Genomic DNA, 55,903 nt, shown 5'->3' with positions numbered 1-55,903 from the left:
TGGGTATAGGGGTGCGCCGGGCGGGCGAACACCGTTTCCGTATGGCCCTGTTCAATGATACGCCCCTCCTTCATCACGAGCACCCGGTCGGTGATCGCGCGCACGACATGAAGATCGTGGCTGATGAACAGGTAGCTCAGGCCGAAGCGTTGCCGGAGCGCGGCGAGCAGGTCAAGTATTTGTGCCCGCACGCGCACATCCAGCGCGGAGACTGCCTCATCCAGCACGATCAGGTCGGGCCGGGCAATCAGCGCCCGCGCGATGGCGATGCGTTGCCTCTGCCCGCCGGAAAACTGGTGGATGAACCGGGTGGCATCGTCGGCGGAGAGGCCGACAGCCTCCAGCGCCTCTGCGACGCGCGCCTGCGCGTCGCGCGGGTGGCCGGTCAGGTGGAATGGCTCCGCCACCAAGCGTGCAACCCGGTGACGGGGGTTGAAACTGCCGTAAGGGTCCTGGAACACGACCTGCATCCGGCGCCGCAGGTCCGGCCCTGCGCGGGGAGTGACGGGCTGTCCATCCAGCCGGATTTCACCGCCTTGCAAAGGCTCCAGCCCGAGGATTGCGCGGGCGAGCGTGGATTTTCCGCAGCCCGATTCCCCCACCAGCCCGACGCTTTGCCCCCGCCTGATGTCGAAGCTGACTTTGTCCACCGCGCGCAAGGGCGGGGTCCGGCGCAGGCCGCGGCGCGGGCGGGGATAACTGCGAACGGCATCGCGGACCTGCAAAAGTGCGGCACCGGCCGTCCGGGGCACGGCTTCGGGCCGGTGGGCGGAGGCCGCCAGCAAGGCACGCGTGTAGGGGTGGGCAGGCGCGCCCAGCAGATCCGCGGTGACGCCTTGTTCCACGATTTCGCCCCGGCGCATGACGGACAGCGTCGTGGCCATGCCGCTGATCACCGCAAGGTCATGGGTGATCAGCAGCAACCCCATGTTTTCCTCTTCGACCAGTCCGCGTAGCAGGTCGAGGATGCGCGCCTGCGTGGTGACGTCCAGCGCGGTGGTGGGTTCGTCCGCGATCAGGATCTGAGGGCGCAGGGCGATGGACATGGCAATACAGACCCGCTGGCGCTGTCCACCCGAAAGCTGATGGGGATACCGCGTCAGCGGGAAGCGGCCGGCGGGAAGACCGACCCGGTCCAGCCGCGCCTGCGCTGCCCGCAGGGCTTCGCCCCGACCGGCGACTCTGTGCACGACGAGTGTTTCGGCCACCTGGTCGCCGATGGTCTGCATCGGGTTGAGTGCGGTCATCGGCTCCTGGAAGATCATTGCGATGTCGCGCCCGCGCCGGTGGCACAGTTCCCGTTCGGGCAAGGCCAGAAGGTTTTCGCCATCCAGCACGATCTGTCCGTGCGCCCGCGCCCCGTGCGGCAACAGCCCCATCATCGCCAGCGCGGTCAGGGATTTGCCGGAACCGCTTTCCCCCGCCAGGCCAGCGATCTCGCCGCGTTCCAGCGCCATGGAGACCCCGCGCAGGACCGGTGTACCGCGCATCGACAGGTGCAGGTCGCTCACCTCTATCATTGGGTTGCCCGCCGCAGGCGCGGGTCCAGTGCGTCGCGCAGCCCGTCCCCGAGAAGATTCAGCCCCAGCACAAGCGCCATGATCGCCAGGCCGGGTAGCAGCGCAAGGCGCGGGGCGGTGTAGATCATCGTCTGGGCCTCGGCCAGCATCCGCCCCCAACTGGGCGTGGGGGGCTGTGCGCCAAGGCCGATATAGGACAGGCCCGCCTCGGCCAGAATGCCGAGCGAGAACTGGATCGTCGCCTGCACGATCAGCAGGTTCGTGATGTTGGGCAGGATGTGCTCCAGGCTGATCCGGACAGTGCCCTTGCCCGCCACCCGCGCCGCAAGGATGTAATCCAGTGTCCACAGGCTCAGCGCCCCGCCACGGGCGACGCGGGCGAAGACGGGGATGTTGAAGATGCCGATGGCGAGAATCGCGTTCACCGCCGAGGGGCCGAAGACGGCTGTGATGAGGATGGCGATCACCAGCGCCGGGAAGGCGAAGGTAAGGTCGTTGCCCCGCATCAGGACCTCATCCAGCAGCCTGCCGCGGCTGGCGGCTGCCAGAAGCCCCAATGGCACGCCCAGCCCGACCCCGATCCCCACCGCCACCAGCGCCACCGCGATGGAAACCCGCGCCCCCACCATCAGCATGGACAGCAGGTCGCGGCCAAACTGGTCGGTTCCCAGCCAGAACTCCGCCCCCGGCGGTTGCAGGCGTTGGGCGATGTTCAGCACGCTTACGTCATGGGGCACCCAGAACAACGAGACCAGTGCCGCCAGTACGAAGACACCGGCCAGCGCGATGCCCGTCAAAAGCTGTATGCGACCGCTCATGTGTGGCGCCTCAGGCGGGGGTCGATGGCGGCGTAGGCGATATCCACGAGGAAAGTCACGAGAATCACCGCGAAGACCAGCAGCATCACGACGCTTTCGACCACCACCAGATCGCGCTGGGTGATGGCCTGGAAGATCAGCCGCCCCAGACCGGGCAGGTAAAAGACATTCTCGATGATGATTGCGCCGGCCAGCAGAAAGGAAAACTGCAACCCGAGGATCGTCAGAACCGGGATCAGGGCATTGCGCAAGGCATGGCGGCGGATCGCCTGCGCGCGGCTCAGGCCTTTGGCGCGGGCGCTTCGGATGTAGTCCTGCTCCAGCGTTTCGATCAGGGCCGACCGCAGGACACGGGCCAGAATCGCGGCCTGTGGCAGCGCCAGTGCCAGCGCCGGAAGGCTTAGCGCGCGCAGGGCTTGTGCGGGGTCGTTCCAGCCCGGAAACCCGCCCGCCGGGAACCAGCGCAGCTTTACCGCGAAGACCAGGACCAGCAGCATGGCAAACCAGAAATTGGGGATCGCGATCCCAAGTTGCGCCGTCCCCATCAGACCGTAATCCACCGGCCCGCCTCGCTTCGCGGCAGCCACGATCCCGACCGGCAGGGCGATCAGGGTGGACAGTGTCAGCGCATAGGCGGCCAGCGGCAGCGACACGCCCAGACGCTGTACGATCAGGTCCGCCACCGGCACGCGGTAGGTGTAGGAAATGCCGAAATCCCCTTGCGCCATGTCCCCCAGCCAGGCGAGATAACGCGCGGGCGCGCTGCCGTTCAGGCCAAGGTCGTCGCGCAGGGCCTCAACTGCCTGCGGATCTGCATTGAGCCCCAGCATGAAGGCGGCCGGGTCGCCGGGGATGATCTCGATCACGGCGAAGACCACCAGGCTGGCGGCCAGAAGGCTTACCCCCATCGAGATCAGCCGCAAAACGGCAAATCGAAGCATTCCGGCCCCCCCGTGGTCAGGAGGCGAACCTAAGGCCCGTCCGGGCCCCTGTGCAAGGGGCTTGTCAGGGGGTGGACATTTGGCAAACCTGCGCCGAAGAAGACCCCATGAGATCAGACCGCCCTGCATTTTACCGCTTCCACAACGGCCTCAAGGCCGCTCTACCCTTTGCGCCGGGGGAATATGCCCACCGGCTGATGGCGTTGCGTTCGGCCATGGATCATTGCGGGGCAGAGGCCGTGCTGCTGAGCTCGGTGCAGAACGTGGCGTATTACTGCGGGTTTTTGTATTGCGCCTTCGGTCGCCCCTACGGGCTGGTGGTGACGGCGCGGGATGCGGTGCTGGTGGCGGCGGGGATCGATGGCGGCCAGCCGTGGCGCCGCAGCTTCGGCGATGTGCTGACCTATACCGACTGGGCGCGCGGCAATTTCTGGCGCGCAGTGGCGCATCTGGCCGGAACGGGCCGGACGCTGGGCGTGGAAGCCGATCACCTGACCTGTGCCGCCGCCGCCGAGATGCGTGCCGTCCTCTCCCCCGCCTGCGAGATCGATATCGCTCCGGCAACAATGCAGCACAGGATGCGCAAAAGCCCGGCGGAGATGGAACTGATCCGCGCCGGGGCCGCGGTGGCGGATCTGGGCGGCCACGCAATGCGCGAGGCCGTGCGCGCGGGCGTGCGGGAACTTGACGTTGCCATGGCCGGGCGCGAGGCGATGGAGGCAGAGATCGCCCGCCGGTTCCCCGATGCCGAGTATCGCGACACATGGGTCTGGTTCCAGTCCGGTTCCAACACCGACGGTGCGCACAACCCGGTGACCTCGCGGCGGTTGCGGGCGGGGGACCTGTTGTCGCTCAATGCTTTCCCGATGATCTCGGGCTATTACACGGCGTTGGAACGCACCATGTTTCTGGGGATGCCCGACGCGGAAACCCGGCGCATCTGGCAGGCGAATGTCGAGGGGCATGAATACGGACTTTCGTTGCTGAAGCCCGGTGCGAGGTGCCGTGACATTGTCGACGCGCTCAACGCATTCTACGCGGAGCGCGGCCTGCTGGAGTTCCGCAGCTTTGGGTATGGCCACAGTTTCGGGCTGCTGTCCCATTATTATGGGCGAGAGGCGGCGCTGGAATTGCGTGAGGATGTGGAAACCGTTCTGGAGCCCGGAATGGTGATTTCGATGGAGCCGATGCTGACGGTGCCGCTGGGCCGGCCCGGCGCGGGCGGCTACCGGGAGCACGACATCGTTCTCCTGACGGAGAGCGGGGCCGAAAACGTCACCGGCTATCCTTGTGGGCCCGGGTTTAACGTGATCCCCGCCTGAGAGGGCAACCTGTGGTTGGAGTGCTTGACGCCTGATGACGCTATGCCGATAACCTAGACACAGTTTAAGTTAATTCGGAAGGCCGTCTTTGATGCAACTCCCGTTCAAACCGACCTCTCAATCCCCTGTGCGGCTGTCTCGCCGGGCCATGATCGGAGGGGCGCTTGCCCTTGGAGCCTGCCAAAGGATGCCCGTTGAGGAAATTCTTCTTGGCCCCCCGGCCCATGTCATGGCCCGCTATGGCCAGATCGAAGATGGCGGTTTCCAGATTCGCGCGGTGCCGCCGCGCTACCTGACCGAGCGCACTTACCGGGTGATCGTGGCCTATACCGGCAGCGAAGCGCCGGGAACCATCGTCGTGGATCCCTGGGCGCGGTTTCTTTATCTCGTGACCGGGCCGCAGCGTGCTTATCGCTACGGCATCGCCGTGGGGCGGGCCGGACGCGGGTTCTCCGGTGATGCGGTGATCCGGCGCAAGGAGCACTGGCCAAGCTGGACCCCGACCCGCAACATGATTCGGACCGAGCCGGAGCTGTACGCCGAATACGCGGGGGGGCTGCCCGGAGGCCCGATCAACCCGCTGGGGGCGCGGGCGTTGTATCTGTATCGTGGCGGGCGCGATACCTATTATCGCATCCACGGCACAAACGAAGTCAGTTCGATCGGGCACGCGACTTCGGCGGGCTGCATCCGGCTGTTCAACCAGGATATCCTGGATCTGCATGAGCGCGTGCCGCTGGGGACCCGGGTGCATGTGCGCACCAAGGCGCAGTCCCGCGCGCTGGAGGGCGAACTCATCGAGGATGAGAACGGGTTCATCGTCCAGACCGCCCCGCCGACCATCTGGCCAGAGGGGGAGCCCGCCTGAGGCTCACTCCTCCCAGTAAACTGCGGTAAGGTCGTTGGCCTGGGTGGGGGCGTTTTCCCACAATCCGCGAATCTTGCTGTTGGCGACGCCTGTCTTGGCAAGCTGGAACAGATATCCGTTCACGTGATCCCCGGCGATCATGCGCTGGGCGGCTTGCAGCAGTGTGCTGCGCTCCTGCGGGGCGGTGGTTGCATCCAGCCGGGCCATCAGGTCTGCGAATTCGGGCTTTGCGTACTGGAAGTAATAGTCGGGCCGGGCGTAGATTCCGATATCCGCCGGCTCGGTGTGGCTGACGATGGTCAGGTCGAAATCCTTGCCCTTGAAGACCTGCTCCAGCCACTGTGCCCATTCGAGATTGATGATCTCCGTCCCGATCCCGACGGCGCGCAGCTGCGCGGCCAGAATTTCCCCGCCCCGACGGGCATAGGATGGCGGCGGCAGCATCAGGCGCAGGGTCAGGTCAGTTTGCCCGGCCTCTTCCAGCAGGGCGCGGGCGGTGTCCGGGGCGTGGGGGGAAAGGCCGGTGAGGTCGAGGTAATCGGGGTTGTGCGGTGCGAAGTGGGTCCCGATCGGGGTGCCGTAGCCGAACATCGCCCCGTCGACGATGTCTTGCCGGTCGATCGCATGGGCGATGGCCTTGCGCACGCGGATGTCGTCCAGCGGGGGACGGGCGTTGTTCATGGCCAGGATCGTTTCCCCCTCGGTCGTGCCGACGATTACCGAAAAGCGCGGATCGGCGCGAAACTGTTCCAGTGTTTCAGGGGCGGGAAAATTGGGAAAAGCGTCCACATCGCCCGCCATCAGCGCGGCGAAGGCGGCGCTGGGATCGGGGATGAACTTGAAGATCGCGCGCTTCAGCGCCGGGGTTTCGCCCCAGTAATTCTCGTTCCGGATCAGTTCCACCCGGTCGCCCTGCACCCAGCGTGCAAAGGCGAACGGGCCGGTCCCCACCGGTGCGGTGGCGGCCTGTGCGGCGGATTCGGGGGCAAGGATCACCGCATCTCCCCAGGCCATGTTGAAAGGGAAATTGCCATTTGGCGTTGAAAGCCGCACGCGCACCGTCAGCGGGCCGATCACCTCGACCGCTCCGATCCCGGCGAACAGGCCTTTTTGTGCGTTGGTGCTGTCCTCCGCGCGCGCACGGTCAAGCGTGAATTTCACGTCTCCCGCATCCAGCGCGGTGCCGTCGTGGAAGGTGACCCCCGCGCGCAGGTGAAAGACGTATTCGGTCGCGGTTTCGTTCACGTCCCATGTTTCGGCCAGCGCCGGCAGCACCGCGCCATCGGGGCCGATGCGGGTCAGCCCCTCGAACAGGTTGGCGTAGACGACCTCGTCGATCGCGGCGGCGGCCCCCGCGGTGGGGTCGAGATTGGGCGGCTCCAGTACCATGCCAAGGGTCAGGCTGTCTTGCGCGGCAGCGGGGCCAAGGCCAAGGACAAGGCAAAATGCGGTGGTGAAAAGATGGCGCATGGGCGTCTCCTGTCATCATTTGGGCCATCAGAAAGGTCCGCGCAACTTTACGCAAGCCATTTTGCATGTGCAGCAATCTTCTTCTGGCCATTCCCTGCCGCCCTTGTGTATAACGCCCGGCAGCCAACCGGGAGGATTCATGAGCACTGCCGCACAAAACCGCCAGTTGACGCCCGCAGACATCCGCGCCCGCAAGGGGGGACCCCCGATCGTCTGCCTGACCGCCTATACCACGCCTGTCGCGAAGCTGGCCGACCCCGCCTGCGACCTGGTCCTGGTGGGCGACAGCGTGGGGATGGTGCTGCACGGGCTGCCCTCGACCCTGGGCGTGACGATGGAGATGATGATCCTGCATGGCCAGGCGGTGGCGCGGGGGCTCCGGCGGGCACTGATGGTCGTCGACATGCCTTTCGGCAGCTATGAGGAAAGCCCGGAGCAGGCCCTGCGCAACGCCGCCCGACTGATGCGCGAAACCGGAGCCGCGGCAGTCAAGCTGGAGGGGGGGGGCGCGATGGCGGAGACCATCCGTTTTCTTACCCGGCGGTCGATTCCGGTGCTGGCCCATGTGGGGCTGACGCCGCAGGCGATTCATACGCTGGGCGGGTACAAGGTGCAGGGCCGGGGCGCGGACCGGGCCCGCGTCCTGGCCGATGCCCGTGCCGTGGCAGAAGCCGGGGCCTTCGGTGCGGTGCTGGAAAAAGTGCCTGCCGCGCTTGCCGATGAAATCACCGGGGAGATCGACATTCCCACCATCGGGATCGGGGCGTCCGCCGGGTGTGACGGGCAGATCCTGGTGGTCGATGACATGCTGGGCCTGTTTGCCGAATTCAGGCCGAAATTCGTGAAACGCTATGCCCATCTGGCCGAGGATGCGGAACGGGCCATCGCCACCTACGCTGCGGAGGTCCGCGCCCGTACCTTTCCCGCACAGGAGCATATCTTCGCCGATGAGGCCGGGGTATGAACCCTCCGATCCTGCGTGAGGTGGCAGAGCTTCGGGCTGTTGTCGCCGGTTGGCGCGCATCGGGCGCATGTGTGGGCGTGGTGCCGACGATGGGCGCACTGCATGAGGGTCATCTTGGTCTCGTTCGTGCGGCGAAGGCGCGGGCAGATCGGGTTATTGTGACAATCTTTGTCAACCCGCGCCAGTTCGATAATCCTGACGACCTGGCGAAATACCCCCGTAGCGAGGTCCGCGATGCGCAGACGCTCGCCCCGCTTGCGGTGGATGCGATTTATGCCCCGGATACGGCACAGATGTACCCGGAGGGATTTGCCACCACGATCAGCGTATCCGGGATCGGCGAGGGGTTGTGTGGCGCGCACCGGCCCGGCCATTTTGACGGCGTGGCAACCGTGGTGGCCAAGCTGCTGCTGCAAACCGGGGCGGATATGGCGTTTTTCGGAGAAAAGGACTTCCAGCAGCTGATGCTGGTGCGCCGTCTTGTGCGCGATCTGGATATTCCGGCCGAGATTGTCGGTTGCCCGATCGCGCGGGCGGAAGACGGGCTGGCGTTGTCTTCGCGCAATGCGCGGCTGTCACGGGCGGGGCGCGCGACGGCGCCGGCCCTTTACAGGGCGCTATCGAAGGCGGTGGCGGCGCTGTGTGCCGGCGCGCCGGTGGCCGGGACGCTGGAGATTGCCCGGGCGGAGGTTCTTTCTGCCGGGTTCAGCGCGGTGGAGTACCTCGAGTTGCGTTCTGCGCAGACACTTGCCCCGCTGGACAGGGCTGACCGGCCGGCGCGGGTTCTCGCTGCCGCGCATCTGGACGGCGTGCGCCTGATCGACAACGCCCCAGTTCCGGTTTGATGCGGCGTTAGCGCGCGCATCGACGGGGCCTGTCAGCGGGACCCAAGGAGAGTATACTGATCCCGACCCGCAAAAGGAGGCACAGATGATTGCTTTCGCCCGGTTTTTTATTATCGCCTTCATCGTTTTGACAGTGACCTACATCATCCTCTCGATCCGGGGCCGCGCCGCCGCGCGCGACAGATTGGAGCAGGAGTGGGATGAGGAGGTTCAGGCCGGAGATCGCGATGCCTATATCGAGGAGGGATTGCGCGCGTATGACGGCTCCCTCCGTCGCAAGCTGATTCTGGGGGTCTACGTTGTGCCGGCGGTCGTGATCGGCACGATCCTCTATGTCGTGAATCATATGTGAGGTGACATGACTTATGTAAAATGGACCTTTCTGGCGATCATCGCCGTACTGGTCTTTTCTTTTCTGCACTACACTTTGCCGCAGCATGATGTAGTCCGCATCACCAATACCGATATCCGCCGGGTCGATTTCGGGGATAACGCAATGTTCTGGTCCGGCAGTGCGCCGGGGAACAAGGAGGGCGTCAGCAGCCGCGATGTGCTTTTCATCGAGGCGTTCTATGAGGACGGCAAGCCGATCGTCTATCGCAACCAGGATACCGGCTGGCTGTGGCCGCCTTATTTCAAGGTCAACAGTTCCAACCTTCAGGCCGAGGCGCAGGACATTGCCTCGACCAAGGATAACCCGCAATGGGTGGTGGTAACCCACTACGGCTGGCGCAGCGAATACCTGTCGATCTACCCCAACGCGATCGATCTGCGTCAGGTGGACAGCCCCGATGTGCGGATCGTCCCGTGGTTCAACATCGTCTTCCTGACGGTTCTGGCGCTTGTCGTGCTGACGATTCGCAACCGCTGGGTCCGGTTCCGGGAAACCCGGATCGAACCGATGATCGATGAGGCGGGGGATATTATCGAGGCGGTGGATGACAAGGCCGAGGGGCTGTGGCGCCGCTTGTCCGGGTCCAGAAAACGGTGACCTTCTTCCCGCCGGAGGAAAACCTTCATGCCTCCGGCGGGGATATTTCACCCAAAGCAAGACCGGCCGGGGCTAGCGGCGGATTCGGGGGATTGGGGTGTGCCGGTACGCGACCACCGGGTGAGGGGGGTGGCCGCGGGTACGGGACCAGAAAGCCGATCCCCCGCGTTTCAGCCACAAGGGCAGCGTCAGGATTACACCTGCGATGAAGCCGCCGGCATGGGCCCAGTAGGCGACGCCTCCTTCTTCGGTTGCGGCCATGCTGCCGGAAACGAGTTGCAGCGTGAACCAGATTGCCAGCATCAGCCACGCGGGGACGGGCAGAATTCGGAAGATTACGATCAGGATGATCAGGATATCCACCTGTGCCTTCGGAAACATCAGCAGGTAGCCCCCCATAACCGCGGCGATCGCGCCTGAGGCGCCGACCATCGGCACGGTGGAAGAGGGGTCTGTCACGTATTGCGCCAGCCCTGCCAGGAGTCCTCCGGCGAGGTAGAAGATCGCAAAGCCCAAATGCCCCATCTCGTCCTCGAGGTTGTCGCCGAAAATCCAGAGAAACAGCATGTTGCCGCCCAGATGCATCACCCCTCCATGCAGGAACATCGAGGTAAAGAGGCCATGCATCAGATCCCCTTGTGAAAGCGCCGCGGGAATCAGCGCCCAGTTGTAAAAAAACCTGTTGAGCGCTGCCGGGTCGGCGAAAAGATTCCAGTAGCTGAGGAACACGACCACGTTTGTCACGATCAGGGCGATGGTGACATAGGGAGTTCGGCGGGAGGGGTTATGGTCTCGGATCGGGAGCATTTCGCAAGGCTATCCACTTCGTTGTTCCGGTCAAGCGGAACCGGCGGCAGCCATGAGCGCGGCATTCCCGCCAGAGGCGGTGGTATCCACGCAGAGGTGGCGTTCCAGCAGGGCGTGGGCGGAGTCGGGGATGCCGGTGATCAGAGGCAGGATCGGGCCGGGGCGGTTGGCAAGCATCATGTCGTAGGCACGGGCGGTTTGCGAATCGCCCCACCAGATTACGCCGCCGAACCCATCCAGCCGGTGCAGCAGGTCGGGCGCGACGGCGGCGAAAACGACGGCGGCCCGTCCACCGAGCATTCGCACCTGTGCCGCCTGCATTTCGGCGGCGGCGCGCCCCGGGCCCAGACAAAGCAGCGGTGGGCGGGGCAGGGTGGTCAGCCGGTTGGATTCGCCTGTCGGACCGGGCAGATTCTGGGCCGTGGGTCTGGTCCCCGGCGGGGCGGCCGCCAGTGCGGATTGCAGGTCTGAAAGCATGGCGACACCTTCGGGTGTGCCGTTGTCTGGAGGGGTGGCGCGGGTGGTGAACCGCGCGAGGTAGCGCGGCCCGCCCGCCTTCGGACCGGTGCCCGAGAGCCCCTCGCCCCCGAAGGGTTGGCTGCCGACGATTGCACCGATCTGGTTGCGGTTGACGTAGATGTTGCCCACTGCCAGCCGGTCGGCAAGGTTCTGAACCCGACCGTCGATCCGGCTGTGAAGGCCGAAGGTCAGACCATAGCCGGTGGCGTTGATGTCGGCGATGACTTTGTCCAGATCCTCCGTGCGGTAGGTGGCGATATGCAGGACCGGGCCAAAGATCTCCTGCGCCATCTCCTTGATTCCGCTTACTTTCAGTGCTGTTGGGGGCAGAAAATGCCCGGTTTCCGGGGCCAGGCCCTGCCAGAGCACCCGGTCCCGGGCGCGGGCGGTGGCGATATAAGCAGCGATCCGGCTCCTGGCGTCGGCATCGATCAGCGGGCCGAGATCGGTGGACAGGTTCCATGGATCCCCGAGGTGCAGTTCTGCCATTGCGCCAAAGAGCATCTTCTGAAACGGTTCTGCAATGTCTTCCTGCAGGTAGAGACACCGCAGGGCGGAACAGCGCTGCCCAGAGGACTGAAACGCCGAGGCGAGGATATCCGCCACCGCCTGTTCGGGCAGAGCGGTACTGTCGACGATCATGGCGTTCAGGCCGCCGGTTTCGGCGATCAGTGGCGTGCCGGGGCTCAGATGTGTGGCCATCGCCCGGCGGATGATCCGCGCGGTTTCGGTGGCCCCCGTGAAGGCCACGCCCTGCACCTGTGGGGCGCAGGTCAGTGCCGCGCCCACCGTGCCATTGCCGGGCAGTAATTGCAGCGCTGTTTTCGGCACGCCGGCTTTGTGCAGCAGGCGCACGGCATCATGGGCGATCAGCGGGGTCTGCTCTGCCGGTTTGGCCAGAACCCCGTTGCCGGCCGCCAGCGCCGCAGCAATCTGCCCGGTGAAAATTGCCAGGGGGAAGTTCCATGGCGAGATGCAGGCGAACACCCCGCGCGCGGGATCCTGAGCCGCTTCGCCCGCGTTGGCGTAGTAACGCAGGAAGTCGACGGCCTCGCGGAGTTCGCCCACGGCATCCGGCAGGGTTTTACCTGCCTCGCGGGTGAGCAGGGCAAGCAGAGGGCCGAAGTTTTCCTCGTAAAGACCGGCGGCACGGTGGAGTACGGCGGCCCTGTCCCGCGCGGGGGTCTGCCATGGGCGGGCGGCCTTCAGCGCGACGGCGATGTCGATGTCCGAGGCCAGATGCACAGTGCCGACCTTCGCCCTGGTTGCCGGGTTCAGGACAGGCTGTTGCCTGTGGGGCCGGGCCTCTGCCGCGATCAGGGGGGCGGCGGAGGCCGTGGTGGTTCGATAGGGCGCACGGGCGGTCTCGATTTCGTCCAGGTCCGGTGCATGGGTCAGGTCCCACCCGCGGGAGTTGCGCCGTGCCGGGCCGAAAAGATCCGGCCCGCGCGGGATGGCGGGATGTGCCGGTGTGGGCAGGCTGGACAGGACCTCCGCGAATGGATCGGCGGCGACATCCTCGGCGGGGATGTCTTCATCGACGATCTGGTTGACGAAGGAACTGTTGGCCCCGTTTTCCAGAAGACGCCGTACGAGATAGGCCAGCAGATCGCGGTGGGCCCCGACCGGCGCGTAGATGCGGCAGCGTGTGCCGGCCTGGGCTTTTACCTCTTCATGCAGGGTTTCCCCCATCCCGTGCAGGCGTTGGAACTCGCAGTTTTCCGGTGACGCGCCCATGGCAAGAACCGCACTTACCGTGTGGGCATTGTGGGTGGCGAACTGGGGGTAAAGGCGGTCTGTCATCCCCAGCAGTCGCCGGGCGTTGGCGATATAGCTGACATCGCTGGCCGCCTTGCGGGTAAAAACGGGAAAGCCGTCGAGGCCTGCCACCTGTGCACGTTTGATCTCCGTATCCCAGTAGGCGCCTTTGACGAGGCGCACCATCAGTTTGCGGTCATGCCGCCGGGCCAGCGCATGCAGCCAGTCCAGCACCGGGCCTGTCCGCGGGCCATAGGCTTGCACGACGACGCCGAAGCCCTCCCACCCGGCAAGGCGAGGGTCGGGCAGAACGGCCTCGAGTACGTCCAGAGACGGGCTCAGCCGATCGGCCTCTTCCGCATCTATGCTCAGGCCGATATTGGCGTCTCTTGCCGCCAGGGCCAAAGATAGCAGCCGGGGGACGAGTTCCGTCCCCACGCGGGCGATCTGGGCGGCCTCATAACGGGGATGCAGCGCCGACAGCTTGACCGAGATGCCGGGATTTTCCCGGATGTCGGACGACGCGGCGGCCCTGGCGAGCCGGGCGATGGCCTGTAGATAGGCTGCGTGGTAGCGCCGGGCGTCGGCATCGGTGCGCGCGGCCTCGCCCAGCATATCATAGGAACAGGTGTAGCCGCGGGCCTCCATGCCGGAGGCGCGGTTCATCGCGGCGTCGATGTCTTCGCCGAGGACGAACTGGCGCCCCATCAGGCGCATGACACGCGCGACCGCCGTGCGGATGACGGGCTCACCCAGCCGTTTGACCGCGCCGCGCAGGGTCGCGGCGACGCCGGTGTCGGGGGTGCCCAGGAGCCGGCCCGTCAGCATCAGCGCCCATGTCGAGGCATTGACCAGCGGCGAGGCCGATTGGCCGAGATGCTGGCTCCAGTCCGACGGCGCGATCTTGTCCTCGATCAAGGCATCCATGGTTTCGGCATCGGGGACGCGCAAAAGCGCCTCTGCCAGGCACATCAGCGCCACGCCTTCTTCGGTCGAGAGGCCGTATTCGGAGAGGAACACCTCCATCATGCCGGGGCGATCCCGTTTCCGGATTCGGCGGACGAGGGCGGCCGCCTCGCGCGTGATTTGGGCGCGGGTCTCGGGCGTCAGCCCGGCGGTCTCTATAAGTGCCGCAAGGACGGGGCCTTCCGCCACGTAGGTGGCGCGGTCGATCCGTACGCGCAGGGCTTGCAGGTCTGTCATGGCGTTTCCTTGGTGTTTGGGGCAGTATACCGCGTGCAGGAAAGGCGATTGGCCTGAAACATGGCAAAAATGAAGAGGATATGACTTATTTGGCGAGATTGAGAATGCCATCCGATCTTCCGGTTCTGGATCGGTTCGATCACGCGATTCTGCGGGTTCTTTCCACCCAGGGGCGGTTGCCGGTGGCAGAGCTGGCCCGCCGGGTGGGCCTTTCCAAGACGCCGACCCAGACCCGGCTGAAGCGGCTGGAGGCCGAGGGCGTCATCACGGGTTACCGGGCGATGCTGAACCCTCTTCGACTTGGCCTGGCCCATGTGGCCTTTATCGAATTACGTCTTTCCGACACGCGTGAGGCCGCCCTGGCGGAGTTCAACGCCGCTGTGCGTGCTATTCCCGAGGTCGAGGAATGTCACATGATCGCGGGAGGGTTCGACTATCTGCTGAAAGTGCGTACGCCGGACATGGCGCGCTATCGCGAAATCATGGCCGAGCGGATTTCGGCCCTGCCCCATGTCGCGAACAGTTCGACTTACGTGGCGATGGAAGCGGTGAAGGATACGAGCTTTGCCGCCTCTTAGGGTCCTTTACTCCGGCCGGTGAATGCCTATTCTGCGCGGCGCCGTGCGGGCGTGGTGGAATGGTAGACACATGGCACTTAAAATGCCTGGGCCGAAAGGCCGTGCCGGTTCGAGTCCGGCCGCCCGCACCAGAATTCTCGCGGTTGGGTCGTTTTTGCCGTTGCCCTTCAGGGCCTCTCTCTCGCCCCCCGTCGCTTTCGGGACGGGCTGTACAGCCCATGCTGAGGCCTCTCCAGGTCCCTCAAGGTGGCCGGGCCTCGGGCGATGTTGGCCTGCGGCTTCCGTTTCCGGAAGGCTGCCGTCTCAGGAGACGCTGGCTGCTTGAACCCCGTGCGCTGGTTCAAAGGCACTGAGGAAGACAGCGGCCCGTCCGCACGGAAAGGCTGTGTCGGGGCTGTCAGGTGAGTCTTGGCGGAGAAGCCAGCGGCGCAGGCCAGGGATGTCCAGGGCGCGATGGGCCGTGAGTGCGGGCTTGGTGTCTTTGCCCTTCGCTTATTTTGCGCCGTGTTGCCTGATCCGCACGGCTATTGTGCCGGGACAGCCTGCGGACTTTCCTCGACGGGCTTATAGGTGCCGCAGGTAACTCCCGTGCGTGGTCGGGGCCGGTGCACCAAGGCCCCCCATGCCCCGCGGGGCCTGTAAGCTATCGCACGGCGACCAAACCGACCCGGCCTTTTCGGGATCGCAGCCCAAGCTTTCCGGACAGCCGAACGCCCGGTTGCGTGCCCGCGAACAGCCGGTATCCCGAAGCGTGACACCATGGCACAGGCACTTGCCCGTTAGTCGCGAGGGGGCATCGGCCTGCAAAAGTGGATGCCCGTCACCGGGCACCAGCCGCGTTCACCGGCGGCGCGCAACGAAACCGCCCGCGTCCGGACGCGGGCGGTGGAACCGTTGATGACAGACAGTTTATTTCTGGACTTCGCCGGTCACGATGCCACGCAGGAAGCGGGAGAACGCCCCTTCACCCTTTTCTCCGGTCTTGGCGGTGCCGGGGGTGCTTTCAAAAGGGGTCTTGTCGGACAGAAGGTCCCAGCCCATGCGTGAGGAGAAGGGCGTTGGGTTGTCCGTCATGAGCTTGATGCTGGACTTGCGATCGCTCAGCAGCGGCAACTTCATGAAGCGCGAGAAGGGCGTCGGATCGTCGGTCTTGAGTTCCTTCACCGACATCGGTGTGTCCGGGTTGTCGGACAGCAACTGCCAGTTCATCCGGCTGGACAGTGGCGTGGGGTCGTCGGTTTTCAGCGCGTCGGCGTTAAACATGGTGTCTTTCTTGTCGGTCATTTTCACGTTCTTTCCTGAAGGCTGGGCAGATTGCGGAGTCATGGCTCAAAGATGGGCCGCAATTCAACCGGGGGCAAGGGTAGTGAGACAGTTTGCCCGAGGGCACGGATATATCGGCGGAAAACTACCGGTGACACACACGTAATGCGTGTAAAAAGCATTCTATCACCACCTGATGGGATATAAATAAAATTTATATAATAATAGATAATTATTATAACCCTAAAGTAGAAAATCATTGCAAAATGCACCAAATTAAATATCATCATAAATCAACGTAAATGACTATTGATCAACTTAACTCGCCTTTAAGGCGTGCTCACACAGGGGAAGTAGAAATGCCCGCACATACGCTTGACCCAGATCTGGTTTATTACATCACATCCGGAAACCAGCTTTACGCATGGGATCCGGTAACCGGCCAGGAAATCTATATCAACGATTACTCTTCGGCGGGCCAATGGGGTGACCTTTCCGTTTTGAAGACACCCGACGGCGATTTGGAACTGGTAGGCATCGTCTATTCGGGTTCCGGCAGCTGTGACGTGTATCGTTTCAATACCGAAAGCGGTTCGGCCAATGATTACACGCTGATTGCAGATTCGCCGTCTACGGGGACTGCGTCCTCTCTCACGCCCAGTCCGGATGGCATACATCTTTATTATACGTCTTTCACGACTACGCCCCAGGGCTGGACTTCGCGCATCATAGAACTGGAGCGGCAGACCGACGGCACCTATCAGCCGACTGGGGCTTATACCGATCTGTCCGGTGTCAATGTCACCGACCTGATCTATTTTGGTGAAGACGACACGGGCCGGGAAATGTACCTGGGCCTAGACCCGAATTCCCAGAAAATATACCGCTATACGTTCTCGGACACACCCGGTGCGGGAAGTTTGGTCGAGGTCATGGTCGATACCGGGCACACCATTCCCAGAGATGCGTTTGGGTTCGCCTCGGTCGGGAAGCATATATATTACTTCGAAGGATCTGGGCAGGCGCACAAGCTGACCTTCAATTCCAACGGTACGGTTGCCACCGACACGATTGTCGATACCGTATTTCTGCCTTCCGGAACGCAGGTCTACGGGGCCGGTGCCGCCGGCGACAGCACCGGCGCGCCGTGCTTTACCAAGGGCACATTGATCCGGGCAGAGGCGGGGGATGTCCCGGTAGAGACTCTGCGGCCGGGGGATCTGGTCCTGACACGGGATAACGGCTACCAGCCCGTGCGCTGGGTTGGGGCGCGTGTCATGGGCGTGGGTGAATTGCGGACCAATCCCAAGCTGGCGCCGGTGCGGATCGAGGCCGGTGCGCTGGGGCCGGGCATGCCCGGCGCGCCGCTGGAGGTATCGCCGCAACACCGGGTTCTGGTTTCGTCGCGTGTCGCGCGCCGCCTGACCGGGCGGGAGGAAGTGCTGATCCCCGCGATCAAGCTGCTGGGGTTGCCGGGCGTGCGCGTTGTCACGGAGGCGCCTGGAGTCACTTACTTCCACATCCTGTTCGACCGTCATGAAGTGATCTGGAGCAATGCCGCCCCGACGGAAAGTCTATATTTGGGCCGGTTCGCCTTAGCGGCTCTTTCGCCCGAGGCGCGCGCGGAGATCGCGGCGATTTTTCCCGACTTTCTGGAGGGAAAGATTACCATGAACCGGCCCGAACCGGAGTCTGGCCGGGTGTCGCGCAACCTCGTGGCCCATCATGTCCGGAACGGTCGGCCGGTGCTGGAAATCCTTGCGCCACAAACGATCAGTGTCACTTTCCCCGCTCCGGCGAGGATGCACTGAGCCGGATCAACGCTTGCGTGGCCTGCCGCGCTGCCCCGGCCGTCCGGCGGTGGAGCGCGCCCGGGCACCGCCGGAGGTCTGGATGGCGGACTGGCGGGCCATCGGGTCGTCGGCCACGGCGAGGTCAACGGCTTCAAGCCGCTTGATCTCGTCTCTCAGACGGGCGGCGTCTTCGAACTCCAGATTCTCGGCGGCCTCGCGCATCTGCGTGCGCAGCCCGTCCAGGTGGGCCTGAAGATTCGCGCCCAGCAGCGGCTTGTCCACCGTGGCGGTGACGCGGGTCATGTCCACATCCCCCTGGTAGAGGCCGGCGAGGATGTCCTCGACATTCTTTTTCACCGTTTCGGGGGTGATCCCGTGGGCGGTGTTGTAGGCGATCTGTTTTTCGCGGCGGCGTTCGGTCTCGGCAAGGGCGCGCTGCATGCTGCCGGTGACCTTGTCGGCATACATGATGACCCGCCCTTCCGCGTTGCGCGCGGCGCGGCCAATGGTCTGAATCAGAGAGGTTTCAGAGCGCAGGAAGCCCTCCTTGTCGGCGTCCAGGATGGCCACCAGGCCGCATTCGGGGATATCCAGGCCTTCGCGCAGCAGGTTGATGCCCACCAGCACATCGAAGGCGCCCAGGCGCAGGTCGCGCAGGATCTCGATGCGTTCGATCGTGTCGATGTCGGAATGCATGTACCGCACCCGGATGCCCTGCTCATGCAGGTATTCGGTCAGGTCTTCGGCCATGCGCTTGGTCAGAGTGGTGCACAACACCCGGCACCCTTTGGCCGCGACCTGCCGGACCTCATCCAGGAGGTCGTCCACCTGTGTTTCGACCGGGCGGATTTCCACCTCCGGGTCCAGCAGGCCGGTGGGGCGGATGACCTGTTCGGTAAAGATGCCGCCCGCCTGCTCCAGCTCCCACGCGGCGGGGGTGGCGGAAACGAAGACCGATTGCGGACGCATGGCGTCCCATTCCTCGAATTTCAGGGGGCGGTTGTCCATACAGGAGGGCAGGCGGAAACCGTGCTCGGCAAGGGTGAACTTGCGCCGGTAGTCGCCTCGGTACATGCCGCCGATCTGGGGGACAGTCACATGGGATTCGTCGGCGAAGACAATGGCGTGGTCGGGGATGAATTCAAACAGCGTGGGCGGCGGTTCGCCGGGCGCGCGACCGGTCAGGTAGCGGGAGTAATTCTCGATCCCGTTGCACACGCCGGTGGCCTCCAGCATCTCAAGATCGAAATTCGTGCGCTGTTCCAGGCGCTGGGCTTCCAGCAGCCTGCCGTCCTGTACCAGATGGTCCAGCCGCTGGCGCAGTTCTCTGCGGATATGGTGGATGGCTTGCTGAAGGGTCGGCTTGGGCGTGACGTAGTGTGAATTGGCATAAACGCGAATCTGATCGAAGTTGCCGGTCTTTTGTCCGGTAAGGGGGTCGAACTCGGTGATGCCTTCCAACTCCTCGCCGAAGAAGGACAGCCGCCAGGCACGGTCCTCCAGGTGGGCGGGCCAGATTTCCAGCACGTCGCCACGCACGCGAAAACTGCCGCGCTGAAACGCCTGGTCGTTGCGGCGGTATTGCTGGGCGACCAGGTCTGCGATGATCTTGCGCTGCTCATACTCCTGCCCGGCGACTAGGTCCTGCGTCATCGCTCCGTAGGTTTCGACACTGCCGATCCCGTAGATGCAGGACACCGAGGCCACAATGATGACGTCGTCGCGCTCCAGCAGCGCCCGCGTGGCCGAATGGCGCATCCGGTCGATCTGTTCGTTGATCTGCGATTCCTTCTCGATATACGTGTCAGAGCGCGGCACATAGGCTTCGGGCTGGTAGTAGTCGTAATAAGAAACGAAATACTCCACCGCATTGTCGGGGAAGAAGCCCCTGAACTCCCCGTAGAGCTGGGCGGCCAGCGTCTTGTTGGGGGCAAGGATGATTGCCGGGCGCTGGGTTTCCTCGATCACCTTGGCCATGGTGAAGGTCTTGCCGGTGCCGGTTGCGCCCAGAAGCACCTGATTGCGCTCTCCGGCGGCGATCCCTCCGGCAAGTTCCGCGATGGCGGCAGGTTGATCGCCGGCGGGCGCGAAATCGGTTTGCATGACAAAGCGTTTGCCGCCTTCCGGCTTGGCGCGGTCTGGCACGGGCGGGTCAGGGGGGCGCAAAAGCGGTGTGTCTGGCATGGGCGATTCCTTTCCGACCCCTAGATTTGACCCGCAGACGCACCGGATCAAGGGCCGCGCCCCTTGCGTGCGGCGGGCGGATTACCCATAACAGACCCATACCCCGCGACAGGAGGAAAACATGCGTGCCCGCATCTACAAGCCCGCGAAAACGCCCACGCAGTCCGGCCAGGCCAGGACACATCAGTGGGTTCTGGAATTCGCTCCGGCCTCTGCGCGGGAAATCGACCCGCTGATGGGGTGGACGTCATCCTCCGACACGCTGACGCAGGTGCGCATGCGCTTTGCCAGCAAGGAGGCCGCACTGAACTACGCCAGAGAGAACGGCATCGAGGCGGTCGTGATGACGCCCAGGGAGCGCCGTCCCAACATCCGTCCGGGTGGGTATGGGGAGAATTTCGCCACCGGCCGTCGCGGGGCCTGGACCCACTGACCCCTCCCGTGCCGCGTTATTCGGGGGAGCGGGCGTAGATTGCCTGCGCGACCTCGTCGCCGGTTTTCAGGGTGCGCACCACCAGGGGCACCAGCAGCGCGGTCAGGCTGGCGTGCGTCCCGCGCGCCTGCTGGGCCTGACGGACCTCTTCCAGCACCGTCCGAACCAGCGGAATGAACCGCAGGCACAAGGAAATCGCCAGCGCAATCTGGTGTTTCGGTATCCAGTGCGGGGCGTGGGTCAGCGCGGCAAGAATTCCCTCCACGAACTCGCTGGTCCGGGTTGTCAGGGTCACCAGTGCGGCCGCGAGGATCAGGACCACGAACCGCGCGGTGACGAACCCGGCAAAGAGCGCATCTGTCAGCATGGCCTGGACGGCGAAAATCGCCACGAGAATCCACAGGGCCGGACGCAGGGACGCCAGGGCGTGACGCGGGCGCAATCCCGCCATCGCGAATCCCGCCCCTACCAGTATTCCGGCAGTCAGAACGGAGGGCCAGCCCTCGAAGATGAAGAGGCCGGTGCAAACCACGATCAGCGCCACGATCTTGCGCACCGGGCGGGCGCGGTGCACGGGGCTGTCGCCGGAAACGTAAAGATCCGTCAGCATTGCGAGCGTGCGACGTAGGCCGCGATCACCGGGGCGGGCGGGCCGTCTTCGCAGAGCGTGCCGTTTTCGAAATGCAGGACCCGGTCAAACCCCTGCAACAGATCCAGGTCGTGGGACACGACGACGATCTGTTGTTCCAGCTCTTGCAGGGCGGCCATGAAGCGACGTTTGTTGCAGAGGTCCAGCAGTGTCGTGGGTTCATCGAACACGATCACCCGCGGCTGCATGACCAGTACCCCGGCCAATGCGATCATCTGTTTTTCCCCACCGCTGAGTTGGTGGGTGAACCGATCGCGCAGGTGGGCAAGGCCGAAGCGGGTCAGCACCGTGTCGATTCGCGCCGCAGTTTCCTGTTGCGTCAGCTTCAGGTTTTTAAGTCCGAAGGCGAGGTCTTCGGAAACGATCGGGTAGACGATCTGATTGTCGGGGTTCTGGAAGACGAACCCGACATGGCGGCGCAGGTCTTTCCGCCCGGTCTTTCCGTCGATGCCAACCTCCCCGGACGATGGAGTCTCGATCCCGTTGAACAGGCGCGCGAAGGTGCTTTTGCCAGAGCCGTTGCGGCCGATCACGCCGATGCGCCGTTCGCTCAGGCGCAGGGTCAGCCCGGCAAGGATCGGGGTGCCGTTCTTTTCAACGACAACATCCCGAAACGTGATGACCGCGGGCTTTGGCGCAGGCATCATTTTGCAATGATCGGGTAAGACCGCTTGACGATCACGATCACTCCCGCCGCGATCAGCGCCTTGACGATGTCGCCGGGGATGAAAGGCAGCGACCCTGCCAGCGCCGTGCCGAGGCTGACCTTGGCGACGAAGGCGCTCCAGGGGATGCCGATGGCGTAAAGAACCACGACCCCGCCTGCCACGCAGATGACGAAAGCGCCCGGATAGGTCAGACGCGACCAGAACCGCTCTGTCAGAAAGCCGATCACGAAGGCGGCCACGGCCCAGCCGATCAGGTAGCCTCCGGTAGGGCCAAGAAACACCCCGAAGCCCCCCCGGCCGCCCGCCAGAAGCGGCAGCCCGATAGCCAAAAGACCCAGCAGCAGGACAATGGCGAGCCCCCCGCGCATTGCCCCCAATACGCCACCTGCGAGCATGACGCCCAGCGACTGCGCCGTGATCGGCACCCCGATGACCGGCAGTGTCACTGGCGGGAAAACGGCGAGCGCGGCCGTGATGGCGGCGAAGAGGGCGATGAACACGATGTCTCTGGTTTCCATGGGCGTCCTGCGCTTTGACGGGTTGCGGCGCCACGCTACCCGGCGTGCGCGGGGGGTGAAACAGGAAATTCCGGTCGTGGGCACGCCGCGGAGCGTATGTGATGTTTTCTTGCACTGGGAGTCCGGGAAACAAGCGATCCGTTTGCCGGTCGGGCGGCGGGGGGTGACGAACGGCATTTTCCGTGGGGAACGCCGATCGGCAATGCGGGGCAGCATTGCACGGAGGCAGATCTCAACACCATCCGGGCCGATCCGCGAGGAGCTTGGGGTGCGTCGTCCGGCTACGAAGATGTGACGCGGGGGCCTCTGTCCCGCGCCAAGGCCCGCTCGATATTGAGGCCGGGAAAATCGAAGCGCCGGGGCTGTGCCGTCGCGCGGCGTCTGGAATGTGGGTGGCGGCGCAGGTTTTCGCGGTGCTTTCCGCCGGAACGGCCCGAAATCAGGAGCCTTAAAGCCGGAACAGCTTTGACCTGGCAGAGGGGTCCGTGATCCGCGCGTCCGAAAGACGCGGCGGCACCAACCGGGAATCGGTTGCCGCCCGTCATCGACTTGTCATAATGCCCCGGGCGTCTTCGCGCCTGACCGCAGCTGAACCAGTATGGGCAGGTCGATACAAGTGATCCGGATCCCCTCAGGGGGCAGGGTGAAACCGGCGGCGGGGTCACCCAAGCGTCTTTCGGCGGGATGCCGAGCCGGTCTGCCTGTTGAGGGCGATCCTGCCGTTAGCGTGTGCTTTCAGCCCCGTTCTGCCCCGGACCAGACGTGTACAGGGCTGTGCCGCACCGGGTGAGAAAAGGATTTTTCATGGCCTTCGCAAAAGGTTTCCTGCACGGAACTTCCATTGTGGCATTTATGGCGCTGACCATCGCGCCCAGCGCGCGGGCGGGGGAGGTCCTTGCCGCGGTGGCCGCGAACTTCACCGGAGCCGCCAACGAGATCGCGGCGGCTTTCACCGAGGCCACGGGCCATACCGTGATCCACAGCTTCGGGCCAACGGGGCAGATTTATGCCCAGATCACCCAGGAGGCGCCCTTCGAGGTGTTTCTCGCAGCCGATCAGGCCCGCCCCGAAAGAGCCGAGGCAGAGGGCTACGCCGTCCCCGGTACCCGCTTTACCTATGGGGTGGGGCGAGTCGTACTCTGGAGTGCCGACGACACCCTGATCGACGGAACCGGCGCTGTCCTGGGATCGGGCGATTTTACCCATATCGCCATCGCCAACCCGCAAACGGCCCCCTATGGCGCGGCAGCCGTCGAAACGATGCAGGGGCTGGGTGTCTTCGCTTCCCTCGGGGACAAGATCGTGCAAGGGATGACCATCACCCAGACGCATCAGTTCGTCGCCACGGGAAATGCGCAGCTCGGCTTCGTTGCGCTGTCGCAGGTTCTGGACGATGAGAGCGGGTCGCGCTGGATGGTTCCGCAGGATCTTTACGCCCCGATCCGGCAGGATGCGGTTCTTCTGGAGAGGGGGGCGGAAAACGAAGCCGCGCGGGCGTATCTGGCCTTTCTGAAGGGGCCCGAGGCGCGCATGATCATTGAAAAATTCGGGTACGATACAGAGGATTGAGCGATGACGGAGGCGCCCCTGCTGGACGCTGCGATGGTGCAGACGACGGTTTTGACCCTCAAGCTGGCCGCCGTCTCGACAATCGTGCTGCTCGCGGTAGGGACGCCACTGGCCTGGTGGCTGGCCCGCGCGCGGGGGCTTTGGAAGGAGGTCGTCGCCAGCATCGTGGCGCTGCCTATCGTGCTGCCGCCGACCGTACTGGGTTTTTACCTGCTGATCGCGATGGGGCCGGAGTCACCGCTGACGGCGCTTTTGGGGCGCAAGCTGTCCTTTACCTTCGAGGGGCTGGTGGTCGGGTCGGTGATCTATTCGCTGCCATTCGTGGTCAACCCGATCCGTAACGCTTTCGAAGCCATGGGGGAACGCCCGATGGAGGTGGCCGCCACCTTGCGTGCTGCCCCGCTGGATGCGTTTTTTTCGGTCGCGCTGCCGCTGGCTGCACCGGGTTTGTTCACCGGGGCGGTTCTGGGGTTTGCCCATACCGTTGGGGAATTTGGCGTCATCCTGATGATCGGCGGTGCCATTCCGGGCGAAACCAAGGTGTTGTCGGTGACGGTTTTCGATTATGTCGAAACGTTGCAATGGGACAAGGCCCATGTCCTTGCCGGCGGGATGCTGGCGATGTCTTTTCTGGTGATCCTGTCCATGATGCTGGTCGAACGGCGGCTGAACGGGAGGCGCGAATGATCGAAGCCGCCTTCAGGGGCCGTCTTGGCGGTTTCATGCTCGATGCCGCTTTCGCGGTTCCGGGGCAGGGAATAACCGCGCTGTTCGGTCCTTCGGGTTGCGGCAAGACAACGGTGCTGCGGGCCATTGCGGGGTTGCTGCGGATGCCGGAGGGGCGGTTGCGGATCAACGGTGACATCTGGCAGGAACGTCGCCGTTTCGTCCCCCCGCATCGCCGTGCCGTCGGCTATGTCTTCCAGGAGGCAAGTCTCTTTCCCCATCTCTCGGTGGAGGCCAATTTACGATTTGGTCTGCGCCGTTCCGGGACTACGCGGATCGGGATGGAGGAGGTGGTGGATCTGCTCGGTATCGCGCCCCTGTTTGACCGCCCGAGCCGGATGCTCTCGGGGGGGGAGCGTCAGCGCGTCGCCATCGGCCGGGCGCTGTTGTCACAGCCAGGGCTGCTGTTGATGGATGAACCGCTGTCGGCTCTCGACCGCTTTTCCAAGGATGAGATCCTGCCCTACCTTGAACGGCTGCACGCGGCCCTGTCGATCCCGGTTCTGTATGTCAGCCATGATATCGCCGAGGTGGAGCGTCTCGCCGATACGCTGGTCTTGATGGAGCAGGGCCGGGTGCGGGCGGCCGGGCCAATCCCGGATTTGCTTGCGGACCCGGCTCTGCCGTTGCTGCACATGCCCCAGCCGGCGGTGGTGATCGACGGAAAGGTGGTAAGAACCGATCCCGGTTACGGGCTGAGCGAAATCGCCGTACCGGGTGGGGTGTTGGTGGTTGCGGGGGGTCTTGGCCCGGTGGGGGAGGGGCGGCGGGTGCGTATTCCTGCCAACGATGTCAGTCTGGGCCGGACTCCCCCCCGTGATACGACCATCCTGAACGCGTTGCCCGCCCGGATCGAAGGCGCCGACCCCGCCGGTCATCAGATGACCGTCCGCCTGCGTTTGGGCAGCGATGGCCGGGGCGCGGCGTTGCTGGCCCGTATCTCGCGCAAATCCTGGGACCGTCTGGCGCTGGCTGAGGGGGAGTTGGTCTTTGCCCGGCTGAAGGCGGTGGCGCTTTCCGGGTCCGCCCGCGTGCCTGCCCTGACGCGCGTGGACTAAGGCCCGACGCCTGCGAGAGGCGTGGCCAAATGCCGGCTCTTATCGCCGGGAAGCGGGGGCCGACTGGCGACCGACGTTTAGCCGACCGGACCTCCCCGGCAAAGCCCTGGCGGAATCGCATCCGGCAGGCCCTACAACCGGATTGGCGGCCCGGCGCATGCGCAACCAGCGGTTTCTTTGGAAATTCGACGTACCCTTTGGTCGGATGGCGGCGCCGATCCGCATGGAGGCAGGGCAGGCGGTCATGGCGGCCCCTGAAGGACTCGAACCCTCAGCCTGTCGATTAGAAGTCGACTGCTCTATCCAGTTGAGCTAAGGGGCCGCTTGGCGCCGTTTTGCCCGCGCCTTTGCCCGAATTCAAGCGTTCATGTGGCCGGAGGAAAGTCTTTCGCTGTGCCGGGGCAGTGTGCGGATCGTTGCCGGCAAGGTTATGGCGTTTCCTTTTGACGCCGGACCCGGTGCCGTAAGCAGGGCGTTAATCTCCTTGCGTAATTCTGCCGCCGCCATGGCGAAGGAGGGTCCGTTGAACGCTGTTTCACAGTTTGTGCCGATGCCGCGTGCGCGCAAGGCGGCGGTGATTGTCCGGTTGTTGCTGGGGGAAGGGATCGACCTGCCCTTGCGCCAGTTGCCGGAGTCGCTCCAGCGTGCACTGACCGACGAGATCGTGCGTACACGTTATGTGGATGGGCCGACCGTGGCGGCGATCGCGAATGAATTCCTTGAGGAACTGGAGCGTGGTGGGTTGGGGTTTCCCGATGGTCTGGATGGGGCGCTGCACCTGCTTGAGGGGGTGCTCAGCCCCGCCGCGGCAGAGGCTCTGCGCCATCGCGTGAACGGGACGACCGGGAACCCGTGGCTGAAAATCTCGCGGCTGGATGATGGAATGCTCCACCATTTGCTGGAACACGAAAGCGCAGAGATCGTGGCGATCGTGCTTTCCAAAATGCCGAACGCGCGCGCGGCGGAATTTTTGGGCATGTTGCCGGGTGCGCGCGCGCGGTCCATCGCGCTGGCGATTTCACGCACCAGGAAGGTTTCTCCCCAGACCGTGGCGCGAATCGGGGCGGCCCTGGCGGAGGCGGTGGATGCCTATACACCTGCCGCCTTCGAAGATGCGGCAGAGGCCCGCATGGGGGCCATCCTGAACATTTCCCGCGCCAGCACGCGTGAGGATGTTCTGGCGGGGCTGGAGGCGGAGGACGCCGGACTTGCGGAGCGTGTGCGCCGGGCGATCTTCACATTCGAAAACATTCCCGACCGTCTGTCGCCCGAACATGTGCCCACCGTGGTGCGTGAGATTCCCCAAGACATCTTGCTGACCGCGTTCGCCGGGGCGGCCGGGGGCAAGCAAAGAGAAACCGTTGAATTTGTACTGGACAACCTTTCCAATCGTATGGCCACGCAATTGCGGGAGATGATCGAGGACCGTGGCGAGGTTGCAAAAAAGGCTGCGGAACAAGCCATGGCGCAGGTTGTTGCCAGACTGCGTGAGATGGAAGACGCCGATCAGATCAGCCTGCAGGCCGATGAGGACGACGAAGCCATTGTCTTCGTCAATGGTTGAGGTCGCAAAGGGGGGACAGTAAGACAGGGCATGCCCGCGCTGCGGGCCCCCGGATAGGGTTTTGGAATGGCGAAACAGCGCAGAGGCCCCCCCGAATTTTTCGAAAACCTCTTGGTGCGGGCGATTCTCGCCGGCGCTCTGGTATTGCCTTACCGCTGGCGCGTACCTTTCGCGGGCTGGGTGGTGGCGCGGCTGGTTGCCCCGGTGGCGGGCTATGACCGCCGCGTGCGGGACAACCTGGCCCATGTCTGCCCGGACCTGCCCCGGTCCGAGGTGCGGCGTCTCATGCGGGCGGTTCCAGATAATTTCGGCCGTTCGGTGATCGAACTTTATTCCGCACGCGACTTTGTGGCGCGCGCTGCCGCGACACCGATGAGCGGACCGGGGGTGGCGGCCTTGCAGGAGGCCCATGAGGCCGGTCGCCCGGTGCTTCTGGTGACGGGGCATTTCGGCAATTACGATGCCCCGCGCGCGGCGCTGATTGCCAGGGGCTATCGGGTGGGCGGGCTTTACAACCCGATGCGCAATGGCTTTTTCAACGACCATTATACCCGTGCGATGGCCACGATCGGGGAGCCGCTGTTCCCGCGGGGGCGTCAGGGGCTTGGGGAGATGTTGCGCTTTTTGCGGTCGGGGGGGATGCTGGGCATCGTCATCGACCAGTACATGCGCCACGGTGCCCCGCTGACATTCTTTGGCAAGACCGCGCCCACCGCGCTGTCGGCGGCACAGATGGCGTTGAAATACGATGCGCTGGTCGTTCCGATCTACGGTGTCCGCCAGTCCGACGGGGTGAGTTTCGAGATTGTCGCGGAGGCTCCCGTCCCCCACGGGACGGCGAAGGAGATGACGCAGGCGCTCAATGACAGCCTTGAGGCGCAGGTGCGTCGCAATATGGACCAGTGGTTGTGGATACACCGGCGCTGGAAACCGGAGCGTCGGTCAGCGTAGCTGGGCGGCAGCCAGGATCTGCCCCGGTCCGGGGCGCTGAATGATCGCGACCACGGGGTCTTCGCCTTCGATTCCGACCCGCAGGACAAGGGGTTCGGCCCCGCTCCAGCGGGCGACGGCATCCCACGCCGTTACGATATTCGTGTAGCGGATCGTGCGCCCGGCATTTTCGCCCCGGGTGATTTTGACGGTTTGTTCGGGTGTATAGCGCACGATCTGAAGAAGCGCGTCTTCCTTCAGCGGGCGACTGGACCGGGCGGTTACGATCACTTCGCCGGGACCGCGTTGCAGATGCATCCGCACCGGGCTGTCGAAGCCTTTCTGGCTTTCGATCAGGTCCAGCAGGGTCATCGGGCTGAAGCCGACCACGTGTTCTGTTCCGCCGACAACCATTTGGGGTGTGTAGATGGAACTTTTCTGGGCGGCGCGGGCATAGGCTTTCTGGCGGCTGGTGAACTCGGGTTGGGCGAAGATGTCTTTCCAGCCGATATAGTCCCAGTAATCCACGTGCAGCGCCAGAGGTATCACGTTGTCCCGGCGCGCGAGGGCGCCCATCAACTCATCCGCGGGGGGGCAGGATGCACAACCTTGCGAGGTGAACAGTTCCACGACGACGGGGCGATCCTGGGCCAGCGCGGCGCCTGACATGGCCCAAAGCGCAAATAAGATACCTGTGAAACGGCGCATGTTTCCCTTCCCTGCGGGCGGCTGTCTTCTTCCTATCGGAAGCGATTGCTCCGCGCCAATCAAGGAATCGCGAGAGAGATGCGAGCAATTGGCGCGGGTGCGCGACATTTTGTGCACGAAGGTATACAAAAGTGCGCCAACCCTCTTGATCGGTGCTCAGGGATCAGGCAAGAGCAGGGGAATGAACGCCATCTAGGACGGAGGCTCCGATGCCCATTACCGTTGGACATGACAGCTCGAACACCCGCAAGACGCTTTCGGCCGGTGGGGCCAGCGTCGCCTATTACTCCATTCCCGCTGCGCAGGAGGCCGGTTTGGGGGATTTCTCGCGGTTGCCGGCGGCGCTGAAGGTCGTGCTGGAAAACCTGCTGCGCTTCGAGGACGGCAAGACCGTCAATACCGATGACATCCGCGCCTTTGCCGACTGGGTGGCCAATGGCGGAAAGACCCTGCGCGAGATCGCCTATCGTCCGGCGCGTGTGCTGATGCAGGATTTTACCGGGGTGCCTGCTGTCGTGGATCTTGCCGCGATGCGCGACGGCATCAAGGCGCTGGGCGGGGATGCCCAGAAGATCAACCCGCTGAATCCGGTGGACCTGGTCATCGATCACTCGGTCATGATCGATGAATTCGGCAACCCGCGGGCCTTCCAGTTCAACGTGGATCGCGAATACGAGCGGAACATGGAACGCTACACCTTCCTCAAATGGGGACAGAAGGCGTTCAACAATTTCCGCGTGGTGCCGCCCGGTACGGGAATCTGTCACCAGGTCAACCTTGAATATCTGGCTCAGACCGTCTGGACCGATGTGGATCAGTCCGGCGAAACCGTAGCCTACCCGGATACGCTGGTCGGGACCGACAGCCATACAACCATGGTCAACGGCCTGGGCGTTCTGGGCTGGGGCGTGGGCGGGATCGAGGCCGAAGCCGCGATGCTGGGTCAGCCGGTTTCGATGCTGATCCCCGAGGTCGTGGGGTTCAGGCTTACCGGTCGGATGGTCGAGGGGACCACGGCGACAGACCTTGTGCTGAAGGTCGTGGCCATGCTGCGCGAGAAGGGCGTGGTGGGCAAGTTCGTGGAATTCTACGGCGAGGGGCTTGATCGCCTGCCGCTGGCCGACCGGGCGACCATTGCCAACATGGCGCCCGAATACGGTGCCACCTGCGGTTTCTTTCCTGTCGACGAGGAAACCCTGCGCTATTTGCGGACCACCGGCCGGGAGGAAGCGCGCGTCGCGCTGGTGGAGGCCTACGCGAAGGCCAACGGTTTGTGGCGGGGCCCGGATTACGACCCGGTTTATACCGACACGCTGCATCTGGACATGGGCGATGTCGTCCCCGCGATTTCCGGTCCGAAGCGTCCGCAGGATCATACACCCCTGGATCAGGCCGCATCGAGTTTCTTCAACGTCGTCTCGGAGTATCGGGGAGAGGATGAAGGCATGGAAGCGCGGGACATGCTTGCCGAGGCACCGGCCCCGGATATGGGGCGCGACCCGCGCCGCACCGCCAGGGTCGACGGGCAGGGCTACACTTTGCGCGACGGGGCGGTGGTGATCGCTTCGATCACGTCCTGTACCAACACCTCCAACCCCTATGTGATGATCGGCGCCGGGCTTGTGGCCCGCAAGGCCCGTGTGCTGGGTCTGGACCGCAAGCCGTGGGTAAAGACTTCGCTCGCTCCGGGATCGCAGGTGGTATCGGAGTATCTTGAGGCCGCAGGCCTGCAAGAGGATCTGGACGCGATCGGGTTCAACCTTGTGGGCTATGGTTGCACGACCTGTATCGGCAATTCCGGCCCCCTGGCCGAGGAGATTTCCAAGGCCATCACCGAAAACGATCTGGTCGCCACCAGCGTTCTGTCGGGCAACCGCAACTTCGAAGGGCGCATCAGTCCCGATGTGCGCGCCAACTACCTGGCCAGCCCGCCGCTGGTTGTGGCCTATGCCATTGCCGGGGATATGAATATCGATCTGACCCGCGACCCGCTGGGCAAGGACAAGGATGGCAACGACGTCTACCTGAAAGATATCTGGCCGACCCAATCCGAGATTGTCGAACTGGTCGAAAGAACCGTCACCCGTGAGGCGTTCCGGAAAAAATATGCCGATGTCTTCAAGGGCGACGACAAGTGGCAGGGCGTCCGCACGACCGACAGCGAAACGTATGATTGGCCCGCCGCCTCCACCTATGTGCGCAACCCCCCGTATTTTGACGGCATGTCGCCCAATCCGGGGGTGATTTCCGACATTGCCGGAGCGCGTGCGCTGGCGGTTCTGGGGGATATGGTCACCACCGATCATATCAGCCCCGCAGGATCGTTCAGGGAAAGTACACCGGCCGGGCAGTATCTTGTCAGTCACCAGGTTCCGGTGCGGGAGTTCAACTCCTACGGGTCGCGGCGTGGCAACCATGAGGTCATGATGCGCGGGACCTTCGCCAACATCCGTATCCGCAACGAGATGCTGGACGCTGTGGAAGGCGGGTATACCAGGGGCCCCGATGGCGTGCAGACGTCCATCTATGAGGCGGCGATGGCATGGAAGGACATGGGCGTGCCGTTGGTGGTAATCGGGGGGGAGCAGTACGGCGCTGGATCTTCGCGGGACTGGGCGGCCAAGGGCACCGCGCTGCTGGGCGTCAAGGCCGTCATCGCGGAGAGCTTCGAGCGTATTCACCGTTCCAACCTGGTTGGCATGGGGGTGATCCCGTTCGAGTTCACCGGCGGCGACACCCGCAACACACTGTCCCTCAAGGGAGATGAAACCTTCACCATCACCGGACTGGCCGGAGATCTCAGGCCGCAGGCCGAGGTTCCGTGCATGATTGCCTATGGGGATGGCAGCGAAAAGACGATCCTGCTCAAGTGCCGGATCGATACCGCGATCGAGAAGGAATATGTCGAGCATGGCGGAGTGCTGCACTACGTGTTGCGCGATCTCGCCAAGGCGGGCTGATGAAATCCCCGCCCCCGGTGCGAAGCTGCACCGGGGGCTTCAGGGCCGCAGAATGACCGCCGACCAGTGTCATCTGCGGGGGGAGTGCGTTCCAAACCGACCTTCGCCAGAGAGGCCCTGCATATTGGGGGCTTTATAATCAGGCCCGGACGCGGGCGCTTTATCTGGCGTGTCCGCTTTTGCATATTCCCTGCAAGTCTCTTTCGATCTTTGCCAAAGACATGAGAAGAGATGCAGTACGCTGTGCTCCGGCTTCGATATGCGCGTAGGCGATGTCCTGAAGTATCCCGACTGCCAAATTCAGCTGGATTTCTTCATACTGTGCGATCGGATCTGGGTGGGAAGTTACAGAAGCCGCTGAGTATCCGGTTTTGCGCATTTCAAGTCTCCCAAAATGGACTCTCCTGAAGTGGACCGATTGTTGGATTTTCCGGTCTTTCCGGTTGAATATCAAAGTTGTTAGGAAAAGATCGGGAAACATCCATTTTGGCGAGAAAAGCACTTGGTTTGGCAAAAAAACCGAAGTGCCGGCAGGGGTTTTGTCCATAAATCGTGTTGTAGTGTCAGGACACGTTATTGTTTCATGGCCAGAACCTGACAGTTGCGGCGAGGGCGATAACTGAGAAGAAGTCCTTCGGACGTCTGCGTATCGGGTTGCCCCGCGCTGCCCTGACCTGCCCCCAAACTTTCGGACCATTCAAAATGAGAGTTTGTTCTCGTAACGTTCAAAGCAACGAGGAGAACGAAGAATGCGGAAGTCACGTTTCACAGAGGAACAGATCGTCGGGATTTTGCAGGAGTATGCTGCGGGTGCCAAAGTGTCTGAGCTTTGTCGCAAGCATGGGATGTCCGATGCGACGCTGTACAAGTGGAAAGCCCAGTATGGCGGCATGACAGTATTCGAGCTGCGCCGCCTGAAGGATCTGGAGGCCGAGAACTCTGAGCTGAAGCGTCTGCTGGCTGACGCGATGCTCGATAATGCGGGCCTTAAGGGGCTGTTGGGGCTCTGTTGCACAAATCCCGTGAGGGATTCATCTCGTGGATCCAGCGTGGTAGCTGGAGCTCATGAGCAGACCGGCACCCCAACTTACAAGACCCGGAACTGGCCAGCCTACAATGAAGCGCTCAAGCGCCGGGGCTCGCTGACGATCTGGTTTGACCCCGAGATGAGCTGGGGTGCCGCGCCGACAGGCAGGCGTGGCCGACAGCAGACGTACAGCGATGCGGCTACCCGTCACAGTGGCCGTAGGATAAGTCCGTCCGGGGAAAGGGGAACTCCGCTCAGAACCTGATTAATGCAACAAGGCCCATTGAAATCATCGTCAAAGATGACATTCGCCAAATAGTCAAAACCGTTGAAATCGCGGATAGCCGAAAGCCAACCCAAAGGAGGGCGACGGTTTTTCCTCCGACCCGGAGGTTAGGTCCGGCAGAGACTGCGGCCTCAACCGTTTCTCAATCAGAATCGTCGTTTCCTCAAGCCCGATTTCCGGGCGCCGGAATGCCCGGCCGGGTGAGGGTGAGGTGAGAGAGGCGTGCATGACAAGGCCCCGTAATGGTTTTCCCGAATTGCGACAGGCGTGGCGGTCGGGGATGTGGCTGCTGGTCGCCGTGTTCCTGTTCAGTGTTTTCGTGAATCTGCTGATGCTGACGGGGCCACTGTTCATGTTGCAGGTCTATGACCGCGTTCTGGGGTCGCGCTCTGAGGAAACGCTTGTCGCCCTGTTCCTTCTGGTCGGGGTCCTGTTTGCCCTGATGGGGGTTCTGGATTTTGCCCGTGGCCGGATTCTGGCACGGGTTGGCGCGCGGTTTCAGACGATGCTGGACCGGCGTGTATTCGGCGCGGTCATGCGGCACTCTCTTATCCCGCAGTTTCGCGCGGGCCCGGTTGCCGGGCCGCGCGATCTGGAGGCGATCCGGACAGTGTTCACCTCACCGGCGATGCCGGCGTTTTTCGATGCGCCGTGGACGCCGCTGTTCATTGCGGCCATCTTTGTCTTCCACCCGCTGCTGGGGGGGCTGGCCGTTGCGGGCGGCGTGTTTCTGGTTGGTGTCGCGGCACTCAACAACTGGCTGACCCGTCACGGGACAGCCGGGGCGCAGGCGGCGGCGCGTGACGCCCAGGATCTGGCGGATCAGGCCCGGCATTCCTGTGAGATCGTGTATGCGCAGGGTATGAACGGCACGATTTCCGCCCGTTGGCAGCGGTTTCAAGGGATCGCTCTGGCGCAAACGGTGCGGACAAGCGACTGGACAGGCCTGTTCGCGTCGCTCACCAAAGCGTTCCGGCTGTTCCTGCAATCCGCGATGTTGGCGCTGGGGGCGTGGCTGGTTCTGAACGGGGAAATGACCGCGGGCGGGATGATCGCGGCGTCGATTCTGCTGGGCCGTGGACTTGCTCCGGTGGAGCAGGTCATCGGGCAATGGGCGCTTTTGCAGCGTGCATTCGCGGGATGGAAGGCGCTTGGGGCGTTTCTGGAAGCCACGCCCCCCGCGCCGGAAACGCTGCGGCTGCCCAAACCGACACCATCGCTGACGCTCCGGGGGGTGACGGTTTTCGCGCCGGGGGCGAGGCAGCCCACGCTGTCCAACATTAGTTTCAGCGTAACCCCCGGAGAGGCTGCCGCCATCATCGGTAAAAGCGGATCAGGCAAGTCGACCCTGGCGAAAACCCTGCTGGGTCTGATCCACCCGGTTGCGGGGGAGTTGCGCCTTGGGGGGGCGGCGCTGGATCAGTATGACCGGGATGCATTGGGTACCTTTATCGGGTATCTGCCGCAGCAGGTGTCTCTTTTTGCCGGAACGATCTCGGAGAACATTGCGCGCATGTGCCCCGATCCGGACGATTCCAGGGTCGTTGACGCGGCCCACCGGGCCAATGCGCATGAGATGATCCTGTCCCTGCCGGATGGCTACAAGACCATGGTTCATGCGGGCGGGCCGCTTTCGGGGGGGCAATGCCAGCGTATCGCTCTGGCGCGCGCGTTTTACGGCGATCCGGTCTTGCTGATCCTGGATGAACCGAATTCGGCGCTTGATGGCGAGGGATCGGAGGCGCTCAACAGGGCCGTGCGGGACTTCAAGCGTGATGGAAAAGCGGTGATCATCATGACTCACAGGCCGATGGCCATTGCCGAATGCGACAGGTTGATCGTGGTCGAGAACGGGCGTCTCAAGGCGGATGGGCCGCGCGATGAGGTGCTGCGCACGATGGTGAAAAACGCAGGGGATCTCCAGAACCTTGTTTTGCGGAGGTCGGGGGCATGAAAAACGCCGCGGACAACGCTTGTGCCTGGCCGGCGCGCGCCCCGCTATGGGCCGGGTTTGCCGCGCTTGTGGTTCTGATCGGGGGGGTGGGGGTCTGGAGTGTCCAGGCCCGGATCGCGGGGGCGATCATCGCGCCGGGAATGGTGCAGGTTGAAAGCAACCGGCAGGTTGTCCAGCACCCGCAAGGGGGCGTTGTGGGGGAAATTCTGGCCAGAGACGGGGACACGGTCGAGGGGGGGGAAGTGCTCCTGAGGCTTGATACGTCCTTGCTGAAATCCGAACTGGCGATAGTCGAGACGCAGCTTTACGAGGTGATGGCGCGCAAGGCCCGGCTTGAAGCCGAACGCGACGGCCGATCGGCATTGAGTGTGACGGACTCGCTCTCGCGCGTCGCCGCGCAGTCTCGCGAGGTGCGGGATCTGGTCGACGGGCAGGCCCGTCTGTTGGCCGCCCGTGCGGTTTCCCGCAGCAAGGAGACGGAGCAGCTTGACGAACAGGTTCTCCAGACCCGCAGCCAGATTGCCGGGACGCAGGCGCAACTCGCGGCCACCCGTACCCAGGGGGTGTTGATCGGGAAGGAACTGGAGGACAGCCAGCTTCTTTTGAAACAGGGGCTGATCCAGGCCGCGCGGGTTTCGGCCCTGCTGCGTGAGCAAGCCCGCCTGCGGGGGCAGGTCGGCAACCTCGAAGCGACCGTTGCCCAGTTGAACGGGCAGATCGCGGCGTTCGGTATCCAGAAGCTGAAGCTGGCGACCACCCGCCGGGAGGAAGCCATCGCCGCCTTGCGCGACCTGCAATACCGGGAGATGGAACTGTCCGAACGCCGTCTGTCGATGCGGGAGACCCTGGCGCGCATGGAGGTCCGTGCCCCGGTTCGCGGGGTTGTTCACGGGTCGCGGGTGTTCGCGCGCCGGGCCGTGATCTCTCCGGCGGAGCCGATCCTGTATATCGTTCCGCAGGATCGGCCGCTTGTCGTGGTGGCGCGGATATCGGCCATGAATATCGATCAGGTTCATGTCGGGCAGCGGGTTTTCCTGCGCTTCACGGCCTTCGATCGGCGCCAGACACCGGAAATCCGCGGGCATGTGGTGCGGCTTTCGGCGGATGTCTTTACCGATGAGGCGACGGGCCAGTCCTATTACCAGGCCGAGTTGCTGCCGGAGGATGGAGAAATGGCCGGTTTGGGCGGGAGGACGATTCTTCCCGGCATGCCGGTCGAGGTCTTTTTCAGGACGGCCGACCGCACCCCGCTGAGTTATCTTGCAAAGCCGTTCATGGATTATTTCAACAGGGCGTTCCGGGAACCATGATGCCCCTCACGGCTGTCGTGCCTTGGGGAATCGATGCAAAGGCTTGCATGATACGCCCGCGCGGTCTATACGCGCGCCGAGCCACATACGGCTCGGATTTACGATCAACTCATGCCGTGTTTGGCCCCACACGCTTCGGGGGCCACATCCGGCTTCGGGAGAAGCGACATGAAACTGCACGAACTGCGCGACAATGAAGGCGCGGCGAAGAAAGCCAAGCGTATCGGCCGCGGCCCTGGCTCCGGCAAGGGGAAGACCGCCGGGCGTGGGATCAAGGGCCAGAAATCCCGTTCGGGCGTGGCCATCAAGGGATACGAAGGCGGTCAGATGCCGCTTTACCAGCGCCTGCCCAAGCGTGGCTTCAACAAGCCCAACCGCAAGCAATTCGCGGTGGTCAACCTGGGCCTGATCCAGAAATTCATCGAGGCCGGCAAGCTTGACGCAAAAGCTGCTATTACCGAGGACGCGCTGCTGGCCAGCGGTCTGGTGCGCCGCAAGCTGGACGGCGTGCGCGTGCTGGCCAAGGGGGAGTTTACCGCCAAGGCGTCGATCGAAGTCACCGGCGCTTCGAAGGCGGCCGTCGAGGCCGTGGAAAAGGCCGGCGGCAAGCTGACGGTCGCCAAGGCCGAGGCTCCGGCCGAATAAGAGGTTGTGGGCGGCGCGCGCGCCGCTTACATCTTCCCGTGGTTTTCCAAAGCGCCGTCGGAGCCGGAAAACGGTTTCGGCGGCGCTGACATGAGAGAGGCTGTGCATGGCATCTGCAGCAGAGCAAATGGCCGCGAACATGAGCTGGGGCGCCTTCGGCAAGGCGACCGAGCTGCGTCAGCGAATTCTTTTTACCCTTGGTCTTCTGATCGTTTACCGTCTGGGCACGTTCATCCCGGTTCCCGGGATTGACGGCGCTGCGCTGCGTGACTTCATGGAGGGTGCGGCGGCCGGTCTGGGGGGCATCCTGTCGATGTTCACCGGCGGTGCGCTGGGACGGATGGGGATCTTTGCCCTGGGCATCATGCCCTATATTTCCGCCTCGATCATCGTGCAGCTGATGACTGCGATGATCCCCTCGCTTGAGCAACTCAAGAAAGAAGGGGAGCAAGGGCGCAAGAAGATCAACCAGTACACCCGGTACGGCACGGTGTTTCTTGCGACTTTCCAGGCCTATGGCCTGGCTGTCAGCCTGGAGGCCGGCGGGCTTGTGACAGATCCGGGCTGGTTCTTCCGGGCCGCCACGGTCATCACGCTGGTGGGTGGCACGATGTTCCTGATGTGGCTGGGGGAGCAGATCACCGCGCGCGGGGTCGGTAACGGGATTTCCCTGATCATTTTCGTTGGTATCATTGCCGAGGTGCCCGCCGCACTGGCACAGTTTTTCAGCCAGGGCCGCTCGGGCGCGATCTCTCCGGCGGTGATCGTCGGCGTGATGGTGATGGTGGTGCTGGTGATCGCCTTCGTGGTGTTCATGGAGCGCGCGCTGCGCAAGATCCATATCCAGTATCCCCGCCGTCAGGTGGGGATGAAGGTCTATGATGGCGGCTCCTCGCACCTGCCTGTCAAGGTGAACCCGGCGGGCGTCATTCCGGCGATCTTTGCCTCCTCGCTGCTGCTTCTGCCGACGACGGTTTCCACCTTCTCCGGCAGTCAGACGGGGCCGGTGATGTCCACGATTCTCGCCTATTTCGGGCCGGGGCAGCCGCTTTACCTGCTGTTTTTCACGGTGATGATCGTTTTCTTCACCTATTTTTACACTGCCAATGTCGCGTTTAAGACGGAGGATGTGGCTGAAAACCTGAAAAATCAGAACGGGTTCATTCCGGGTATCCGCCCCGGTAAGCGAACCAGGGAATATCTGGATTACGTCGTGGCCCGCATTCTTGTTCTGGGTTCGGCCTATCTGGCCCTGGTTTGTCTGCTGCCGGAGATTCTGCGTTCGCAGTTGGCGATCCCGTTTTATTTTGGCGGGACGTCGGTTCTGATCGTCGTGTCGGTCACGATGGATACGATCAACCAGGTTCAATCCCATCTTCTGGCCCATCAGTACGAAGGGTTGATCGAAAAGTCCCAGCTGCGCGGCAAGCGCCGTAGCGGCAAGAAAGGAAAAGCGCGTCGATGAATATCATCCTTCTCGGCCCTCCGGGGGCAGGCAAGGGCACGCAGGCCCGAAAACTGGTTGAAGAGCGCGGCATGGTGCAGTTGTCCACCGGAGATATGCTGCGTGAGGCCCAGAGTTCGGGCTCGCAGATGGGCCGCATCGTGGCCAACGTGATGGCGCGGGGCGAGCTGGTTACCGATGAAATCGTCATTGGCCTGATCGAGGAAAGGCTGACCACGGTCAAGGCCGACGGCTTCATCTTCGATGGCTTTCCGCGGACTTTGGCCCAGGCGGATGCGCTGGCAGAGCTTCTTGAGAAGGTCGGGCAACGGCTTGATGCCGTTGTCGAGATGCGCGTTGACGACGCCGCCCTGGTGGCGCGTGTCACCGGGCGTTTCACCTGTGGGGATTGTGGCGAGGTTTACCACGACCGGACCAGACCCCTGAAGGTGGCGGGGTCGTGTGATGTCTGCGGGTCTGCAAACCTCAAGCGCCGCCCCGATGACAACGAAGACAGTCTGCGCCAGCGGTTGATGGAATATTACAAGAAAACCTCTCCGCTGATCGGGTATTACTACGCCAAGGGCGATCTGTCCGTCGTTGACGGCCTGGCGGAGATCGACACTGTTGCGGGCTCTATCGCGAGGGTACTTGACAAGGCCTGAAGCCCCTTGACGCTGTCCCTGAATCGCCTTAGGGACATCAACTCTGATGAGAATCGGCCCTTTGCACCGAAACGTCGGCGCAAGGGCAGAGCGGCCCGGAGGCGAACGCTTTCGGGCCATCGTTGTGAAAAAAGGTTCTGGGGTTACGGAACCGCAACCAAAGGAATATCTGCGTGGCACGTATAGCTGGCGTTAACATCCCGACAGGGAAACGCGTCCCCATTGCACTGACCTACATCCACGGTATTGGATCGGACTCGGCCTCTCGCATCTGCGAGGCGGTCGGTGTCGAAAGCAACCGCCGTGTCAACGAACTGTCGGATGCCGAGGTTCTGGCCATCCGTGAGCATATCGATGCGAACTACACTGTCGAGGGAGACCTGCGCCGCGAAGTTCAGATGAACGTCAAGCGCCTGATGGACCTTGGCTGTTACCGCGGCCTGCGCCATCGCCGCAACCTGCCCGTGCGCGGCCAGCGCACCCACACGAATGCGCGCACGCGCAAAGGTCCGGCGAAACCGATCGCCGGCAAGAAGAAGTAAGGGGGGCAGACAACATGGCACGTGACAAGACCCGTACCCGCCGCAAGGAGCGTAAGAACATCGCCGCTGGCGTGGCGCATGTGAACAGCTCTTTCAACAACACCAAGATCCTGATTTCCGACGTGCAGGGGAACGCGATTTCGTGGTCCTCCGCCGGGACGATGGGGTTCAAGGGATCGCGGAAGTCGACCCCCTACGCTGCGCAAATGGCTGCCGAAGACGCCGGTCGCAAGGCGCAGGAGCATGGCGTGAAGACGCTGGAAGTCGAAGTGCAGGGCCCCGGTTCGGGCCGGGAGAGCGCGCTGCGTGCGCTGGCTGCCGTCGGGTTTACCATCACCTCGATCCGTGATGTGACCCCGATTGCCCACAACGGCTGCCGTCCGCCCAAGCGCCGCCGCGTCTGATTGCGGATTTTACGCCGGGCCGCGCGCTGTGCGGCCCGGATTTGTCATTTTGAACCTCGGGCGTTGCCGCCTTTGGGCATGGGGAGGCAACAGGAATTGAGGAGACGTACATGATCCACAAGAATTGGCAGGAACTTATCAAGCCGACCCAGCTTGAGATCAGACCCGGCAACGATCCGGCCCGGCAGGCCGTTGTTGTTGCCGAACCGCTGGAACGTGGCTTTGGCCTGACGCTGGGTAATGCCTTGCGCCGGGTTTTGATGAGTTCCCTTCAGGGGGCGGCGATTACCAGCGTCCAGATCGACAACGTGTTGCATGAGTTTTCCTCGGTCGCCGGGGTGCGCGAGGATGTGACCGACATCGTGCTGAACCTCAAGGGCGTTGCCCTGCGCATGGAGGTGGAGGGCCCCAAGCGGCTTGCGATTTCGGCCAAGGGGCCGGGTGCCGTGACAGCGGGGCAGATTTCGGAAACTGCCGGTATCGAAGTGCTGAACCGGGATCACGTGATTTGCCATCTCGACGAAGGCGCGGATTTTTATTGCGAACTGACGGTCAACACCGGCAAGGGTTATGTCGCGGCAGACAGGAACCGCCCCGAAGACGCGCCTATCGGCCTGATTCCGATCGACGCGATCTATTCGCCGGTCAAGAAGGTTGCCTATGACGTTCAGCCGACCCGTGAAGGGCAGGTGCTGGATTATGACAAGCTGACGCTCAAGGTGGAAACCGACGGCTCCATCACGCCCGACGACGCCGTGGCCTATGCCGCGCGAATCCTGCAAGACCAGTTGTCGATCTTCGTCAACTTCGAAGATCCGGAGGCGGCCACCCGCCAGGATGACGATGACGGGCTGGAATTCAATCCGCTGCTTCTGAAGAAGGTGGATGAACTGGAGCTTTCGGTTCGTTCTGCCAATTGTCTGAAGAACGACAACATCGTCTATATCGGCGACCTGATCCAGAAGACCGAGGCGGAAATGCTGCGCACGCCGAACTTTGGCCGCAAGTCGCTGAACGAGATCAAGGAAGTGCTTTCCGGTATGGGGCTTCACCTTGGCATGGATGTCGAGGAATGGCCGCCGGAAAACATCGAGGAACTGGCCAAGAAGTTCGAGGATCAGTTTTGAGAGATTGCACCCCCGCAAGGGGGTGCCGGGCACCCGCCCCAAGGAGAGCGGCCCGCACGCATGGGCTGCCGGACAAAGCAAAACACGTAATGGAGATTTGAAATGCGTCACGCCCGCGGCTACCGCCGCCTGAACCGTACCCACGAACATCGCAAGGCGCTGTTTGCGAACATGGCCGGCTCACTGATCGAACATGAGCAGATCAAGACGACCCTGCCCAAGGCCAAGGAACTCAAGCGCGTTGTCGACAAGCTGATTACGCTTGGCAAGCGCGGCGATCTGCACGCCCGCCGCCAGGCCGCAGCGCGTCTGAAGCAGGACGCCCACGTAGCCAAACTGTTTGATGTTCTCGGTCCGCGCTATGCCGAACGTCCGGGCGGGTATGTGCGTGTCTTGAAGGCCGGGTTCCGCTATGGGGACATGGCCCCGATGGCCATTGTCGAACTTGTGGACCGTGACCCGGAGGCCAAGGGTGCCGCCGACCGCGCCCGGGTCGAGGCAGAAGAGGCCGCTGAGGACTGAGGCGGCCGATGGCCGGAACAGAAAGCCTGCCTTTTTGGCAGGCTTTTTTCTTGCACTGAAGAAAATTTCAGGCGTTAGTTACTGTGATGGTTTTTGCCGTCCGCCGTCTCGGAATTTGCGATCCATTCGGAAAGGTCTTCAATGATTTTTTCCAAATGCTCGTCGTCGATCGGGGCGGAGCCGAGAAGCTCCAGAAGGTCTGAGCGGATATTGGGCGGGAAATGCATCAACCGATTAAATATGGCAGGGTGGATATCTTTCAAACCGAAATCTCCACTGGGTTTACTTCTGTCTTTGGTGTGCAAAGTTGGTTCGAATTAGTCTAAGGTTGACTGGTGTGATTGCAACTTGTCTAAAAAGTCATGTTTGAAAAGTCCGAGTTTGACCGTGAGCTTCGTAAACTGGATGCGTATGCATCTGCCGGTTATTTTCTGGCGTTGCATATCCGGTTCACGTCTCCTCTCTTCTTGTTCCGCACCTACGATCAGGCCTGGACGGATCACTACACCGAGAATGGCTATGTCCTGCGCGACCCGATGACGGCGTGGGGCTTTGCCACCACCGGCTCCACACGTTGGAGCAACAGGCTCATCCCGGACCCGTTCGGAATATTCAAGGAAGCGGCGTCGTTCGGGCTGAAGTATGGCGTAACGATCTCCTGCGGGCCTGTGCGCTCCAGGACTATTGCGAGTTTGGCAAGAGCAGATCGGGAATTTACGGATGTGGAAATCACCGAGATCGGGAAACTGGTGAAACGCCTCCATGACATGACCGAGCCACCGCAAAAGCTTACGAAGGCCCAGATCGAAGCGCTGAAGTGCATTGCGGACGGTGATCGCCACGCGGCGGCAGCGGCTAAGCTCGGAATCTCGGAAAGTGCGCTCAAGGCGCGGCTGACATCGGCACGTCAACGGCTGATGGCGCGCACCACTGCCGAGGCCATTCAGCGTGCAAAAGATAACAACCTGCTCTGAGGGTGTCGTCTTCCGCAAGGTTTGTAACTGTAACGACTTGCTGGAGGCTGCCATGCTGACGACGACCCTTTCCTTTGAGAACCTGCACAACCATGGCGAATTGTTCGCCAACATGCTGCGGGCCCGCCGTGACCTTTTCATCGTTCACAACAAGTGGAACCTGCCCGAGGCCCTGGGCATGGAATACGACCAGTACGACACCCCGGCCAGCCGCTGGGTGGTTGTACATGATGAGCTTGGGCGCGTTCTGGCGGGCAACCGTCTGACGCCGAGCACGGCACGCTGCGGGATCTACAGCTATATGATTCGCGATGCGCAGCGGGGATTGCTGGATACGATCCCTTCGCATCTTCTTTATGACGAAGCCCCGGTGGGCGAAAACGTCTGGGAAAGTTCGCGCCTGTTCGTTTCCCATGACGTTCCGGCAGCGCGGCGGCGGCGGGTTCATGCGCGGCTGGTGCTTGCGTTGACCAAGGCAGCGCGGGACCTGGGGGCTACAAACTGCCTGACCCTGCTGAATGCGAACTGGCCGCGCTGGGCCGGACGTGTCGGTGTGGACATGACGGCGATGGGGCCGGTGATGGAAATCGAGGGTGTGGCCAATCAGGTCGTTTCCATGAATTTCGTGCCCAACCTGCACTGACGTTCCGAAAGCAGGGCGGTTGAACCGCCCTGCTTTGCCGCGCATATCTGGGTCTGAACCTGCCGGAGACGACCAGATGAAACGCGTTACCCTTTTTATGCTTGCCATGATGCTGGCGCTGCCCCTGCGGGCAGAGACCGTGCCCGCCACGCGTGAGGAAATCACCCTGAGTTTCGCACCGGTCGTACGGGCCACGGCACCGGCGGTTGTGAACATCTACGCACGTCGCATCGTGGCCGAACGCGTCAGCCCCTTTGCCAATGACCCGTTCTTCAGCGACCTCTTTCGTGATTTTGGCCGCCTGCGCCAGCGGGAGCAAAACTCCCTCGGCTCCGGGGTTGTCGTCGGGGCGGAGGGGGTGGTGGTCTCCAACTACCATGTTGTCGGCCAGGCAACGGATATCCGCGTGGTTCTGAACGACAAACGCGAATATGACGCGGAGGTGCTGTTGGGCGATGAGCAGTCCGACCTGGCCGTGCTTCGGCTGAAGGGCGCGCGGGATCTTCCCGCGGTGTCGCTGCGCGATTCCGACACCGTCGAGGTTGGGGATCTGGTCCTGGCCATCGGCAACCCTTTCGGGATCGGGCAGACAGTGAGTTCGGGGATTGTCTCCGGGCTGGCGCGCTCGGGGCTGTCGATCGGGGGAGGGCGGGGGTATTTTCTGCAAACCGACGCCGCGATCAACCCGGGCAACTCGGGCGGGGCGCTGGTGGATATGAAGGGCCGGCTGGTCGGCATCAATACCGCGATCCTGTCCCGCTCCGGCGGGTCGAACGGTATCGGATTTGCGATTCCCGCCAATCTGGTGCGCAGTTTCGTGGATCAGGCCCGGGCCGGGAATGTCCGCTTTCAGCGCCCCTGGGCTGGTGTGACGGGTCAGCCGGTCGATGCCGCGCTGGCCGAGGGCTTCGGGATGGACCGTCCGCAGGGCGTGGTTCTGAGTGCGCTGCACCCTCAAAGCCCCTTCCGCAAAGCCGGTCTGGAGGTGGGAGACGTGGTCCTGACCCTTGATGGCGCGCCGGTAAACTCTCCGCAGGAGATGCTGTTCCGCCTGTCGGCCGAGGGGGTCGGCCAGAAGATCGAGGCCACCTATCTGCGCGACGGGCGCCGTGAGCAGGTGCGCCTGACATTGATCTCCCCCCCCGAAGATCCGCCCCGAGACCCGCGAACGCTGGGCCGCCGGAGCGTTTTGGAAGGGCTTTCAGTGGTAAACGTCAACCCGGCCGTCGCCGCGGAAGAGGATCTGCCTTCCGAAAGTAGCGGTGTACTGATCGTCGAACCGGGACGCAACGGGGCGCGTCTCGGGTTGCGGCCCGGTGACATCCTGCTGAAGATCAACGGCACCCCGGTTGCCACCACCCGCGATGTCGCTCGTGCCGCGGGTGAGGAGCGTCGCAACTGGAGCGTGGAGTACCTGCGCGAAGGCCGGCGCGCGGTTGTCCGCTTCCGCGTCTAGACGTGATGGCGTAGGCTGGGCAGATGGCTGACCTTTTTGACACTGCGCCCGACGAGGCCGCCAGGCCCGCCGGGCCGCGCCCCTTGGCCGACCGCCTGCGCCCCCGGCGTCTGAGCGATGTGGTCGGCCAGGAGCACCTTCTTGGCCCGGATGGCCCGCTGGGCGTGATGCTGACCTCGGGGGCTTTGGGCTCTCTGATCCTGTGGGGACCGCCGGGGGTTGGAAAGACGACCATCGCCCGCCTGTTGGCCGATGAGACCAGGCTTGCCTTCGTGCAGATCAGTGCGATCTTTACCGGTGTCGCGGACCTGAAAAAGGTCTTTGAGGCCGCGAAGCTACGCCACGCGAACGGGCAGGGGACGCTGTTGTTCGTGGATGAGATCCACCGTTTCAACAAGGCCCAGCAGGATGGATTCCTGCCGCATATGGAGGATGGCACGATCCTTCTGGTTGGCGCGACGACGGAAAACCCCAGTTTCGAGTTGAACGCCGCGCTTCTGTCGCGGGCGCAGGTGATGGTGCTGGAGCGGCTGGATCTTGCGCATCTGGAACTGCTGGCGCAGAGGGCAGAGCGGGAACTGGGCCGTGCCCTGCCGTTGACCGGCCCTGCGCGTGAGGCGCTGTTGGAAATGGCCGATGGCGACGGGCGCGCGCTTTTGAACCTGATTGAGCAGGTTGCCGCCTGGAAACCCCATGGCCCGATCAGCCCCGATGAACTTTCGACCCGGTTGATGAAGCGTGCCGCGCAATATGACAAATCGGGCGATGGCCATTACAACCTGATCTCGGCGCTGCATAAATCGGTACGGGGGTCGGACCCGGATGCCGCACTGTACTGGTTTACCCGAATGCTGGAAGGTGGCGAAGATCCGCGCTACCTCGCCCGCCGCCTGACCCGCATGGCGGTGGAGGATATCGCACTGGCCGATCCGCAGGCACAGGGGATCTGCCTGGAGGCATGGCAGATTTATGAACGCCTCGGCAGCCCGGAGGGGGAGCTGGCATTGGCGCAGGCAGTGATTTATCTCGCGCTCGCGCCCAAGTCGAACGCGGGGTATGCCGCCTACAAGAATGCTCGCGCCGCCGCCCGCCGCACCGGATCGGAGCCGCCGCCCAAACATATCCTGAATGCCCCCACCGCGCTGATGAAGGAGCAGGGCTATGGCGAAGGCTATGAGTATGACCACGACACCGAGGCCGGGTTCTCGGGTCAGAACTACTTCCCCGAAGACATGAAGCGTGGAGTTTACTACACTCCGGTCGAGCGCGGCTTCGAGCGCGAACTCAAACGTCGGCTGGACTATTTTACCAAGCTGCGCGCCCGGCGGCAGAGCGGTTGACAAGCCCGCCAAAGGGGAACATGGGAATCCCATGACTGGCGGAACGATCATTCAGGTGGCCCTTGGCGGGGCGTTGGGAGCGACGGGGCGGTATATGGTCGGCGTCGCCGCGGTCAGGCTTCTGGGCCGGAGCTTCCCCTGGGGAACGCTGGCGGTGAACATCGCCGGATCGTTCCTGATGGGGGTGCTGGTTGTGGTCCTGGCCAGGAAGGGCGGCACGCCTTTCGCGCCGTTCTTCATGACCGGGCTTCTGGGTGGGTTCACCACGTTCTCGGCTTTTTCTCTGGATGCGGTCACGCTTTATGAGCGCGGGCAGGCGGGGCTGGCGCTGGGTTATGTCGCGGCGTCGGTGCTTTTGTCGCTGGCGGCGATCGTGGCCGGTCTGGCCGTTGCGCGGGGGCTGATGACATGAGCGGCGTGCAAACCGTTACCGTTGCGCCGGGGGAAGGCGGACAACGGCTCGACCGCTGGTTCCGCCGCCGTTTCCCCCAGGTGGGACAGGGCCGGATCGAAAAGATGTGCCGCAAGGGAGAACTTCGCGTCGACGGCGGCCGGGTGAAACCTGCCACGCGGGTCGTAGAGGGCCAGCAGGTGCGTATCCCCCCGTTGCCCGGCCCGCAGGACAGGCCGGTACCGCGCCCGACTGTATCGGATGCCGACGCGCAGATGATTCGTGCCGCCGTGCTTTATCGCGACGATCACGTCATTGTCCTCAACAAGCCTCCGGGTTTGCCCAGCCAGGGCGGCAGCGGCCAGACCCGCCATGTGGACGGTCTGGCGGAGGCGTTGCGCTTTGGGTTGGACGACAAGCCACGCCTTGTCCACCGGCTGGACAAGGATACTTCCGGCATCCTGCTGCTGGCCCGCACCCGTGCCGTGGCCGGGGCGCTGACAGCCGCCTTCCGTGCCCGCGAGACACGCAAGATCTACTGGGCCGCCGTGGCGGGGCAGCCGGCGCCGCCAATGGGAACCATCCGCTTTGGTCTGGTGAAGGGGCCCGGTCACGGCGCACACGGGGAAGGGGAGAAGATGCTTTGCCTGCATCCCGACGCCGTCGACCGAACCGAAGGGGCCAGGCGCGCCACCACCGATTACGCCGTGCTGGCATCCTTGGGCAAACGTGTCAGCTGGTGCGCGCTGATCCCGGTTACGGGACGGACGCATCAGTTGCGCGCCCACATGGCCGAGCTGGGCCACCCGATCGTGGGGGATGGTAAATACGGCGGGTCGGGGCAGGAAAACCTGGGCGATGGCTGGGGGGCGCAGCTGGGCGGTGAAATCAGCCGCAAGCTGCACCTGCATGCGCGTTCCATCCGTTTTGCGCATCCGGTGACAGGCGCGATGATGACCGTTACCGCCCCCTTGCCCGAACACATGCGCCGGACCTGGAAGATGGTCGACTGGTCAGAGGACGACGTGCCCGCAGACCCGTTCGAGGATCTGGAATGAGTGATCTGCGGCTGGTCATCTTCGACGTGGACGGTACGCTGGTGGACAGCCAGGCGCATATTCACGCGGCGATGGCGGCGGCCTTTGACGGGGCGGGGCTGACCGTCCCGGACATGGCGGCAGTGCGCGGGATTGTCGGGCTTTCTCTGCCGGTGGCAATCGGACGTCTCGCCCCCACCCTTGACGATGCGGCGGTGGCGGATCTGACCGGGCGCTACAAGCGGGCCTTTTTCGACATGCGGGTGGGGGGCGCGACCTCACCTCTGTTTCCCGGAGCGCGGGACCTTCTGGAGACGCTTGCCGCGCGCGAAGAAGTCCTTTTGGGTATTGCCACCGGCAAATCCCGGCGCGGGCTGGATCATCTTCTGGCGGCGCACGGACTGGCCGAGATGTTCCTGACCCGGCAGGTTGCGGATGACCACCCTTCCAAGCCGCACCCGTCGATGGTGCTGGCCGCGTTGTTGGAGACCGGGGTGGCGGCATGTGATGCGGTCATGATTGGGGACACCAGCTTTGACATGGAGATGGGCCGTACCGCGGGCGTACGTACGCTTGGGGTCGGCTGGGGCTGCCACGACCCGGCGAATCTGAGCGCCGATGCCGATCTTGTGGTCTCGGATTTTCCCGCCCTGGCTGCGGCGATCGAGGAGAGTTGGGGGTAGGAAATGGCGGAATGGGCCCCGAAACGGTTTTGGAAAGCGGCAACGGTTGAAATTGCTGAACCGGGCTTTGCCGTATCCCTGGACGGGCGGAGGGTGAAAACGCCGGCCAAGGCGGCGCTGATCGTACCCAGCCGTGCCATGGCGCAGGCCATTGCCGCAGAGTGGGCCGCGCAGGGGGAGAGGCTCGACCCAGGTACCATGCCGGTGACGCGTGCGGCCAACGCGGCGATTGACAAGGTCGCCGTCCAGCATGGCGAGGTCGCCGATATGATCGCGGCCTATGGGGAGACGGACCTGACCTGCCACCGGGCCGAGGGGCCGGAGGTGCTGTGCGCCCGCCAGTCGGCTGCCTGGGACCCGTTGTTGGATTGGGCGCATGATGTGCTGGGGGCACGGCTGTGCCCGGCTTGCGGGGTCATCCCGACCGCGCAGCCCCCTGAAAGCCTTGCCGCCCTGCGCACGCGGGTGCGCGCGCTGGATACGTTCGAGTTGACGGCTCTTCACGATCTGGTGGGGTTGTCGGGGTCCTTGCTGATCGGTCTGGCGGCCTTCGAAGGCTGGGCGCGGATCGAGGCGCTGTGGGATATCTCGCGCATAGATGAAACCTGGCAAGAGGAGCAATGGGGCAGGGATGAGGACGCCGCGGCGGCTAGTGCTCTGAAGAGAAAGGAATTCCTTCAGGCCCGGCGGTTTCTGGACCTGCACCATGCGCAGGGGCGGCGGGGGTCTCTCGGCCAGGAGACGTAAAGCACACAAGCCGCGCACGCCAGGGCTGTTTCCGTAAGGTTAGAGAGATCATAATTTGCCAACAGGCTTGACCCGCGCGTTTTTCTTCATTCACACTTCCTGCACATAATAGGGTCCGGATGGACCCTGCCTTCGGGTAAAAGAAAATCCGCCCCTGCGGCGGAATAACAGGAAGAGGTCAAGATGAAAAACACCGTATTCCCCGGCGTTCTTGTTGTGGCGGGTCTGGCCGCTGGCGTGGCTGGCGCAACGACGCTGGAAGACGTTCAGGCCCGTGGCAAGCTGAACTGCGGTATCAATACCGGCCTTGTCGGGTTTGCTGCACCGGATGCCAATGGTGAATGGTCAGGCTTCGACGTGGCCTATTGCCGGGCGCTGGCGGCGGCTGTTCTGGGCGATCCGACCGCGATCGAGTTCGTTTCGCTCACCGGGAAGACGCGCTTTACCGCGCTGGCCTCGGGGGAGATCGACGCGTTGTCGCGCAACACCACCTGGACTTATTCGCGCGATGTCGACCTGAAATTCACCTTCGTGGGCGTCAACTACTATGACGGGCAGGGGTTCATCGTGCCGAAAGCGCTGGGCGTCAATTCCGCCAAGGAGCTTGATGGTGCCACGGTCTGCATCCAGACCGGAACCACCACGGAACTGAACCTGGCGGATTTCTTCCGGGCCAACAACATCGGCTATGAGCCTGTCCCGATCGAGACCAACGCCGAGGCGCAGCAGCAGTATCTGGCCGGTGCCTGCGATACCTATACCACCGACGCTTCCGGCCTTGCCGCCACACGGGCCACCTTTGAAGATCCGTCGGCGCATACGATCCTGCCCGAGATCATTTCCAAGGAACCCCTTGGGCCGTTGGTGCGCCACGGCGACGATCAGTGGGCCGATATCGCCCGCTGGACGCTGAACGCCCTGATCGCCGCCGAGGAGTTCGGCGTAACTTCGGCCAATGTGGATGAGATGGCTTCTGCCCCGACCGACAACCCCGAGGTCAACCGCCTGCTGGGCACCGAAGGCAACCTGGGCGAGATGATCGGTTTGCCTGCGGACTGGGCCGTCAAGGCCATCAAGGCCGGCGGCAATTACGGCGAAATCTTTGAGCGCACGATCGGTGAAAGCACCCCTGTGGGGCTGGCGCGCGGTCTGAACGCGCAATGGGCAGAGGGCGGGCTGATGTACGCCCCGCCGTTCCGCTAAGCATGCATAGGGCGCGGTTCTGCCGCGCCCTTTCGCTTGCGCTGACACACCCGGCCAGAAAAGAACCGGGGACAAACAGGGACTGTAAATGTCGACATTGACCGACCCTCCAAAGGCGTCGTTCCGGCTGAGCATGCTGGTCTATGACACCCGCTACCGGTCGCTGACCATACAGGTGGTGGCGCTGATCGCGTTCATGCTTGCGGCAGCCTGGCTGATCAATAACACGCTTCAGAACCTTGCCGAGTTGGGCAAGCCGATAGATTTCGGCTTTTTCGCCGAGCCGGCAAGCTATGACATCAACCAGCGCCTGGTGGAATATACCAGCCGCGACACTCACCTGCGCGCGGCGTTTGTAGGGCTTTTGAACACGCTGCTCGTGGCGGTTCTGGGCTGTGCGCTGGCCACGGTCGTCGGCGTGTTGGTCGGGGTGCTGCGGCTTTCGGGAAACTGGCTGGTGGCGCGGATCATGACGGTTTACGTCGAGATGTTTCGCAATGTTCCGGTCCTGCTCTGGATCGTCTTCTTCATGGCGGTCCTGATCGAGAGTCTGCCTTCCCCCCGCGACTTTCGCGGCGAAAGCCCCGAGGCCTCAATGCTGTTGTTCGACAGCGTGGCGGTGACGAACCGGGGCATTTATATTCCCGAGCCGCTTTTTTCCCGCAGTCTTGGGGATTTGTCTTTGGGGGTTTTCGATGTCAGCCTCGATCTCGTGGCGATTTTGGCGGTGCTTGGCGCGGGCCTTTGGGGGACGGCACGTATCAGCAGGCGTGCGGGCAGAATCCAGGAAGCCACGGGGGTGCGCCCCGTCACCTGGTACCTGCGCCTGGCGGTCGTGGTTTTGCCGGTTCTGGCGGTTCTGATCGTGCTGGGCTTTCACCTTGGGCTGCCAGAGTTGACGGGCTTCAACTTTCAGGGCGGAATCTATATGCGCAATTCTCTGATTGCGCTTTGGCTGGCGCTCAGCTTCTACACCGCCGCCTTCATCGCGGAGATCGTGCGGGCGGGGATTCTCGCCATTTCCAAGGGGCAGACCGAGGCCGCCGCGGCGCTGGGCCTGCGGTCCGGGCGGATCATGTCCCTTGTGATCCTGCCACAGGCGCTTCGGGTCATCATCCCGCCGCTGATTTCGCAATATCTGAACCTGACGAAGAACTCCTCGCTGGCGATTGCGGTGGGTTACATGGACATCACCGGGACGCTGGGCGGGATCACCATGAACCAGACCGGGCGTGAGCTGGAATGCGTGTTGCTTCTGATGGGGGTCTACCTGTGCATCTCGCTGATCATTTCGGTGATGATGAACTGGTACAACACCCGCGTCAAACTGGTGGAGAGGTAAGATGGCTGACCTTTCCTATGTCCGTACCGAGATGGTGCCCGAGCAGGCGCCGCCCCCGTCTTCGGTCGGGGTGCTGGGCTGGTTGCGGGAAAACCTGTTTTCCGGATGGTTCAACGTTTTGCTGACGCTCCTGTCGGCGGCGTTCATCACAATGATCCTGGCGGCAGTGCTGCCGTGGTTGTTCCACTCAAGCTGGACGGCGGGGTCGCTTAACGAATGCCGGCAGCAGATTGCCGCCGCTTATGGCGAGCATGCAGAAGGCGCCTGTTGGGCGGTGATCCGCGAACGCCATTTGCAGCTGCTGTTCGGCTTTTATCCCTCCGAACTTTACTGGCGGCCCGTTCTTGCCTTTGTCGTGACGTTCCTGGCGCTGGCTCCGGTGCTGTTCCCGGCCTTGCCGCGCAAGATGTTGTGGGGGTCGGTCCTGGTTCCGTTCCTTGTGCCGTGGCTGCTGTGGGGGGGAACATTGTGGCTGCCGCTGACGGTTCTGGCGGGGTTCGGGCTGGGCTACGTGGCGTTGCGCGGCGTGTCTGGCCTTGCCGGGGGGCTGGGGGGCGTCGTTGCCGCGGCGGCCGTGGCCGTCCTGTGGTGGCTGTTCCTGGCCGGGCCGGTGGCGCAGGGGGCGCACGCGCTCTTTCCGCTGGGGCTTGAGCCGGTTCCCAGCCGCCAGTTCGGAGGCTTCATGCTGTCGATCACCATCGGGGTGGTGGCGATCACGTTATCGCTGCCGATCGGCATCGTTCTGGCGCTGGGGCGACAGTCGGATCTGTTCATCCTGCGCACCATCTGCGTGGGGTTCATCGAGTTCGTTCGCGGTGTGCCGCTGATCACGCTGCTGTTCGTGGCGTCGGTGTTGCTGAACTACTTTTTACCGCCGGGGACGAATTTCGACATCATCCTGCGCGTCATCATCATGGTGACGCTGTTTGCTTCCGCCTACATGGCCGAGGTGATCCGCGGCGGTCTGGCCGCACTGCCCAAGGGACAGTACGAGGCCGCCGATGCACTGGGTCTGGATTACTGGAAGGCGCAGCGCCTGATCATCATGCCCCAGGCGCTGAAAATCTCAATTCCCGGGATCGTGTCCACGTTTATCGGTGTGTTCAAGGATACCACGCTGGTTTCCATTATCGGCCTGTTCGACCCGATCGGCCTTTCAAACGCGATTCGCGCCGACACCAACTGGAACGGCATCGTGTGGGAGCTCTATGGCTTCATCGCGCTGATGTTCTTTGTCTTCTGTTTCTCGATGTCGCGCTACTCGATGTACCTGGAGCGCAAACTCCAGACCGAGCGGCGCTGAAGGAGGATCCATGTCAAACCCCGCCGAAACGAACAAGGCCGATCACAGCCGCATGACGGTATCGGACAATACCGCCATCCAGATCACGAGCATGAACAAGTGGTACGGCGCGTTCCATGTCTTGCGGGACATCAATCTGACGATCTATGAGGGGGAGCGCATCGTCGTATGCGGCCCGTCCGGGTCGGGGAAATCGACGCTGATCCGCTGCATCAACCGGCTGGAGGAGCATCAGGCCGGGGATATCTTCGTGGATGGGATAGAACTTTCGAACGATCTCAAGAATATCGACAAGATCCGCTCCGAGGTTGGGATGGTGTTCCAGCATTTCAACCTGTTCCCGCATCTGACCATTCTTGAAAACTGTACGCTGGCACCGATCTGGGTGCGCAAGGTCCCCCGCAAGGAGGCCGAGGAGACGGCGATGCATTTTCTCGAGAAGGTAAAGATCCCGGAGCAGGCAAACAAGTATCCCGGTCAACTGTCCGGCGGGCAGCAGCAGCGGGTGGCGATTGCGCGTTCGCTATGTATGAAGCCACGGATCATGCTGTTCGATGAGCCGACCTCCGCACTCGACCCGGAGATGATAAAGGAAGTTCTGGACACCATGATCGCCCTGGCCGAGGAAGGCATGACAATGATCTGCGTCACTCATGAGATGGGCTTTGCCCGCCAGGTGGCCAACCGTGTGATCTTCATGGACCAGGGGCAAATCGTTGAACAGAACGAGCCCGAGGAGTTCTTCAATAACCCGAAATCAGACCGGACCAAGCTGTTCCTTAGCCAGATCCTGGGCCATTAGCCGATCAACTCACGCGGTGTGATGAAGGCAAGTGACTGGCCGGTGCCGAAGGTGACGGTAGTCCAGTCCTTGCCGGCGAACTCCGCGACCAGCGTCGCACAGGTGGGGTAGGCATCGAAACGGTCATGCCTGGGCGGGCGCGTCACCAGCCGCGCGGCGAACTCCGCGATGCCGGGGTTGTGGCCGATCATCAGGACCGGGCTGGCGGCGCAGTTTTGCAGGGTTTCCAGCATGATGTCCGGCGCGGCATGGTAAAGCGCGGGGATGCGTCGCATCACTGTGGATTCCCCCAGGTCGGGGGCCATGCCTTCCCAGGTTTGAACGGCGCGTATCGCGGTGGAACAGGCTACCTCTGCCGGGTGGTGGCCCTGCGTGGCCAGCCACTGACCGATCGTGGTGGCGGATTTGCGCCCGCGACCGTTCAAGGGCCGGTCATGGTCGTCCTGAAGCGGGTCGTCCCAGGCGGATTTCGCGTGACGGATCAGGATCAGGCGAAGGCTCATTCGGGGCGGCCCTCCTTTACTTGCGCCGCGGGCATCCTGCCACAGCTTGATCTGCGGGCCTACCCTTTAGCGTGGCAGCCGGATCAGCGAACCGGCGCCGTGGTCGGTGAACAATTCCAACAGGCAGGCATTGGGCGCGCGCCCGTCCAGAATGACAACCGCCCGCACGCCGCCCGCGATGGCGGTCAGTGCCGTTTCGGTCTTTGGAATCATGCCGCCGGCGATCACGCCATCCTTTGTCATCTGGCGGATCTGTTCGGGGCTGAGTTCTGTCACCACGTGGCCATCGGCGTCCTTGACGCCTGGCACGTCGGTCAACAGCAGGAGCCGATCCGCCTTGAGCGCCGCCGCAACGGCTCCGGCGGCGGTATCGCCGTTGATGTTGAACGTCTCCCCCTTCCGCCCGGAGCCGAGAGGCGCGACGACCGGGATCATCCCGGCCTCAAACAGGTTTTTCAGAACGGCGGGGTTCACATGGACCGGTGTGCCGACAAAGCCCAGCGCCGGGTTGGTCTGCTCACAGGTGATCATCCCCGCATCCTTGCCCGACAGTCCGACCGCCGTGCCGCCCTGGCTGTTGATTGCCTGCACGATGCGCTTGTTCACCTGGCCCGAAAGAACCATTTCCACCACTTCGACGGTGGCGGCGTCGGTCACGCGCTTGCCGTTCACGAATTCCGATTCGACGCCCAGCTTGCCAAGCATCTCGTTGATCATCGGCCCGCCGCCATGCACGACGACCGGGTTCACACCCACTTGCCGCATAAGTACGATGTCACGGGCGAAGCTTTCCATCTCGGAATCGTCGCCCATCGCATGCCCGCCGAACTTGATCACGACGATTGCACCCGTGTAGCGTTGCAGATAAGGAAGCGCCTCGGACAGGGTCCGGGCAGTGGCGATCCAGTCGCGATTCATGGCGGTTTGCTTTTTCATCTGGCTTTTCCGGTTCCTTTTGTCTGTTATCGCGTGGCCTGCGCGCTGCCAAGGGTCATTGTCTTTCCGGCGCCACGCGTTACGGTGCCGCCAAACAGCGAGGCACAGGATGGATCGGAAAATCATGCTTCTGACCGGGGCCAGCCGGGGGATTGGCCACGCGACGGTCAAACGCTTTTCAGCGGCGGGGTGGCGGGTTCTGACCTGTTCGCGTCAGCCCTTCGATCCGCGCTGCCCCTGGCCCGGAGGCGCGGAGGATCATATCCAGATCGACCTGTCGGACGCCGCAGCGACCCTGCGCGCAATCGAGGTCGTGCGTGGCAAGCTGCCCAAGGGCAAGCTGCACGCACTGGTGAACAACGCCGCGATCTCCCCCAAAAGCGAAGAGGGCACGCGCCTGAACACCCTGGAAACCGATCTGCGCATCTGGGCGCAGGTGTTCAATGTGAATTTCTTCGGCCCGCTGGTTCTGGCACGTGGATTGCGCGATGAACTGGTCGCAGCGGAAGGCATGATCGTGAACGTCACCTCGATGGCCGGCAGCCGGGTGCACCCGTTCGCAGGGTCGGCCTACGCGACGTCGAAGGCAGCCCTTGCGGCGTTGACGCGCGAGATGGCAAACGATTTCGGTCCGCTGGGCGTTCGGGTGAACGCCATCGCCCCCGGTGAGGTCAACACCGCCCGCCTGACCTCCGAGGCCCAGGGCCTGGCCCGCGCCGCCCCTCTTGGGCGGGCCGCGGAACCGGATGAGGTTGCCAGCGTGATCGAGTTTCTGTGCGCGGCAGGGTCTTCCTATGTCACCGGCACCGAGATCGAGGTCAACGGTGGCCAGCACGTCTAAAGCGGTTTGCGTTTGATTTGACTCGGCTTGGGATTCACAGGCCGATTTTTTTCTGGTTCACTTCTGTTGGGAGGTGGATCATGGGCAAACCTTACTCTTTGGACCTTCGGGAACGGATTTGCGCTTGCGTCGCTGAGGGCAACTCGGCC

The 55,903-nt window shown here is 63.2% G+C and carries 53 protein-coding genes, 2 tRNA genes and 2 pseudogenes (1 of these 57 cut by a window edge); 40 read left to right on the top strand and 17 right to left on the bottom strand.

Annotated elements, in window-relative coordinates; genetic code table 11:
- The 3 genes in view from C8N32_RS08055 to C8N32_RS08045 are tightly spaced (each overlapping or abutting the next) and all read right to left on the bottom strand, a layout consistent with a single transcriptional unit that may run on beyond the window.
- Positions 1-1,520, bottom strand: the 5' portion of a protein-coding gene (locus tag C8N32_RS08055) for an ABC transporter ATP-binding protein (RefSeq protein ID WP_107892274.1). Its footprint begins 37 nt before the window's first position; only the first 1,520 of its 1,557 coding nucleotides appear in the window; its start codon is at positions 1,518-1,520; the stop codon falls past the left edge of the window.
- Positions 1,517-2,338 (bottom strand): ABC transporter permease, encoded by an 822-nt coding sequence (locus tag C8N32_RS08050; protein ID WP_107892272.1) that lies wholly within the window; start codon positions 2,336-2,338, stop codon positions 1,517-1,519. The genes C8N32_RS08055 and C8N32_RS08050 overlap by 4 nt, the downstream gene beginning before the upstream one ends.
- Positions 2,335-3,279, bottom strand: coding sequence for an ABC transporter permease (locus C8N32_RS08045; protein ID WP_107892270.1), 945 nt, complete (start codon positions 3,277-3,279; stop codon positions 2,335-2,337). The genes C8N32_RS08050 and C8N32_RS08045 overlap by 4 nt, the downstream gene beginning before the upstream one ends.
- A gap of 107 nt (positions 3,280-3,386) precedes the next feature.
- Here C8N32_RS08045 and C8N32_RS08040 point away from each other — a divergent pair, with 107 nt between their 5' ends.
- Complete coding sequence (locus C8N32_RS08040; protein WP_107892458.1) at positions 3,387-4,601, top strand: aminopeptidase P family protein; 1,215 nt, start codon at positions 3,387-3,389, stop codon at positions 4,599-4,601.
- Between the two features lie 148 nt (positions 4,602-4,749).
- Complete coding sequence (locus tag C8N32_RS08035) at positions 4,750-5,469, top strand: L,D-transpeptidase (RefSeq protein WP_107892456.1); 720 nt, start codon at positions 4,750-4,752, stop codon at positions 5,467-5,469.
- Positions 5,470-5,472: 3 nt separating this feature from the next.
- Here the strand turns inward: C8N32_RS08035 and C8N32_RS08030 are convergent, their stop codons facing one another.
- Positions 5,473-6,939 carry an ABC transporter substrate-binding protein gene (locus C8N32_RS08030; protein WP_107892268.1) on the bottom strand — a complete coding sequence of 489 codons (1,467 nt, stop codon included), beginning with the start codon at positions 6,937-6,939 and terminating at the stop codon, positions 5,473-5,475.
- A 139-nt stretch (positions 6,940-7,078) separates the two neighbouring features.
- Here C8N32_RS08030 and panB point away from each other — a divergent pair, with 139 nt between their 5' ends.
- From panB to C8N32_RS08010, 4 genes are all read left to right on the top strand, one after another.
- Entirely contained in the window at positions 7,079-7,903 is an 825-nt protein-coding gene (gene panB / locus C8N32_RS08025; RefSeq protein WP_107892265.1) for a 3-methyl-2-oxobutanoate hydroxymethyltransferase, read from the top strand.
- Positions 7,900-8,748: a pantoate--beta-alanine ligase gene (gene panC / locus C8N32_RS08020; protein WP_107892263.1), complete on the top strand. Its 849-nt coding sequence runs from the start codon at positions 7,900-7,902 to the stop codon at positions 8,746-8,748. The genes panB and panC overlap by 4 nt, the downstream gene beginning before the upstream one ends.
- An 85-nt stretch (positions 8,749-8,833) precedes the next feature.
- Positions 8,834-9,100, top strand: a complete 267-nt coding sequence (locus C8N32_RS08015; protein ID WP_107892260.1) for a hypothetical protein — start codon at positions 8,834-8,836, stop codon at positions 9,098-9,100.
- A 6-nt stretch (positions 9,101-9,106) separates the two neighbouring features.
- Complete coding sequence (locus C8N32_RS08010) at positions 9,107-9,739, top strand: DUF1523 family protein (protein ID WP_107892258.1); 633 nt, start codon at positions 9,107-9,109, stop codon at positions 9,737-9,739.
- Between the two features lie 72 nt (positions 9,740-9,811).
- Here C8N32_RS08010 and C8N32_RS08005 read toward each other — a convergent pair whose 3' ends face one another.
- Together C8N32_RS08005 and putA are read right to left on the bottom strand one after the other, a co-directional pair.
- Positions 9,812-10,546 carry a rhomboid family intramembrane serine protease gene (locus C8N32_RS08005; RefSeq protein ID WP_107892256.1) on the bottom strand — a complete coding sequence of 245 codons (735 nt, stop codon included), beginning with the start codon at positions 10,544-10,546 and terminating at the stop codon, positions 9,812-9,814.
- Positions 10,547-10,576: 30 nt separating this feature from the next.
- Positions 10,577-14,026 (bottom strand): bifunctional proline dehydrogenase/L-glutamate gamma-semialdehyde dehydrogenase PutA, encoded by a 3,450-nt coding sequence (gene putA, locus C8N32_RS08000; RefSeq protein WP_107892254.1) that lies wholly within the window; start codon positions 14,024-14,026, stop codon positions 10,577-10,579.
- Positions 14,027-14,130: 104 nt separating this feature from the next.
- On the opposite strand from putA, the gene C8N32_RS07995 reads away from it, so the two are divergent.
- Together C8N32_RS07995 and C8N32_RS07990 are read left to right on the top strand one after the other, a co-directional pair.
- A complete protein-coding gene (locus C8N32_RS07995; RefSeq protein ID WP_107892252.1) occupies positions 14,131-14,604 on the top strand; it encodes an Lrp/AsnC family transcriptional regulator in 474 nt (157 codons plus the stop codon).
- 45 nt (positions 14,605-14,649) lie between these two features.
- A tRNA-Leu gene (locus C8N32_RS07990) sits at positions 14,650-14,735 on the top strand.
- Between the two features lie 778 nt (positions 14,736-15,513).
- On the opposite strand, the gene C8N32_RS07985 is transcribed toward C8N32_RS07990, so the two are convergent.
- Positions 15,514-15,930 (bottom strand): hypothetical protein, encoded by a 417-nt coding sequence (locus C8N32_RS07985; protein ID WP_170106759.1) that lies wholly within the window; start codon positions 15,928-15,930, stop codon positions 15,514-15,516.
- A gap of 296 nt (positions 15,931-16,226) precedes the next feature.
- Here C8N32_RS07985 and C8N32_RS07980 point away from each other — a divergent pair, with 296 nt between their 5' ends.
- On the top strand, positions 16,227-17,678 hold the full coding sequence (locus C8N32_RS07980) for a Hint domain-containing protein (RefSeq protein ID WP_170106758.1): 1,452 nt from the start codon (positions 16,227-16,229) through the stop codon (positions 17,676-17,678).
- 6 nt (positions 17,679-17,684) lie between these two features.
- On the opposite strand, the gene uvrB is transcribed toward C8N32_RS07980, so the two are convergent.
- Positions 17,685-19,844 carry an excinuclease ABC subunit UvrB gene (gene uvrB / locus C8N32_RS07975; RefSeq protein WP_107892244.1) on the bottom strand — a complete coding sequence of 720 codons (2,160 nt, stop codon included), beginning with the start codon at positions 19,842-19,844 and terminating at the stop codon, positions 17,685-17,687.
- A 121-nt stretch (positions 19,845-19,965) separates the two neighbouring features.
- Here uvrB and C8N32_RS07970 point away from each other — a divergent pair, with 121 nt between their 5' ends.
- Complete coding sequence (locus C8N32_RS07970; RefSeq protein ID WP_107892242.1) at positions 19,966-20,277, top strand: ETC complex I subunit; 312 nt, start codon at positions 19,966-19,968, stop codon at positions 20,275-20,277.
- A gap of 16 nt (positions 20,278-20,293) precedes the next feature.
- Here C8N32_RS07970 and C8N32_RS07965 read toward each other — a convergent pair whose 3' ends face one another.
- Genes C8N32_RS07965 through C8N32_RS07955 form a run of 3 tightly spaced genes read right to left on the bottom strand, consistent with a single transcriptional unit; the run spans position 20,294 to position 22,112 of the window.
- Entirely contained in the window at positions 20,294-20,887 is a 594-nt protein-coding gene (locus C8N32_RS07965; protein WP_107892240.1) for an energy-coupling factor transporter transmembrane component T family protein, read from the bottom strand.
- Positions 20,881-21,570: an energy-coupling factor ABC transporter ATP-binding protein gene (locus tag C8N32_RS07960; RefSeq protein WP_201132340.1), complete on the bottom strand. Its 690-nt coding sequence runs from the start codon at positions 21,568-21,570 to the stop codon at positions 20,881-20,883. Before C8N32_RS07960 ends, C8N32_RS07965 begins: the two co-directional genes overlap by 7 nt.
- Positions 21,570-22,112, bottom strand: coding sequence for a biotin transporter BioY (locus C8N32_RS07955; RefSeq protein WP_107892236.1), 543 nt, complete (start codon positions 22,110-22,112; stop codon positions 21,570-21,572). The genes C8N32_RS07960 and C8N32_RS07955 overlap by 1 nt, the downstream gene beginning before the upstream one ends.
- Positions 22,113-22,916: 804 nt before the next feature.
- Between C8N32_RS07955 and modA the strand changes: the two genes are divergently transcribed.
- Genes modA through modC form a run of 3 tightly spaced genes read left to right on the top strand, consistent with a single transcriptional unit; the run spans position 22,917 to position 25,465 of the window.
- Positions 22,917-23,681: a molybdate ABC transporter substrate-binding protein gene (gene modA, locus C8N32_RS07950; protein WP_107892234.1), complete on the top strand. Its 765-nt coding sequence runs from the start codon at positions 22,917-22,919 to the stop codon at positions 23,679-23,681.
- A gap of 3 nt (positions 23,682-23,684) precedes the next feature.
- A complete protein-coding gene (modB, locus tag C8N32_RS07945; protein WP_107892232.1) occupies positions 23,685-24,368 on the top strand; it encodes a molybdate ABC transporter permease subunit in 684 nt (227 codons plus the stop codon).
- Positions 24,365-25,465 carry a molybdenum ABC transporter ATP-binding protein gene (modC, locus tag C8N32_RS07940; RefSeq protein WP_107892230.1) on the top strand — a complete coding sequence of 367 codons (1,101 nt, stop codon included), beginning with the start codon at positions 24,365-24,367 and terminating at the stop codon, positions 25,463-25,465. Before modB ends, modC begins: the two co-directional genes overlap by 4 nt.
- Positions 25,466-25,710: 245 nt before the next feature.
- On the opposite strand, the gene C8N32_RS07935 is transcribed toward modC, so the two are convergent.
- Positions 25,711-25,787 (bottom strand) — tRNA-Arg (locus tag C8N32_RS07935).
- Between the two features lie 201 nt (positions 25,788-25,988).
- Here C8N32_RS07935 and C8N32_RS07930 point away from each other — a divergent pair.
- On the top strand, positions 25,989-27,029 hold the full coding sequence (locus C8N32_RS07930) for a flagellar motor switch protein FliG (RefSeq protein ID WP_170106757.1): 1,041 nt from the start codon (positions 25,989-25,991) through the stop codon (positions 27,027-27,029).
- A 66-nt stretch (positions 27,030-27,095) separates the two neighbouring features.
- Positions 27,096-27,980, top strand: a complete 885-nt coding sequence (locus tag C8N32_RS07925) for a lysophospholipid acyltransferase family protein (RefSeq protein WP_107892224.1) — start codon at positions 27,096-27,098, stop codon at positions 27,978-27,980.
- On the opposite strand, the gene C8N32_RS07920 is transcribed toward C8N32_RS07925, so the two are convergent.
- Positions 27,972-28,667 carry a DUF1223 domain-containing protein gene (locus C8N32_RS07920; protein WP_107892221.1) on the bottom strand — a complete coding sequence of 232 codons (696 nt, stop codon included), beginning with the start codon at positions 28,665-28,667 and terminating at the stop codon, positions 27,972-27,974. The two genes, C8N32_RS07925 and C8N32_RS07920, sit on opposite strands and share 9 nt — an antisense overlap.
- A 209-nt stretch (positions 28,668-28,876) precedes the next feature.
- Between C8N32_RS07920 and acnA the strand changes: the two genes are divergently transcribed.
- Complete coding sequence (gene acnA, locus C8N32_RS07915; RefSeq protein ID WP_107892217.1) at positions 28,877-31,627, top strand: aconitate hydratase AcnA; 2,751 nt, start codon at positions 28,877-28,879, stop codon at positions 31,625-31,627.
- A 160-nt stretch (positions 31,628-31,787) separates the two neighbouring features.
- Here acnA and C8N32_RS07910 read toward each other — a convergent pair whose 3' ends face one another.
- Complete coding sequence (locus tag C8N32_RS07910) at positions 31,788-32,174, bottom strand: hypothetical protein (protein ID WP_146159692.1); 387 nt, start codon at positions 32,172-32,174, stop codon at positions 31,788-31,790.
- Positions 32,175-32,376: 202 nt separating this feature from the next.
- Here C8N32_RS07910 and C8N32_RS07905 point away from each other — a divergent pair.
- The 11 genes and pseudogenes from C8N32_RS07905 to rplQ all read left to right on the top strand — a co-directional run.
- Positions 32,377-32,631 (top strand): annotated as a pseudogene (locus C8N32_RS07905) (transposase); the annotation flags it as partial.
- A gap of 61 nt (positions 32,632-32,692) precedes the next feature.
- Positions 32,693-32,856 (top strand): annotated as a pseudogene (locus C8N32_RS07900) (transposase); the annotation flags it as partial.
- Positions 32,857-33,166: 310 nt separating this feature from the next.
- Entirely contained in the window at positions 33,167-34,894 is a 1,728-nt protein-coding gene (locus tag C8N32_RS07890; protein ID WP_107892207.1) for a type I secretion system permease/ATPase, read from the top strand.
- The gene (locus C8N32_RS07885) at positions 34,891-36,204 is read left to right on the top strand and encodes an HlyD family type I secretion periplasmic adaptor subunit (RefSeq protein WP_107892204.1); all 1,314 of its coding nucleotides are present in this window, start codon (positions 34,891-34,893) and stop codon (positions 36,202-36,204) included. The genes C8N32_RS07890 and C8N32_RS07885 overlap by 4 nt, the downstream gene beginning before the upstream one ends.
- A gap of 168 nt (positions 36,205-36,372) precedes the next feature.
- Positions 36,373-36,849 (top strand): 50S ribosomal protein L15, encoded by a 477-nt coding sequence (rplO, locus tag C8N32_RS07880; RefSeq protein WP_107892201.1) that lies wholly within the window; start codon positions 36,373-36,375, stop codon positions 36,847-36,849.
- Between the two features lie 106 nt (positions 36,850-36,955).
- Positions 36,956-38,314, top strand: coding sequence for a preprotein translocase subunit SecY (gene secY, locus C8N32_RS07875; protein WP_107892197.1), 1,359 nt, complete (start codon positions 36,956-36,958; stop codon positions 38,312-38,314).
- The gene (locus C8N32_RS07870; protein WP_107892195.1) at positions 38,311-38,958 is read left to right on the top strand and encodes an adenylate kinase; all 648 of its coding nucleotides are present in this window, start codon (positions 38,311-38,313) and stop codon (positions 38,956-38,958) included. The genes secY and C8N32_RS07870 overlap by 4 nt, the downstream gene beginning before the upstream one ends.
- A gap of 173 nt (positions 38,959-39,131) precedes the next feature.
- Entirely contained in the window at positions 39,132-39,500 is a 369-nt protein-coding gene (gene rpsM, locus C8N32_RS07865) for a 30S ribosomal protein S13 (protein ID WP_107892192.1), read from the top strand.
- A gap of 14 nt (positions 39,501-39,514) precedes the next feature.
- A complete protein-coding gene (gene rpsK, locus C8N32_RS07860) occupies positions 39,515-39,904 on the top strand; it encodes a 30S ribosomal protein S11 (protein ID WP_107892190.1) in 390 nt (129 codons plus the stop codon).
- A gap of 110 nt (positions 39,905-40,014) precedes the next feature.
- Positions 40,015-41,031, top strand: coding sequence for a DNA-directed RNA polymerase subunit alpha (locus tag C8N32_RS07855; RefSeq protein WP_107892188.1), 1,017 nt, complete (start codon positions 40,015-40,017; stop codon positions 41,029-41,031).
- 102 nt (positions 41,032-41,133) lie between these two features.
- Positions 41,134-41,553: a 50S ribosomal protein L17 gene (rplQ, locus tag C8N32_RS07850; RefSeq protein WP_107892186.1), complete on the top strand. Its 420-nt coding sequence runs from the start codon at positions 41,134-41,136 to the stop codon at positions 41,551-41,553.
- 74 nt (positions 41,554-41,627) lie between these two features.
- Here rplQ and C8N32_RS14850 read toward each other — a convergent pair whose 3' ends face one another.
- Positions 41,628-41,816 carry a hypothetical protein gene (locus C8N32_RS14850; RefSeq protein ID WP_146159691.1) on the bottom strand — a complete coding sequence of 63 codons (189 nt, stop codon included), beginning with the start codon at positions 41,814-41,816 and terminating at the stop codon, positions 41,628-41,630.
- 99 nt (positions 41,817-41,915) lie between these two features.
- On the opposite strand from C8N32_RS14850, the gene C8N32_RS07845 reads away from it, so the two are divergent.
- From C8N32_RS07845 to C8N32_RS07790, 12 genes are all read left to right on the top strand, one after another.
- Positions 41,916-42,527 (top strand): autoinducer binding domain-containing protein, encoded by a 612-nt coding sequence (locus C8N32_RS07845; protein WP_107892183.1) that lies wholly within the window; start codon positions 41,916-41,918, stop codon positions 42,525-42,527.
- Positions 42,528-42,579: 52 nt separating this feature from the next.
- The gene (locus C8N32_RS07840) at positions 42,580-43,170 is read left to right on the top strand and encodes an acyl-homoserine-lactone synthase (RefSeq protein ID WP_107892181.1); all 591 of its coding nucleotides are present in this window, start codon (positions 42,580-42,582) and stop codon (positions 43,168-43,170) included.
- A 76-nt stretch (positions 43,171-43,246) separates the two neighbouring features.
- On the top strand, positions 43,247-44,626 hold the full coding sequence (locus C8N32_RS07835) for a Do family serine endopeptidase (protein WP_107892179.1): 1,380 nt from the start codon (positions 43,247-43,249) through the stop codon (positions 44,624-44,626).
- A gap of 23 nt (positions 44,627-44,649) precedes the next feature.
- Entirely contained in the window at positions 44,650-45,966 is a 1,317-nt protein-coding gene (locus tag C8N32_RS07830; protein ID WP_107892177.1) for a replication-associated recombination protein A, read from the top strand.
- A gap of 31 nt (positions 45,967-45,997) precedes the next feature.
- Positions 45,998-46,378: a fluoride efflux transporter CrcB gene (gene crcB, locus C8N32_RS07825; RefSeq protein ID WP_107892175.1), complete on the top strand. Its 381-nt coding sequence runs from the start codon at positions 45,998-46,000 to the stop codon at positions 46,376-46,378.
- Positions 46,375-47,415, top strand: coding sequence for an RluA family pseudouridine synthase (locus C8N32_RS07820; RefSeq protein ID WP_107892172.1), 1,041 nt, complete (start codon positions 46,375-46,377; stop codon positions 47,413-47,415). The genes crcB and C8N32_RS07820 overlap by 4 nt, the downstream gene beginning before the upstream one ends.
- On the top strand, positions 47,412-48,077 hold the full coding sequence (locus tag C8N32_RS07815) for an HAD-IA family hydrolase (protein WP_107892169.1): 666 nt from the start codon (positions 47,412-47,414) through the stop codon (positions 48,075-48,077). The genes C8N32_RS07820 and C8N32_RS07815 overlap by 4 nt, the downstream gene beginning before the upstream one ends.
- Positions 48,078-48,080: 3 nt before the next feature.
- Positions 48,081-48,824 (top strand): ATP12 family chaperone protein, encoded by a 744-nt coding sequence (locus C8N32_RS07810; protein WP_107892167.1) that lies wholly within the window; start codon positions 48,081-48,083, stop codon positions 48,822-48,824.
- A 183-nt stretch (positions 48,825-49,007) separates the two neighbouring features.
- Complete coding sequence (locus tag C8N32_RS07805; RefSeq protein ID WP_107892165.1) at positions 49,008-50,027, top strand: amino acid ABC transporter substrate-binding protein; 1,020 nt, start codon at positions 49,008-49,010, stop codon at positions 50,025-50,027.
- Positions 50,028-50,115: 88 nt separating this feature from the next.
- Positions 50,116-51,369 carry an amino acid ABC transporter permease gene (locus tag C8N32_RS07800; protein ID WP_107892163.1) on the top strand — a complete coding sequence of 418 codons (1,254 nt, stop codon included), beginning with the start codon at positions 50,116-50,118 and terminating at the stop codon, positions 51,367-51,369.
- 1 nt (position 51,370) lies between these two features.
- Complete coding sequence (locus tag C8N32_RS07795; protein WP_107892161.1) at positions 51,371-52,672, top strand: amino acid ABC transporter permease; 1,302 nt, start codon at positions 51,371-51,373, stop codon at positions 52,670-52,672.
- Positions 52,673-52,682: 10 nt separating this feature from the next.
- Positions 52,683-53,474, top strand: a complete 792-nt coding sequence (locus C8N32_RS07790) for an amino acid ABC transporter ATP-binding protein (protein ID WP_107892159.1) — start codon at positions 52,683-52,685, stop codon at positions 53,472-53,474.
- On the opposite strand, the gene C8N32_RS07785 is transcribed toward C8N32_RS07790, so the two are convergent.
- Together C8N32_RS07785 and argB are read right to left on the bottom strand one after the other, a co-directional pair.
- Entirely contained in the window at positions 53,471-53,977 is a 507-nt protein-coding gene (locus C8N32_RS07785; protein WP_107892157.1) for a SixA phosphatase family protein, read from the bottom strand. The genes C8N32_RS07790 and C8N32_RS07785 overlap by 4 nt on opposite strands.
- A gap of 66 nt (positions 53,978-54,043) precedes the next feature.
- On the bottom strand, positions 54,044-54,913 hold the full coding sequence (argB, locus tag C8N32_RS07780; RefSeq protein WP_107892155.1) for an acetylglutamate kinase: 870 nt from the start codon (positions 54,911-54,913) through the stop codon (positions 54,044-54,046).
- Between the two features lie 109 nt (positions 54,914-55,022).
- Here argB and C8N32_RS07775 point away from each other — a divergent pair, with 109 nt between their 5' ends.
- Positions 55,023-55,754: an SDR family NAD(P)-dependent oxidoreductase gene (locus tag C8N32_RS07775; RefSeq protein WP_107892153.1), complete on the top strand. Its 732-nt coding sequence runs from the start codon at positions 55,023-55,025 to the stop codon at positions 55,752-55,754.
- Positions 55,755-55,903 lie beyond the last annotated feature (149 nt).

It is taken from the genome of Rhodovulum imhoffii (assembly GCF_003046545.1).
Lineage (GTDB): Bacteria > Pseudomonadota > Alphaproteobacteria > Rhodobacterales > Rhodobacteraceae > Rhodovulum > Rhodovulum imhoffii.
This window is presented reverse-complemented; position numbering and strand designations above follow the sequence as displayed.

Bases quoted from the DNA above. Each gene is read 5' to 3' on its own strand.
- C8N32_RS08030 (WP_107892268.1), bottom strand. From the start codon at position 6,939: ATGCGCCATCTTTTCACCACCGCATTTTGCCTTGTCCTTGGCCTTGGC.
- C8N32_RS07800 (WP_107892163.1), top strand. From the start codon at position 50,116: ATGTCGACATTGACCGACCCTCCAAAGGCGTCGTTCCGGCTGAGCATG.
- panC (WP_107892263.1), top strand. From the start codon at position 7,900: ATGAACCCTCCGATCCTGCGTGAGGTGGCAGAGCTTCGGGCTGTTGTC.
- C8N32_RS07910 (WP_146159692.1), bottom strand. From the start codon at position 32,174: ATGGACAAAACCCCTGCCGGCACTTCGGTTTTTTTGCCAAACCAAGTG.
- C8N32_RS08010 (WP_107892258.1), top strand. From the start codon at position 9,107: ATGACTTATGTAAAATGGACCTTTCTGGCGATCATCGCCGTACTGGTC.
- C8N32_RS07995 (WP_107892252.1), top strand. From the start codon at position 14,131: ATGCCATCCGATCTTCCGGTTCTGGATCGGTTCGATCACGCGATTCTG.
- C8N32_RS07965 (WP_107892240.1), bottom strand. From the start codon at position 20,887: ATGCTGACGGATCTTTACGTTTCCGGCGACAGCCCCGTGCACCGCGCC.
- C8N32_RS07840 (WP_107892181.1), top strand. From the start codon at position 42,580: ATGCTGACGACGACCCTTTCCTTTGAGAACCTGCACAACCATGGCGAA.
- C8N32_RS07775 (WP_107892153.1), top strand. From the start codon at position 55,023: ATGGATCGGAAAATCATGCTTCTGACCGGGGCCAGCCGGGGGATTGGC.
- acnA (WP_107892217.1), top strand. From the start codon at position 28,877: ATGCCCATTACCGTTGGACATGACAGCTCGAACACCCGCAAGACGCTT.
- C8N32_RS07830 (WP_107892177.1), top strand. From the start codon at position 44,650: ATGGCTGACCTTTTTGACACTGCGCCCGACGAGGCCGCCAGGCCCGCC.
- C8N32_RS07790 (WP_107892159.1), top strand. From the start codon at position 52,683: ATGTCAAACCCCGCCGAAACGAACAAGGCCGATCACAGCCGCATGACG.
- C8N32_RS07835 (WP_107892179.1), top strand. From the start codon at position 43,247: ATGAAACGCGTTACCCTTTTTATGCTTGCCATGATGCTGGCGCTGCCC.
- crcB (WP_107892175.1), top strand. From the start codon at position 45,998: ATGACTGGCGGAACGATCATTCAGGTGGCCCTTGGCGGGGCGTTGGGA.
- C8N32_RS08045 (WP_107892270.1), bottom strand. From the start codon at position 3,279: ATGCTTCGATTTGCCGTTTTGCGGCTGATCTCGATGGGGGTAAGCCTT.
- C8N32_RS07820 (WP_107892172.1), top strand. From the start codon at position 46,375: ATGAGCGGCGTGCAAACCGTTACCGTTGCGCCGGGGGAAGGCGGACAA.
- putA (WP_107892254.1), bottom strand. From the start codon at position 14,026: ATGACAGACCTGCAAGCCCTGCGCGTACGGATCGACCGCGCCACCTAC.
- C8N32_RS07815 (WP_107892169.1), top strand. From the start codon at position 47,412: ATGAGTGATCTGCGGCTGGTCATCTTCGACGTGGACGGTACGCTGGTG.
- C8N32_RS07955 (WP_107892236.1), bottom strand. From the start codon at position 22,112: ATGGAAACCAGAGACATCGTGTTCATCGCCCTCTTCGCCGCCATCACG.
- C8N32_RS08040 (WP_107892458.1), top strand. From the start codon at position 3,387: ATGAGATCAGACCGCCCTGCATTTTACCGCTTCCACAACGGCCTCAAG.
- rplO (WP_107892201.1), top strand. From the start codon at position 36,373: ATGAAACTGCACGAACTGCGCGACAATGAAGGCGCGGCGAAGAAAGCC.
- modB (WP_107892232.1), top strand. From the start codon at position 23,685: ATGACGGAGGCGCCCCTGCTGGACGCTGCGATGGTGCAGACGACGGTT.
- secY (WP_107892197.1), top strand. From the start codon at position 36,956: ATGGCATCTGCAGCAGAGCAAATGGCCGCGAACATGAGCTGGGGCGCC.
- C8N32_RS07985 (WP_170106759.1), bottom strand. From the start codon at position 15,930: ATGACTCCGCAATCTGCCCAGCCTTCAGGAAAGAACGTGAAAATGACC.
- C8N32_RS07925 (WP_107892224.1), top strand. From the start codon at position 27,096: ATGGCGAAACAGCGCAGAGGCCCCCCCGAATTTTTCGAAAACCTCTTG.
- C8N32_RS07845 (WP_107892183.1), top strand. From the start codon at position 41,916: ATGTTTGAAAAGTCCGAGTTTGACCGTGAGCTTCGTAAACTGGATGCG.
- modA (WP_107892234.1), top strand. From the start codon at position 22,917: ATGGCCTTCGCAAAAGGTTTCCTGCACGGAACTTCCATTGTGGCATTT.
- rpsK (WP_107892190.1), top strand. From the start codon at position 39,515: ATGGCACGTGACAAGACCCGTACCCGCCGCAAGGAGCGTAAGAACATC.
- C8N32_RS08005 (WP_107892256.1), bottom strand. From the start codon at position 10,546: ATGCTCCCGATCCGAGACCATAACCCCTCCCGCCGAACTCCCTATGTC.
- rplQ (WP_107892186.1), top strand. From the start codon at position 41,134: ATGCGTCACGCCCGCGGCTACCGCCGCCTGAACCGTACCCACGAACAT.
- C8N32_RS08015 (WP_107892260.1), top strand. From the start codon at position 8,834: ATGATTGCTTTCGCCCGGTTTTTTATTATCGCCTTCATCGTTTTGACA.
- C8N32_RS07970 (WP_107892242.1), top strand. From the start codon at position 19,966: ATGCGTGCCCGCATCTACAAGCCCGCGAAAACGCCCACGCAGTCCGGC.
- C8N32_RS08035 (WP_107892456.1), top strand. From the start codon at position 4,750: ATGATCGGAGGGGCGCTTGCCCTTGGAGCCTGCCAAAGGATGCCCGTT.
- C8N32_RS07870 (WP_107892195.1), top strand. From the start codon at position 38,311: ATGAATATCATCCTTCTCGGCCCTCCGGGGGCAGGCAAGGGCACGCAG.
- C8N32_RS07920 (WP_107892221.1), bottom strand. From the start codon at position 28,667: ATGCGCCGTTTCACAGGTATCTTATTTGCGCTTTGGGCCATGTCAGGC.
- panB (WP_107892265.1), top strand. From the start codon at position 7,079: ATGAGCACTGCCGCACAAAACCGCCAGTTGACGCCCGCAGACATCCGC.
- uvrB (WP_107892244.1), bottom strand. From the start codon at position 19,844: ATGCCAGACACACCGCTTTTGCGCCCCCCTGACCCGCCCGTGCCAGAC.
- C8N32_RS07855 (WP_107892188.1), top strand. From the start codon at position 40,015: ATGATCCACAAGAATTGGCAGGAACTTATCAAGCCGACCCAGCTTGAG.
- C8N32_RS07810 (WP_107892167.1), top strand. From the start codon at position 48,081: ATGGCGGAATGGGCCCCGAAACGGTTTTGGAAAGCGGCAACGGTTGAA.
- C8N32_RS07980 (WP_170106758.1), top strand. From the start codon at position 16,227: ATGCCCGCACATACGCTTGACCCAGATCTGGTTTATTACATCACATCC.
- C8N32_RS08050 (WP_107892272.1), bottom strand. From the start codon at position 2,338: ATGAGCGGTCGCATACAGCTTTTGACGGGCATCGCGCTGGCCGGTGTC.
- C8N32_RS07805 (WP_107892165.1), top strand. From the start codon at position 49,008: ATGAAAAACACCGTATTCCCCGGCGTTCTTGTTGTGGCGGGTCTGGCC.
- C8N32_RS07960 (WP_201132340.1), bottom strand. From the start codon at position 21,570: ATGCCTGCGCCAAAGCCCGCGGTCATCACGTTTCGGGATGTTGTCGTT.
- modC (WP_107892230.1), top strand. From the start codon at position 24,365: ATGATCGAAGCCGCCTTCAGGGGCCGTCTTGGCGGTTTCATGCTCGAT.
- argB (WP_107892155.1), bottom strand. From the start codon at position 54,913: ATGAAAAAGCAAACCGCCATGAATCGCGACTGGATCGCCACTGCCCGG.
- C8N32_RS07785 (WP_107892157.1), bottom strand. From the start codon at position 53,977: ATGAGCCTTCGCCTGATCCTGATCCGTCACGCGAAATCCGCCTGGGAC.
- C8N32_RS07890 (WP_107892207.1), top strand. From the start codon at position 33,167: ATGACAAGGCCCCGTAATGGTTTTCCCGAATTGCGACAGGCGTGGCGG.
- C8N32_RS07795 (WP_107892161.1), top strand. From the start codon at position 51,371: ATGGCTGACCTTTCCTATGTCCGTACCGAGATGGTGCCCGAGCAGGCG.
- C8N32_RS07885 (WP_107892204.1), top strand. From the start codon at position 34,891: ATGAAAAACGCCGCGGACAACGCTTGTGCCTGGCCGGCGCGCGCCCCG.